The sequence below is a fragment of the Paenibacillus tepidiphilus genome (genome assembly GCF_008635795.1).
GTDB classification, from domain to species: domain Bacteria; phylum Bacillota; class Bacilli; order Paenibacillales; family Paenibacillaceae; genus Paenibacillus_AQ; species Paenibacillus_AQ tepidiphilus.
In genome coordinates this window covers 1-57,671 of record NZ_VWRQ01000019.1, presented here as the reverse complement: position 1 = coordinate 57,671, position 57,671 = coordinate 1, and the positions used below count along the sequence as shown (strand labels likewise).

Here is a 57,671-nt window from a genome sequence, read left to right as displayed (position 1 = left end):
CAGCTCTGCAGGCGCGGGAACAACGAATAACGCGTATCGCCGATCCACTGCTCCCGCTGCTTGCGGATGCCCTCCATCTCCGAGCCCAGCACCTCCAGCTGCCGGTCTGTACCGGCGATATCCTTAGCCAGTCTGGTCTTCTGCTCCACCGCCGCCTGCTTGTCCTTGTAGTCCCGTTCCTGGCGTGCGGTCCGCTGCTCCCACTCACGCAGCGCCTGGATGCGTTCTGCCAGTTCGGCCTTCTCCGCCTCCGCCTCTGTCAATTGCTGCTGCGCAGCCTTCCATTCCGCTTCATTGCCGCTCAGCTCGGCATTCAGCCGCTCCATCTCGGCGAGCAGCTCCTGATGCCCAAGCTCAAGCACGCGCAGCTTGTCCCGCAGGTGCTGCGAGTGCTCGCTTTGGTACAGCCGCTCCGCCTCCTGCTGCACCGCCTTCAGCTTCGCGAGATAACCCTCCGCTTCGCGCAGCTCTTCTTCCTGCTCCTTCAGCCTGGCACCGCTGCCGCGCTTCCATTCCCGGAAGCGCTCCGGCTGGAGCGCAAGCTGCCGGCCTTCATCCGCCGGCAGCAGGAACGCATTCCCGCCGGAGACGGCCATTTCCTCGCGCACGAAGAGCGGCACCGGCGCTTTCAGCAGAGCCTCCGCCAGCAGCTCCGGCTGCAGCTTGTCCGCCTCGCGCCGGGTCAGGATCAGCCCGTAAGGCAGCAGCGGCTGGCGCGCCAATTCTTCCTCGCGCACGGAATAGGGCAGGTCATTCAAGTAGGCGCTGCCTAGCATGGAGCTGATCTTAAGCTGCTCCAGCCGCTCCTTGACCGTCAGCAGGTCTGCATTCGGCAGCCAGTAGGCCTCCTGCTGCAGCTCGACATCCATCAGCAAATGATAATACTCCCGGCGCAGCTTCTTCACCTGCTGCAGCGCATCTTCGCTGCGGCGGATCATCCGCTCTGCCGCAGCCGCCTTCGCTTCAAACAAGCCGGTGGCTCCATACTGCTGATGCTCATCGTACAGCTCCAGCAGCACCACCAGCTGGGACCACAGCTGCGACTCCCGGGCGAGCTGCGCTTCCAGCCGCGACTTCAGCTCTTCGATCTGCTGATTGCGCACCGTAAGCCTGGCGCTGCCATCCGCCTCCGCTTTGTGCAGCGTCAGCCGCCGTTCCTCGGCGGCCGCACGCTTGCCGGACCCTTCCACCAGCCGCTCCACATTGCTGCGGACGGCAAGCAGTGCACGCTGCAGCGCGGCGGCCGGGGCCCCGGCTGCTTCATGGCCGTACTTCGCGGCGAAAGCGCCGGCTTCCTCGCTGTACTGCCGGATCGCCGGCGTCAGCTCGCCGATTCGGCCGTCAAGGCTGCCGGTCTCCAGCAGCAGCCGCTCCCTGACCTTGCGCAGGCCGGCTTCCTCGGCCTGCAAGGCCTCGCGGCGGTCGCTGAAGCCCTGCTGCTCCCGCCGCCATAGCCGGGAGACGGCCGACCAATGCCCGGCCAGCTCTTCCTTCGCACCGCGGATGACCTGCTGGCGCTCCTTCATCTCCAGTGACCCTTCAATGGCTTCGATTTCCTTCCGCCACTGGTGGATCTGCCGCAGCACGCTGCTGCGCTTGGCGAGATAGAAGGACGCTTCCAGGGTCTTCTCCTTCGCCTGCGAATCCTCCAGCCGCTGCTTCGCCCGCAGCTGATCGCCGCTGATCCGGTCGTACTCTTTCTGCTTGTCGTCGTACTCCTCTTTGCTGCGCAGATATTTCAGATTGTCACTCTCGAAGCGCAGCTGGCGGGACTCATGCGCCAGCTCCGTCAGCTCCCGCAGCTTTGCGGCTTGACCGGCTTCCGCCGCAGCCAGCTCATCCAGGATCACCGTATAAATCTGCCGGCCCAGCCGCTGCGTGTCACGGTAGCCTTCCTCCACCTTCATCCCCTGTCCGGCCAAAGCATACAGCGGGGCGGCATAATCCGTAAATTCGGCAAACGCCTTCTCCCGCTGTTCCAGCATCGGCAGACGCTGGGCTACGGTGGCTGCGTCGATGAACATTTTGGGCAGGGAGCCTTCGTCTTCACGAAGACCTTCGCTGAGGCCGGCCCCGATCTCGGGAATAATCAGCTTCTCGAACAGATTGTGGTTGGTAAAGGCGTCGTTCTTTTGAAAAAAGCCTTTGATGCCGCCCTCTTCACCATTAATCTTCTTCATATTGCGCCATTCCCCGATATGGATATCGCGTTCGGCCAGATAAGCGTAATATTTCTTCAAATCTGCGCTGCTGCTGCCGTAATAGATGAAGTCATTGCGCCGCTCCCGCACGAACTGCTGCACCGTTTCGAATGGAACCGGCGCTCCCGACTCATGGTTATAGAGCGGCAGGGTCGAAAGCGTGAGCTCGGCATGCTCGTCGTAATCCATCAGCGTGTACAGCAGGTAATCGACCTTGACCTCCAGCTGGTCGGCCGAGCTTTGCGCAGTCATTGCGATGCCTGTCGTCATATATTCCGCACGGTCGCTGTTGTCGAGCCGCCACTCGATGGCGACGTGGAAGGTATAGGGGCGGAGCTGCTTTTTATGGTTATGGAAGAAGGCCTCCACCTGGTTCTCGTTGTCCTTGCCCCACGGTGTCTTGGGGATGAGCAGCTGGAAGATGGACTGCAGCAGGACTCCCTTGCCCCCGCCGTTCATGAGTGTAATCAGTGTGTTGGCAGGGCCTTCCTCGTTACAGAGGTCCAAAATCATATCATCGTACTTCTTCAGCATCTTCTCATATTTCAATCCGGCAATGCGGATACGTTCAATACGCGGCATCCTGTCCCGCCTCCTCCCCGCTTAACGTTCGCGCAACGAGCGCGCGCAGCTCCTTGTACCGGTCCACGTCATGGTACAGGTACCGCATGCGCTCATATAATTCCTCCCGCGGAAAAATCCGCTTCTCGCTCTCGGAAATGAACGCCAGATGCTCGTCCTCCAGCAGCTTCATCGCTTCATGAATCAGACCGAGCCGTGAGCCGGCGCCCCGGGACAGGGTGTCGCCTTCCTCCTGGCTTTTGGTCTGCATATACAGGCCGCTCCATACTTTATGCATGCCTTGCACATCCAGCCGCCACTGCTTGCTGAATGATCCTTCGCCGTCCATCCCGATCCAGGCCTGAAACAGTGCAGACACCTGGTCCGCCAGCTGGATGTACGACAGGCTGTCCGCGCCGGGCTTGAAATGCCGCTCATCCTGGTCGATCTCTGCCAGGAATACGAGAATAATAATGTTAATGATATGTAAATGCGTCTTCCGCTCCACACGCGTATACTTGCTGCGCAACTGGGTGAAGTTCGTGGCGAAGCCCGAGCCGAGCGGGTTGACCAGCAGATGCAGACGGTGGCCGGAGTTCATAACGCGGAGGCCGCCTTCCTTGGCGATGTATTCCAAGGCTCCATAGGCGCCGTTATCCTGCAGGCATTCGGCCGCGGCCGGATCATCAAGGGGAATCACCTTGCGGCGCAGCAGGTCGAAGAACAGCCGGGAAGCCAGCTGCACTTGCTCTATTGAATAGCTCATTCGTTTACCTCATTTCACTTTCTACTATGATCATGGTATAAGTACTGATCTCCAGACCGGGCCACTTCGCGAAGCCGGCTTCGGCGGTTGTCCGCAGCCGTTTGCCCCGCAGCATCTCCAGACCGGGCTCGGCCGCAAGCAGCTGCTGCAGCAGGCGGCCGCATTCATCGGCACCGCTGGCCGCTTCCCCGCTCTCTTCCGGCACCAGTACCTCCGCATGGAAGAACTGGAGCCACAGATCCACGGCATCCGGAGTCCCGGCCCACTGGCGCTGCTCTTCTTCCGTAAACGCAGCCGCCGTAAAGGTAAAGCGGCCGGTCTGCATCAGCTCACGAAACACCGGCAGCCACAGTCCGGCAACCTTGTCCCACGGAATGGATTTCGGAACGTAAGGCGCAGGTTCTTCCGCCGCTTCCTCCTCCGGGAGGTCGATATATTCTTCCGGCAGGAACCCGGCCTCCTGCTCTTCCCATGCCCAGGCCAGCGGATAAATGAACTCCTGGACCGGAGCGAACAGCCCGCCGATCAGAAGCTCAAGTCCGCCCGCTTCGGGCAGTCCTTCGGCCTTGACCCATTCCTCCCACACATTCGTGCGGAAATTGTACCCGCCGGCTCCCCAGAACAGCTCCGGGAAATTCAGCCGCAGATTCGTTTCCAGCTCGAAGATGCCGAGAACGACGCCCGCCAGCTCGTCATGCACCCTGCGGGAGAGCTCAACGCGTTCGGAGAGCAGACGCAGCTCGTTAAAGTCGATGACATCCTTCTCATCGTTGGCCAGCCGGGCCAGCGACCGGTGGATGTTGTCGAAATGCTTGCGCTCTTCCTCGAACTGCCGCTGGATCTCTTCCAGCCTCCGGTGCCGCAGCACCCCGTATTCGCTGAACAGATGCTTCGGATTACGGCGCAGCGCACTGCGGTATTCCTGCTGCTGCTGGGTCATCTTGCGGACCCGTGTGATCAGCTCGTTCACATCCTGCGTCGCCCGGGTTACCCGGCCATGCTTGATATGCATCTGGATCTCCAGCAGCTTGATGCTGATCTGGAATTCCTCAATAATTTCATGGCTCATGAAGATCAGCTCCATCGCCGTTTCGGACAGACGGTATACCGTTCTCCCGTTCTCTTCCCAGCTGGTGCGCGTCGCATCCTCATCCACAGTGAAATACTTATACTTATGCTGTGTCACCTGCCGCAACAGATCGTCGTAGTAATAACTCTCGAATTCACCGCCGTTCCCGCTCCACAGCAGCCCGTCCACCAGCCGTTCCACCGTCTCCGCCCGGGCCAGCTGCGTGATCCGGAAGCGCTCGAGCGAGCTCCAGGCCAGCTCCACGATATCCTCTTTGGTCCGCCGTTCGCTGGACTCCAGCTCCAGATAATACACCTGCAGCAGCACGCTGAGCGCAATCATTTCCTTGTAGGGCTGCAGCTCGCCCAGATTCATACCCGCCCCGAGTGTCCACAGGGGATTCAGCCGCTTGTTGCGTTCTCCAAAATCCGACCAGTTCATGCCTTCGCCAACCTCGCCATCACTTCGTAGTTTAGAACCTCTTGGGGAATCCGTCGCCCTTCTTCCAGCAACCGCTTGACGTAAGCCGTCAAGTCCGCATTCACTGAAAACTCCCCGTATACAATTTCTAGATGTTTCGGGCTGCAGTCTTGTTGCTTGTGATCATCATAGGGATAAGCATGCTCTGGATATTTCATCATTTCTTCGTACAGGCTGAGGGCCAGCAGCAGGTTCAGCCCGGAGTAGCTGAGCTTCAGCTTTCCGTAAATATCATATCCCGTCTTGTCCATATCGCCAGCATACAGGATGTCTATCCCAGCCCCCAGGCAAAGCTCTTCCAAATGGGCAAGACTCCTCACGATCTTCCACCCTTCACCATAGATCAGCATTTCCGGCCGGTACCCGCAGATCGGAAGGCCCTGCCCCAATAGTCTCCTTGCCGAGTGATAGATGGAGAGATTCTCCACTATTAATATAGAATAGACAGGTGTCTCCGGTACCCGGTAAAAGATAAAGGGCTCACTGGTATGCTCAGCCTTTATGGAGTCCAAGGTAAGTCCCAGCCTGCTTAAAAATGCTCTGCCTTCCGACCCGGCCAGCCACTTTTCCCGTCCGAACAGCTCCAGGGAGCGCTCTTCCTGAGTAACCCACTCTCTCTGTTCAGCCGTCCGCAGGAACTCATACACTCGTGTTATGTATAACCATTTCTCCGCCGTCTGCTCTCCGGGATGATTGTTATAATAATCAAACCTGAGCATTTCCTGATCCATCATCCGCAGCATTCAGCATCCGACCATAACGGTACTGAACCGGAGTTCGAAGGAAGCCAATATACTGCGTCCACTTTGGTAGTCTTGTAGACGCTTCTTTTCGCAAGGGGGGTTAAATAGCCTTCTGCAACTAAAAAAGCGACAGCAGTCTCAAACGATGTCAAGCCTCCTTGATCCACATAGTCCGCCTTAAACATGTACGTTCCAATCAGCCTTGCTCCAGCCACTCCAACCCGACCATGCTTCTGCCCCTGCGAACCGATCCATATTTATGTTCCAGCAATTTTATAATCGTTTCCCTCATGTCATCATCCTCAAAAATAGCATAACCCATATCTCTTGAAACGAGGTATGGGCGGGGGAATATATGTTTCTATTATAGCAATGATTTCAGAGGTTTGCATGGTTTCAATTGGATAATATCCCCCGAATTATACGCCCGACTAACTGTACGGTTTATAGCCGGATAGCCTTGCTCCAAGCATTCCCCTGCACAAAAAGAGGATGCCCGCAAGCCACATTATGGCTTTGGACACCCCTGTTTTGGAGTTGGATAGGAGCAGTAGAAATCCGGAGATTCGCCCGACCGATACCGATTTTTACGGTTCGTTTTGTCCTGTCCAACATTTAAGGAACTATTGTATTTTGCTGCAATTCGATGCGGCCGAAGCTGTAGTTGGATTTCTGCCACTAAATTTTCGCGTACAGGGCTATTTTCCCATTCTAGTTGGATTTCCGCCATCTAATTTGAGGAAAATTTGCTCAAGTGATCATTTTGGTTACTATTAAGTGGCGATTATCAAACTAGACTACTGCTAACCAGCATAATTGAGCCATTTAAGTGACGAAAATCAAACTATATAAATTGAACTATTGAAATTCACATGAGATTAGGTAGTAACTGCGGGGAATGTTTGGACTTCCGGCTACTGTTGTCCCCAGATTTCTAATTTTAACCGCTCTTAGCGGTTGAAATCCGGTGACAAAGGCGGACGCTATCGCTCCTACAGTTCCAAACTTCCCCTCCGTACTCCCATCTCTTTGTGTTGTTCTTTTGTTCTACTTATATAGTAATTTGACCAAGCCAAACTTAAGGACGGTATGCGCTAACATCCCCAGCCATACTCGCAGTTAGATGGTGAATAGCTGCAATTGATGCGGTTAAAGTACTAGCCTATATGCCCGCTATCCTCTAGTTGCTGCTGCGCGCATACTTCTCCTTCAGCAAATAGTCCAGATTGGCCCTCACTGCCGGCCATTCCTCATCAAGAATGCTGTATATCACATTATTCACGCTCTCCCCGCCCGAGGTGATCCGGTGCTTGCGCAGCACGCCCTCCCGGACGGCGCCGATCCGCTCAATCGCCTGCTGGGATCTTAGGTTTCGTTCGACGATGGTGAAGCTTACCCGCGCGAGTCCCAGCTCTTCAAAACAGTAACGCAGCAGCGCTGCCTTCGCCTCGGTATTCACGGACGTCCGCCAGAAATCCGGAGAAATCCAGGTGCAGCCGATTTCGGCGCTGCGGTGCACGGAATCCAGATGCATGATCCGCGACGTCCCGGCTATTCGCCCGCTCGCCTTCTCCACCATTACAAAAGGCAGCTCCGTGCCTTTGGCCTGATTGGCCAGTGCTGTATCGACCAATTGCTCGGCTTCGTTCAGACTGGAGATTTTACGCCAGGTGAATTCCCAGATCCGGGGATTGTCCAGAAGGGCGGCAAGCTCGGCCTTATGTTCTGCTTGCAGAGGAGCCAGCCGGATGGCTTGGCCGTTAAATATACTCATAACTGTAGCATTCACGCAGATTGGCCTCCCCAGTGTGTTGTGCGAATAGTTCCTTTCAGATTATATAAGAGAAATCTCCAGGCTGTCTGCCGGAAAAGATTAAAATACCGCCCCGTCTTTGTAAACGGGGCGGCTTGCTGGCCCGGGGTGCACCGGCTCTCCAAGGGCTCTCAGGCTCTTCAGTCCATTCTGACTCTTCAGTCCCTTCAGTCCCTTCAGGCCGTCCCGTTCAGGCTCTCCTCACGACCCGCTCCCGTCCGGTTTACTCTCCCCTTATCTTCTCTCCGAAGCTTCCTGCCGGATCTGCTCCGCAAGCTCCTGTACAGCGCAGGATACCTGCTCATCGCTGCCGCGTTTGCGGACAGTAACCATAGCCGAGTTCTTCTCCTGTTCTCCCAGCACCAGCAGATAAGGCACCCGCTCCAGCCTGGCTTCACGGATCTTCAGCCCCAGCTTCTCATTGCGGGAGTCCAGCTCCACCCGGATTCCGGCCTGCTTCAGCTCCTGCTGAACCTGCAGCGCATAGTCCACATAGTTCTCCGACACGGGCAGCAGCCTGGCTTGCACCGGTGCCAGCCATACCGGGAAAGCGCCGCTGAAATGCTCCGTAAGGATGCCCATGAACCGGTCAATCGAGCCATAGACGGCCCGGTGAATAACTACCGGGCGGTGTTTGCCGCCGTCCGCACCGATATAAGTCAAATCGAATTTCTCCGGCATCTGGAAATCGAGCTGAATGGTTCCGCACTGCCAGCTCCGCTTCAGCGCATCCTGGATGTGAAAGTCAATCTTCGGGCCATAGAATGCGCCGTCTCCGGCGTTGATGCGGTATTCCAGCCCGCGGTTCTCCAGCACCTGCTGCAGCGAGGCCTCCGCACGGTCCCACAGCTCCGGCGCCCCCATGAAATCATCGGGCCGTGTCGACAGCTCGACCTTGTAGGAGAAGCCGAATACCCGGTAGATATGGTCGATCAGGTCTATGACCCGGCCGATCTCCTCCTCGATCTGCTCCGGCAGCACGAACAGGTGGGCATCATCCTGGCAGAAGGTTCTGACCCGCATCATGCCGTTAAGCGCTCCGGAGAATTCATGCCGGTGCACCTGCCCGAATTCGGCGATGCGGATTGGCAGCTCCCGGTAAGAGTGCAGGCTGTTTTTATATACGAGCATATGGCCCGGACAGTTCATTGGTTTCAAGGCGAACCTGGCATCATCCACCTCTGTGAAATACATGTTCTCCTTGTAGTGGTCATAATGTCCCGAGCCTTCCCAGAGCCGGTTGTTCATCATCAGCGGTGTACGGACTTCGTCGTAATCCCGGTCCTGCTGCAGGCTGCGGGCGAACTTCTCCAGCTCATTGCGGATCAGCATGCCCTTCGGCAGATAGAACGGCATGCCCGGCGCTTCTTCGCTGAACATGAACAGCTCGAGCTCCTTGCCCAGCTTGCGGTGATCCCGCAGCTTCGCTTCTTCGAGCATCTGCAGATGTTCATCCAGCTCACGTTTGCTCCAGAACGCAGTGCCATAGATGCGCTGCAGCATTGGCTTTGCAGAGTCACCGCGCCAGTAGGCGCCGGCAACACTAAGCAGCTTGAAGGCCTTGATTGGCCCCGTCGAAGCCAGATGCGGTCCACGGCACAGGTCCGTGAATTCACCCTGACTATACAGGCTGATGACTTCACCTTCGGGCAGCTCATGAATCAGCTCCAGCTTCAGCGGTTCATTCAGGCCTGCGAACAGCGCCAGCGCCTCACTGCGGCTTACTTCCCGGCGGATGATCGGCAGATTCTCGGCAGCGAGAGCGGCCATCTCCCGTTCAATGGCGGCCAGTTCTTCTGCGGACAACGGTTTTGCCATATCGATGTCATAATAAAATCCGTCCTCGATCACCGGCCCGATCCCCAGCCTCACATTCCCATCTCCGTAGATCCGTTTGACAGCCTGCGCCAGCAGATGGGCGGTGCTGTGGCGCAGGATTTGCAGACCTTCTCCGCTTCCGGAAACCACAATCTCCACGAAGCAATCCCGCTCAAGCGGCTCCGATACATCCACAAGCCTGCCATCCACCTTGCCGGCTACAGCCTGCTTCTTCAGGCTTGCGCCTATGGATTCCGCTATGTCCAGGATTGTGGTGCCCTGCTTATACCCCCTGATTGTTCCGTCCGGCAGTGTTACTTTGATTTCCATGTGTGTAGCCTCCATTTCTCCAAGGTTAGGATGAACGCAAAAAAACGCAATCTCCCAAGAAGGGACGAGTGCGTTCAGCTCGTGGTTCCACCCTAATTTGATCCGCTCCGCTTGCAGCACCCGGCTGTTGACGGGAATGCAAGGGACACGAAATCCTCATTGGTATCCGGTATCGGGGATAACTCGGCGGCATTTACAGTTAAACCTGGACAGCAGGTTAAGTTCAGTGCCGCGGCTGCAAAGGGGTAATATCCGGCCGGATTCTGTAAGAAGCTCTCACCTTTCACTTCTCTCTCTGGTCAGTCCGCGAGGGATATCATGTCTTTGGTCTACGCCTTATCTGATGGAGTTGCTGGTTCCCATCTTACAGAACTGCTTTCGGCAAAGTCAAGACCCTTGTTAAAAAATATCAGGACGCAGATGTGCCAAGCGAGCGGACAATTCCGCTGACATCGGCAACCTCACGGGCGATATAATCCGCCCCGGCACCGGTCAGTTCTTCTTCGGAGCCGTACCCGAACAGAACCCCGACGGAGTCGACCCCGCAGGCCCGGGCGCCGATGATGTCATGTTTCCTGTCGCCGATCATCAGGGCCTGCTGCGGGGCAAGGCTGTTCTCCTCCAGCACATACTGGATCACCTCGCTTTTCTTGGAGCGCGTACCATCCAGATTGCTGCCGGCCACATGCTTGAAATACCGGTCCAGCCCATAGTGGCGGAGAATCTCTTCGGCAAAAATCGTCGGCTTGGAGGTGGCGACATACAGCGTGTAGCCAGAATCCAGCAGTTCCTCCAGCAGCTTCGGAATTCCCGGGATGACACTGTTTTCGTACAGGCCAATCGTTTTATAGCGTTCACGGTAATATTCCACGGCCTTGAGTGCCTGATCTGCCGGAAAGCCTTGCAGCTCCACGAACGAATCGTACAGCGGCGGTCCGATATACGGCAGCAGCACATCCGGATGCTCCACCTGAATTTCAAACTTGTTCAGCGCATATTCCACGCTGCGGGTGATGCCTTCCTTGGGATCAGTCAAGGTGCCGTCGAGATCGAATAAAATACTTTGCAATTTGCCCATTTCTTGTAAGTCCGCTCCCTCCGCCGGCGGCTGCCGTTCAGGTATACCGCTATCGACGGCGCCGCGCAAGCTTTTTAAATACGATCATACTCCGGTTTCCCCATACTTTCCACACAGTTCTCTGTTAATCTGCTTGCTGTAAGACAATTTCCCGTTTGGAGGAACCTCCCATGACCATGACGCATTACATGTCTCTGCTTGCCGACAATCAGCCGTGGAACCTGATTCTGTTTATGGCAATTCCGGTTATATTCGCCGAGACCATCACTGTGACGGAATTTATTCTGCTGTTCACCCGCAAGCTGGACGGCCCGCTCAAGACGTTCAACAAAGTCTGCAGCATTCTCGCCGGACTTTATTTCACCGGTATATTCTTGTACCTCTTCCCTACAGCCTTTGTCCCGCTTACCGTGAACGGAGAATGGCATACGTGGGTCGATGTCGTGGCCGTAGGCTTTTATTTAAGCGGTGTCTTCTTCCTGCTGCCGCTGGCACTGCTGGAGCTGGGGCTGCTTGGCCGCAAGCGAACCGAAGAAGAACGGCTAAAGCTTCACTTTGTACTGGTCAGCGGATTTCTGGTGGTCGCACACATTGCGATGATCTTCGGAATGATCGATCCGGAAATTGTTGGCGGAATGGCCGGAATGAACCACTAATTACCTTCATGGAACATTAAAATAAAAGCCGGGAGATGGAGGTAATTATCCATATGCCCGGCTTTTTGCTTTCAAGGTACGGGCGCAGGAATTTGCTGAGTCATAGATTTCCGGAAAATAGGGTACAAAATCGCCTGCCGATCTCTATGCAGGACGATGAATTGCACATCGCTTATAGAATGGGCAGTTAATTACGGCAGGTCTACAGAATGGTCATGCATAACGGAGCTCATTAGGGTCTGGAATTTCTCGATGGAATGGTCTAACAAGTATGGGCCCTGTCTGTTAGAGGCCGAAGTCTACTTATAAATGTTTATATAACCTTTTTTATCCATGTTCATAAAAGAGTCAATCTTTTCAGATACTTCTAAATCTTTTATTGTTATACTTATGGTAATTCATGGGTAAGGAGGCATGGATATACCAGGAAAATTCTTTTTAAGTCGAATTTAGAAAGCGCTTTATCAAATTTGATTAAAGGAGTGTTTTGGTGATGCTGAGGAGAAGCTTTGCTCTGTTAACCGCTTTTATTCTAGTGCTGGTGCTCGGGCATGTTCCGCAAGCCGATGCCGCTTCGGCAACGGACAATGGACTGTATAAGATCATCAACCGTAACAGCGGCCAGGCCATGGAGGTGTACAACTGGGCTCATGAGAACGGCGCCAATGTCTCGCAGTGGTCCGATCTGGGCGGTGACAATCAGTTGTGGCGTTTTGTCAGCGTCGGCAGCGGATACTACCAGATTATCAATGCGAACAGCGGCCGGGCACTGGAAGTGTACCAGTATTCCACGGCCGACGGCGCCAATATCGTGCAGTGGCAGAACATTAACGGCTACAACCAGCACTGGAAGCTGGAGGATAGCGGCGGTTATGTTCAGCTCAAGAACCGGCACAGCGGCAAGGTGGCCGAAGTCTACGCGCATTCCACGGCGACGGGAGCTAATATCAGCCAATGGACCGACCTGGATAACCCTAACCAGCAATGGACACTCGTCAAGGTCTCGCCAAGCTCCACCACGGTCAACTCCACCATTGTCGTCAAAGCCGGAGAAGTATATGACGGCAAAGGCCGGACCTTCATTGCCGGTTCCTCGCTCGGCGACGGGGGCCAGAGCGAAGGCCAGAAGCCTGTGTTCAAGCTGGAGAACGGTGCCACTCTGAAGAACGTTGTGCTTGGAGCACCGGCGGCCGACGGTATCCATACCTATGGCGACGTATATCTGTCCAATATTGTCTGGACGGACATCGGTGAGGATGCACTGACCATCAAAGAGTCGGGTACCGTCACGCTTAACGGCGGTGCGGCATACAACGGCGCCGACAAGATGTTCCAGATCAACGCGCCAAGCACGTTCAGAGTGTATAACTTCGTCGGACGCGATGCCGGCAAATTCATCCGGCAGGTGGGCGGATCTACTTTTACCGTCAATGTCTTCATCGACAGCTGTGATATTGCCGGTATGAATGAAGCCATCTTCCGCACAGACAGCAGCACCAGTACGGTCACAATGACCAATACCCTCTATTCCGATGTCGGAGATAAATGGATCGGCGTCAAGCACATTACCGAACTAAACAACACCGCATATTAACATTTCTCAGGCTAGACCGATACGTACATTATTAGTAATTCAATCACCTTAGCTCCTCTCCACAGGAAAAAGGCGGCCGGCCCCCTGCACATCCTGAGCCTGCCGCCTTATATTTCTTTAGAGCTTCCGGTTAAATGTAACCTCACACCGGGTTCCCGTACCTGCAGTGCTTGTAACGGCGATGCGTCCGCCCAGCAGCGTCACCAGCTGATGCACAATGGATAATCCGAGTCCGGTCCCCCCGTACTGGCGGGAACGCGACTTCTCCACCCGGTAGAAACGCTCGAATATATAAGGCAGCTCCTCCTGCGGAATCCCGATTCCCGTATCCTCGATGATCAGTTGAACCTCTGCTTCACTCTCCCGGACCGTGACTCTGATCTCCCCTTGCTCCGTATACCGGACGGCATTCTCCAGCAGGTTCAGAACTATCTGTTCTATCCTTTTGGTGTCACCTGTCATGGCTACTGTATGTCCTGGTATATCAACCTGCAGCCGCAGGTCCTTCGCTTTCACCGCCAATTCCTGCTTGCGCACTGCCTGAGCCGCAATCTGCGCCAGATCAACCGTCTCCAGCTTAAGCGGAATTTTCCCCTCTTCCATTTTGGCCAATTCAAACAAGTCATCGACCAGATGCTGAATCCGGTGAGCCTCCTGGCCGATGATCTCCAGATACAGCTCCTTCTCCTCTTCATTCTGATACAAGCCGCTGCGCACGACCTTGGCATAGCCTTGCAGGTAAGTTATCGGTGTGCGCAGCTCATGCGAGATGTTCGCCAGGAACTCCTGCCGCGTATCCCTGTACCGCTGAAGATCAGCGGCCAGATCATTGATGGCTCCGGCAAGCGAGCCGATTTCATCGCTTCTGCGGATGCTGAGCCGGGTCTCCAGTTCACCGGCGGCAATCTTGCGCGTAGCCTTCTGCATCTGTACCAGCGGCCGCGACAAAATGCGTGCGATGAGCCAGGTAATGCCCAGCGCAAGCAGGAAAGCGCCGACTCCCGCCAGCAGAAGGATACGCCGCACTGCTTCGAGCGATTGCTCCATATTGTCCGTCGAAGACATGACATAGAGTGCCGACTGCACTCCATTCTCCCCGGCTATGGGTTGTCCTGCTACGAAATATCGCCTTCCTGCCGGGTCCGTATGCAGGAAATTTACGCGGTTCCCGTCAAGGATCGCGGCCAGATCCTGCGGACGGATGAAGCTGCGGTCTGCAGCATCATGCAGCCCGGAATGAAGCTTCGTGCTGCCGTCCTGCTCAATGTTAAAAATACTGACTCCGGAGAACTCGGCAAAGGTCAGCATCATCCGTTCAGCAGAGGTGTCGCCCGCCTCCGCCATGGCAGTGAAATGCAGCGCCAGTTCTTCCGTTTCCTGTTCTTTCTCATCGTAATAGAAGCTGCTGAACATCCGCTCCATGCCTATACCAAGCGACAGCAGCACGACAACAAAGACCGACAGAATGGCCAGCCCCAGCTTGAAGCCAATTCTGTTATTGTTCATCCGGACCGCCGCTAATCTGGAATTTGTAGCCGAGCCCCCATACCGTCTGGATCGGATTATAATCAAGGCCCGCACGCTGGAGCTTCTCGCGGATGTTCTTGATATGTGTATCCACCACCCGCGTCTCCCCGCTGTATTCCCCGCCCCACAGCTGTCCGACCAGTTCCTCGCGGGTATGGACCCGCTGGCCTCCGCGGGCGAGCGCCGCCAAGAGATCGAATTCCTTGAGCGTGAAATCAACCGTCTGCTCACGAATCCGCACCTCACGCGACTGCGGATAAATCCGCAGCTGCGGGAATACCAGTGTCTCGTCCGCAGGCATAGAGCGTGTAATGGCCGACCGGCGCAGCAGAGAGCGAATTCTGGCCGTCAGCTCCTCCGGTTCAAAAGGCTTCGTCAAATAATCATCCGCCCCGGTATCGAGGCCCAGCACCTTGTCTTTCGTATCCGAGCGGGCGGTCAGCATCAAGACGGGAATCTCGCGGCTTGCGCGAATCGCCCGCAGCACCTGCCAGCCATCCATATCCGGCATCATAACATCCAGCAGCACCAGATCGAAATCCTGACGCTCCAGGATGCCGAGCGCTTCACTGCCTGTCCGGGCCTCCTGCACTGTGAAGCCTTCCTGCCGCAGATATATCCGCAGCAGGTTGCGCATATTCCATTCATCGTCGACGATCAGCACCTGAGGATTGGACAAGCTGTTCACCCTTTACTCTTTTGAATTGGTTTCATTATACCTTCCGGAGGGCTTAATGTCCCGAATGCGGATTGTCTCCGGAAGCGGGACTGATCTCAAGCATGTCGTCGATCTCACTCTGCGCACGCTCCGTAATCCCTGCTGTGCCGCCGGTGATCCAGGCATGGTTGTATGGGCCCTCGGCGGGGGAGTCCTTGTATTTCGGCTGCAGCTCCATCATATAGCCCATTACGGAATCAGGCATTCCATCCTGCTTCGTATAGATCAGCGGCGCATGCTTGCCCAGATGGGAGAACGGGGCTGCGGCAACGGCCAGCATCGGATCTTCGGTGGTCAAGAACGAGAGATTATGGCCCGGGGACGTAATCCCCCAACCAAAGCCGTTCGAGTCATCCTTATATTTGGCAAAAGCGATGGCATTCCCATAGGGGTCATCGCCTGCAATCCGCGTTACACGGCCATAGCCTCCAAGCTCCTGCTCCACTCTGGCCGAAACCGCCGCTTCCGGTCCGATAATATAGATATCCGCGTCTCCGCCGCGCGCCTTCAGCGCTTGGACTGTAGCTTCCGGTATATCATCCTTGCCTACATAAAGCAGGGGCTCCGGCATATGGGCGATCCAGTTGACCGCAGGCAGGGTATATTCCGGACTGTCCACCGAGCCGACAATGACGCCGTCAGGCAGTGCTCCGGATACCTCCGCATAATAAGCATCTATCGCCTGCGCGATCTCCGCCGGGTCTGTTCCGGCAATGTTGTCCACCTTCAGGTCCAGCTTCTTGAGTTCATCTTCCACCCCGTCTGCCACCGGACCGACCACCACGACCTGCACGCCATCATTGCTGTCTGCGCCACGCGGCTTCAGCCGCTTCAATTCAGCGAGGGTAGTCTCCGGCAGCCCCTCCTCGGTGAAATACAGCACGGGACCATTGCTCGGATGGTGAATCAGGTCGGCACTGACAGCGGCGATCTGCCAGTTGTCCGCCCCTGTCAGGATTACACTCGCCGGACGGTTGCTGTCCGTTTGGGCCGTCCACAGGGAACGGGACGCCAGCACCGCAGCCTCCACCGGATCGGAGGTGTTGACACGCGTAGTATTTTTGGTGGCAATCCAAGGCAAAGATACCGCCGCCTCCCCGGTGCCGGAGTTCGCCAGGGAGCTCTCATTGTCCTTTCCGGACGTACAGCCTGCCAGCACACCGGCCAGCAGTGTAAATGTCAATATCGCCGCTGATGCTTTTTTCATAGTAAAGTCCCTCCTGCAGAAGTTTGTAGTGAATACTTAAAAGTTTAACCATTAAATGTGTAGAAAGAATGTAGACTTACGATTTAATAAGAATTACTCTAATAAAATAAAAAGACCTATAGGAGTAAATCCTACAGGTCCGTTGATGTATAGAGAGACTATGGCCATTACCAGGCTACGCGAATGATCAAGCCCTTCGGGTCCCCGACTTCCAGATAGGCCGCTTGCCCGTTGACATCATCATACGGGAAGCCGTAAGCGAGACCGTTAATACTGTGGTCATGCCAGAATTTCGCATAATAGTTGGCAGGCGCCGCCTTATAGTAGTTCGAAACATTGTTCCAGTCTCCGGCAGTATACACATGACGGTTAATGGCGGCGGCTGTAGCCGCATCGGTCAAGGCACCGTCGCAGCGGAGAATGTCCTGTGTGCTGTACGGCGAGTATCCCGCAAAGTAATTGGCATTGGCCCCTCCAGGTGCAAAAGAGCCATGGATCGGAGCCACGATCCGGTAAGGCGCCTGAACCGTCGCCAGCGATTTGAAGGCAGAAGGAACTTCGTTCTGATATTTAGTGAACAGTCCCGCCCGGGTCTCGGATTCCAGCTCGCCTACGGTCTGGTCGAAGTTCCCGGCAAGATTGACCAGGCGGTGCTGGATCGGGAAGCCGAAGCCGTCCACCCGCGTCGTGTTGCCGTGATAACCGGTGGCGTCTACCGTAAATTCCACGAAGTCAAAATAAATGTCCCGGTTGGGATCGGTTGGATTATTGATATCCGGTCCGGCAAAGCCGGTGTCATAGGTCTTGATGTATAGCGGCGAACCTGCGCTGAGGAACATCCGCCCCGAGGTGATCTTGGGCAGCTTCGCCCAGGCCGCATCGCTGACCTTATGATAGATATTGGCATAATTGATTCCATTCTTCGTAAGATGGCCTGCAGTATCGTTCAGGGCATTCGAAATAGGCAGAAGATTCCCGTTCAGATCCAGATAGCTCCACTTCCCGTTCGCCGGGTTAATCCCCAGCACGCCCCAATAAATCTGGCTGTCGGCATAAGCTCCCCCGGTTCCGTTCATGAGCTTCAGCGAGATCTGGCCGCTCGGCGGCACCGGTATCGCCGAGGCGGCGATGGAATAAATCGAGCCGGAGGTACCCGGGTTCGGATTATTGCCCGTACCGGCGGTATAGGTGAACCATCCGGTATCATAAGCCGGGTTACCGTTATTATAGGTGAAGAAGTAAGTAAGCACAGCTCCGCCCGCTACGCCGGTCACTGTCTGTTCATAACGCGCAGCGCTGCTGTTATAATTCATCCTGTAATTCATTTGTGTTCCGGAGTTCACCTTGTAATGCACATCCACCCAACTGGTGCTGACACTGGATTTAAACCAGATCGTCGCTGTAGTGCCAGACATGCTGACCCCTTGCGTGTAATCCGCAGCTTCCGCCTTGGTACCGAAGAGCGGTAAACAGCCCAGCAGCAGAATAAATGCCAGCAGCGGTGCCATCCATTTCGTTCTCAACATTCAACTAACCTCCCGTAAATGATTTACAATCATTGGAATGCTTGTGCTGAGACAGTGCTGATATCATGCTACGACTGTGTTGAGATTGCTACGACTGTGCTGAGATATGCTGCGACTGTGCTGCTACAAACTACTACTATGCTGACGATTTTCGCCGGTTGCCGCCTCCTTTTGTTTCACCTTAATATGGTATTGTTTGCGTTTACATATCAAATTATAGTTGTGCTTCTTCTGATTTAGTAGGTACGTATTTTCAGATTCAGGTGCAAAATTTTGGTTTTTTAAATATTTTGCAGTAAAGCGCCCAGGAGCTTACCCGAATACACCAAAAAAAACGGCCGTATCACCCTCCTATTCAGAAGAATGATGCGGCCGGCCACTCACGGTATTACCAATGCTTCGAAATGAACTCGTCGCGCCCGGACTGCTCCCGGTCTTCCTTGTAATGCTTCGGATTCTTCTTGTGGTAATCCTGATGGTATTCCTCCGCCCGGTAAAAGACCGGCGCCGGCAGAATCTCCGTCACCACAGGGCCTGCGAAGCGACCGCTGGCGGCTACGCGCTCCTTCGATGCAAGCGCCGCTTCGCGCTGCGCCTCGTTGTAATAGAACACCGCCGTCCGGTACTGCGGCCCGCGGTCCTGAAACTGTCCGCCGTCATCCGTCGGGTCAATCTGCGGCCAGAACAGCTCCAGCAGCCGTTCGTACGGAAATACGTCCGGATCAAAAGTAATCTGCACCACCTCATAATGACCGGTGGTTCCGGTCTTAACCTGCTCATAGGTCGGGTTCTCCACCGTGCCGCCCGCATAGCCGGATTCGATTCCTTGAATCCCGGGCAGCTCTTCAAACGGCGTTACCATGCACCAGAAGCAGCCTCCTGCAAACATTGCCTGTTCCATATCGCCTGTCCCTCTCCCTGCATATCTCTAAGTACTGTGATGTATGCCACAGTTCACAGCTCACCTTATGAAGATAAGGCCAAACAGGAGCATTGTCAATTTGGCAGACAGAAAACAGCCAGTGTGTGCAGTGCATAGCGGCATCCCGGTGGCAGCTGCCTCATTTTCCGTCTGGAATGGGCCAGTTCCCAGGTCTCCGCACCTCTGCCCTGGCCGGGTCACACCCGCATGTTCTCCGCAGGCCTTAGCAGATGCCTGCTCTCCGAAGATGTATACAGGCTATCAATAAGCTCCAGCACCTTCATACCCTCCCGGGCATCAATCCAGTAAGGGCGCCCTTCGTGCAGGTGGCTGTAGAAGTCCTCAATCAGGCGCCGGTGGCCGGTGCCCCAGTAGGCTTTGGCGCCGGTGATCCCGGCCGGCGGCTCGCACAGAAGAGTCTCCCGGCCATCCTTCCACAGATAGAGATGGTCCCTGCGCTGCATCAGCGATCCCTGCTCGAACACCGCCTCCAGTTCCACCGGAGAATTAGTGCCGTAGGCATTGGTACCGTAAAATATCCCGCGCGCACCGTTCGCAAAGCGGATGCAGGCATGCGCGCTGTCCTCCACTTCAATGACCCCTCCCAGCGCATCCGTCGACACCGAACCTTGCACCGAGGTGTAGGCTCCGCCGAACCATTGCAGCAGGTCGAGGGTATGTATCGCCTGATTAATAAGGACGCCGCCGCCTTCGGTGCTCCAGCTTCCCCGCCAGGCGCTGTCCCGGTAATACTCCTCGCTGCGGTGCCAGGCGACAATGCCTTTCAGGCAGAGGAGCCGCCCCAGCGAGCCTGATTGAGTCGTGTCATGAATGATCACCGAGGCTTCATTGTAGCGGTTCTGAAAGACTACACCAAGCTGCCGGCCGCTTCGCTCCGCAGCTTCCGCAACCCGCCGGGCGGCTGCTGTATCCGTCGCCAGCGGCTTCTCCAGCAGCACATGCTTGCCCGCCTGCAGAAATTCCGCGGCCATCGGGGCATGGAGATGATGCGGTGTGCACAGATGGACCACAGCGATATCTTCCCGGTCAAGCAGCTCCCGGTAGTCGGCCACCGCCTCGCAGCTATAGGCTTGTGCAGCGGCTGCTGCGCGGCCCGGATCACTATCGGCAACGGCCAGAAGCCGTACGTCCTCCAGTGAACGGATGGCTCCGGCATGCAGCGGGGCAATCGCCCCGCAGCCAACAATAGCTGCACCAAATCCGGATGGTTTCGATTGCAAAGCTCTCATCTTCTTTCCCTATGGGTTAGACTCTCAGCGTGTCCGGAGTCAGATTCAATGCCTGGGCTTGCGCCGTCAGACACAGCTCTGCCGCCTTAAACACATGCTCCTGAGTCATCGCTATTTCAGTCCGGTTGAGGCAGTCTAGGATTAGCTCACCGAAGAAGGGATACCCCACTTTACCGGCCACATGTGCGTAGTGCTCACCCTGCGAATCCACCCAGTACACATGATCCGGCGTATTGGACCGGGCGAGATCAGTGTATTTACGCAGCTCGATATATCCTTCGGTTCCCAGGATCACTGTACGCCCGTCTCCCCAGGTACTCAGTCCTGCCGGTGTGAACCAGTCCACGCGGAAGTATTGGGTTGCGCCATTATCGCCTACAAGTGTAGCGTCCCCGAAATCCTCCAGCTCCGGATACTCCGGATGATGGTAATTGGCCACCTTGCTGTGCAGCACTTTGGCATCCCGGCAGCCTCCGTAGTAAAGAAACTGCTCAATCTGGTGGCTTCCGATATCGCAGAGAATGCCGCCGTAATCGGAACGGCGGAAGAACCAGTCCGGGCGGCTGCCCGCATTCAACCGGTGCGGGCCCGTACCCATCACCTGCAGCACCCGGCCGATGGCCCCTTCCCGGATCAGCTGTCCGGCATACACCGCACTCTCCACATGCAGCCGTTCGCTGAAATAGGTCATATACTTCCTGCCCGTAAGTCCTGCCTGCTCCCGGGCGGCGGCCAGCTGTTCCAGTGACGTAAACGGTGTCTTATCCGTGAAGTAGTCCTTGCCGTGCGCCATTACCTGCAGTCCGAGCGGACCGCGCGCGGAAGGTATCGCTGCAGCAGCTACAAGCCGCACCTCGGTATCCTCCAGAATCTCTGCTACAGAACGGGCGGCGCGCACTTCCGGGTAGACCTTCCTGAACGCTTCAACCTTCTGCGGATCGGGGTCATATACCCATTTCAGCTGTGCTCCGGCTTCCCGCAGCCCGTTGCACATGCCATAGATATGCCCATGGTCCAGCGCCATGGCGGCGAAGATGAAGGCTCCGGCTTCTACCACCGGCTTCGCCTCATGGACCGGAGCGTGCATCATTCCGTCGCTGCGGCTCATGACAGCAGCCCCTTCAGGTAATTCAGGCTAATGGCCAGACTCTCGAACGGATCGCGCCGGCACACATCCTGCTCCACGACGAACCATTCCACACCGGTCCGGCGGCAGGTCTCAATGATGGCGGGATAGTCCATATTCCCTTCGCCGATCTCGGCGAAGACCGGTTTGCCGGAGACCATCGCCATATCCTTCAAGTGGACGACCGGCATCCGCCCCTTGACCTTCTCCGCCCAGGCCAGCGGGCTTCCGCCTCCGGCCTGCACCCAGTACATGTCGAGCTCAAACCCGAATACCGCTGGATCGGATTCGTTCAGAAGCAGCTCCAGAGCCGTCAGCTCCCCCTCCACCCGTTCAAATTCAAAATCATGGTTGTGGTAAATAAATTGCAGTCCATGCTTCACTTTCAGCTCTTTGGCGATTTGCGAGGCCTGTTCAAGAAAGCACCGGTAACCCGCGCCGTTCTCCCGGTATTCCTGCGGCAGGGAGCCAAGTCCGATGTTGGGGCAGTTCCACAGCTTATGTTCTGCAGCAAGCGCTTCCAGGTCATTCACCAGCCGGTTCCACGGGACATGGGTCGCACAGATGGCCAGCCCGGATTCATCTGCATACTGCTTCACCAGCGCCGGGTCCATCTGGCCGATACCCGAGACTTGTACAGCCTGATAGCCAATCTCCTTCAGCCTGCGGAAGCTCTCTCTTAATCCTTCGGGGGTTTGGGTAAACTCGCGTAAAGTGTACATTTGTGCGCCAATTGTAGACAGCTTCATTCAGGAATTCACTCCTTAAGGTTGTAGTCAAATGGGTATAATGGCTTGAATGTCAATCAATGCGTGCCGGATACATCCAGTGCGCTGGAGCCGGAAACCGTCTTCTGAAATGTGGAGCTCTTCACCTTCTCCATTAAATGCTCATGGAACAGCTCGGCGTCGATCGGCAGATCGACCCAATTGTCGGTCCAGGCTGACAGATACATCGCGTTTGACAGCGTCAACCCATGGATTCCTTCTTCGCCGGGCGCAAGGAGCGGTTCATCATGCAGGATCGCATTGGTGAAATTACGCAAAATACCGCGGTGATTCCCTTCCTCCCCTGTTACAGGAATTTCGCATTTCCAGCATTCCGGCGATCCGAAGCCGCCGGTATATTCGCGGTTGAACACCGGCTCAGGCGTGCGCAGCCGCCAGAAGGTCAGCTTGCCGTCTTCGACGACGATTTTACCGTTGTCGCCGGTTATTTCGAAGCGGTTCGTTCCCGGCGCTTCGCCGGTCGTCGTAATGAACAATCCGGTGGCGCCGTTCGCATATTCAACATATGCGGTCACATCGTCCTCCACCTCGATATCCCGGTACTTCCCGAAATGGCAAAACGCACGGACGCGCGCCGGCATCATTCCGGTGGTCCACTGCCACAAATCGAGCTGATGCGGGTCCTGGTTCAGCAGCACGCCGCCGCCCTCTCCCGCCCAGGTAGCGCGCCAGCCGCCGGAGTTGTAGTAGCTCTGCGACCGGTACCAGTTCGTTATGATCCAGTTGGTGCGGCGGATCTCGCCCAGTTCGCCGGCCATAATCAGCTCACGCAGCTTCTTATACAGCGGATTGGTCCGCTGGTTGTACATGATGCCGAATTTGCGGTCCGACTGAGCGGCCGCCTCATTCATTTCCTGCACCGCTTTGGTGTACACACCGGCCGGCTTCTCGATCAGCGTATGGTAACCCCGGCGCAGCGCTTCAATCGCCAGCGGCGGGTGGTCATAATGCGGAGTTGCAATGAGCACGGCGTCTATGCTGCCGGAGTCGAACATTTCTTCTGCCGTACTGAATCGCTGTACCTGCTCCGGCAGCTTCTCAGCCGCCCATTCCAGCTGCTGCGGATTCACATCGCAGACCGCCGTCAGCTCGGCCCCATTCACTTCACCCAGCAGGCTGACGGCGTGGGCGCGGCCCATATTGCCGATCCCGATAATCCCGTAACGTACCTTATCCATCTTTCCAGTTCACTCCCCCATGCAGGTTGATGTCTTGAGAATAACCCGAAATGGCAGCGGTGAACATGACCGGAACTAAGGTGTTTTTGTCTAAAATTAAGATGTCTTTGATAAATGTAAGCGTTATAATAAATTTGCACTGCTGTAAAGGAGGCATCACATGAGTATGAACGGCAATCTGGGGGAGCGTCTGCTGCAAAATCTCACGGTGAACGTTACCCACGCCACCCTGACCACCAAATATCCCGGCTGGAACCGTACCAATGAGACGCCAGCTTTCAACCGGCTGTATTATATCGACGGCGGCGAAGGCAAAGTCATCATCAACGGAGAAGTACACTATCCGCGTCCCGGCCAGATCATGATTATGCCCGCCGGCACTACACAGACGACCGAGACCGCTCCCGACAACCCGTATGCCCGGTATTACTGCCACTTCGACGCCCGGATTGGGGAATGGCCGCTGTTCCATTCCGCACACAAGCTCTATATCTGCGATGCCGCCGATCCAGGTGCTGCCCGCAGGATTTTCCGCGAGATGATTTCCCTATATCCCAGCAGCAGCTTCCACGCGACGCTGCGGATTCAGGCCGCGCTGCTCACGCTGATCGCCCAGTGTCTGGAGGACGGCGGATATTCTGACTTCATCAACGAATTGCTGACCAGCGACCAGACCAAGCTGGCCGGGGTGCTGAATTATATTGACGAGCGGCTCGGCCGGTCACTGGAAGTGGAAGAGCTCGCCGAGCGGGTGCACCTGCACCCGAACTATTTTATTCCCTATTTCAAGAAGTACATGGGGATGCCCCCGATGCAATATGTACAGCTGAAGCGGATGGAGTTTGCCAAACGCCAGCTTTCCTACTCCGACTTCAGCATTTCGGACATCGCAGAGCAGGTCGGCATGGAACTGGCGCATTTCTCGAAAACCTTCAAGAAAACCACCGGCGTCTCCCCGTCAGCTTACCGTAACAGCACGAAATAGCCGTGTCTTACTCCTGGAAGAACTCCGTGATCGCCGCGTTGATCTCCTGCGGAAGCTCGTGGTTGATCCCGTGGCCGACACCGGGGAAACGCCGCAGCTTCATCCTGTATTTCTCCAGCGCAGCCAACCCGCCCATCTTGGCAAAAGGGTCCGCTTCACCGGTCAGATACAGCACCTTGTCCCGGAGCCCGTCGATCTCGGCATCCGTAAAGCCCGTGACCTTATGATACCGCATGGCCATAGTGTTGAAGCCCCGCAGCAGATGGGTATAATGCTCCACGATGAGCGGATTGCCGGTAAAAGCCGCACTGTTGTCGCCGGACAATTTGAGCAGCAGCTTCCTGATGTTACGCTTCGTCGGAATCAGCGCTTCGGGCAGAAATATCTTCAGCATAGCGGACATGGGGTTCGCCTGTGCTCCGGCCGGGACGGAAGAAGCCATCGCTACCGCTCTGATGACCCTTTCCGGCCTGGCTACCATGTAATGCTGTACCAGATAGGCGCCGTTCGAAACCCCTGCAGCGTACACTCGGTCCAGTCCCAGACCATCCAGTACCTCGTCGATCCAGACGGCTTGCTCAAAATGCCCGTTATAACCGCTGTCAGGCACGCTCTTGCCGGGACCGCCCAGCGTATCCACGGCATACAGCCGGAAGTGCGCTGCCAGCGCCGCCGCATTATAAATCCACATTAATGCGGAGTCGTCGCCGACGCCATGAAACAGCACCACCGGCTGAGCCTCCGGGTTACCGAACACATGGACATGCGTGGTGCCATAACGTGTCGGCAGATCAAGCGGCTCGGTCTCTACGCCCCAGCTCGCGAGTAAGCGGTCATAGGTACTGTGAATCTTTTGCCTGGATGACTTGCTCCGGTACACTTTCATCGTAAGTTACTCCCCCATGCTCATATTGGTGTAGAAGTGATTTAACAACGCCGACAACTCGGCTCTCGCTGAACCTTTTGCCGCTTCCAGATCCAGCCCTGCACTGCCAAAAAACTTCTGAAACACAAACAAGATCAACGCCTGATATTCTCCCGCAAGAATCGCCGGATCGCCCGGCCGGATCAGTCCCCGTTCCATCATCGCCGCAAAGACCCGTGTCTGGTGCTCCTGCGGTGCTTCAAACAACAGCTGCCTGTAGAGCGCTGCCGCCTCGCTGTTCCGATGTCTCTCCAGCGTCAGCATGAGAATCAGCTTGTACATCCGCTCCTCCAGCAAATAGTGCTCCAGATAGGCAACTCCCGCCGCCACGAACAGCTCCCGCTTGATTTCGGTTATTTGCGACAAGGCCTCGCTGAAGCTGTGCTTCCGCTGATGGGTCACTTGTTCCGCCTGCTGTAGCAATGTCTGCAGAATTTCCTCTTTATTCTTAAAATGATAGTAAATCGAGCTCTCCTTAATACCGACCGCCTTGCCAATATCCCGGATCGACACGGCCCAATACCCGTCCACACTGAACTTGTCCAGCGCCGCTGCCAGAATCCGCTCCTTGGTATTCTGTTCCTGATTTATCATCTTGCAGTATACCTCCTGTATGCTGATGAGCCATTCTATGAATCATCTTTCGCTTGCCTAACACTCGTTAGATAACTCCATTCTACCTAACAGTTGTTAGGTAGGCAAGCGCAGAATTAAAGTCCGTCTATACTATTGAAGAATGCCGGTTAAGTTTGGTTATAACCGTTCTGTCCCAGGGGCAGTATGGTACACTCGTGGAGTATGGTCATTTTCCAGTTTCAGGAGGGATATTATTAACTATAACGAAGCCATTAACGTTGTTGACACTCACTTATTAACACTGATCTCGGAGTTATATGGTCTGAGTGACTATGACATCCGGCGGATCGGAGCGCATGAAGGTGGCCGGAATATCGTCTACACCTGTGAGCAGGCGGGGCTGGAGCCGCGAATTCTCCGGGTCTCTTACTTGAACGACCGGAGCCGGGAAGACATGCTGGGCGAGGTTGAATTTATCCGGTATGTATGGGGGCATGGCGGCAGCGTTCCGGATGTAATCAGCTCCATGAAGGGGAATCTGCTGGAAGAGATTACGCATGAGGGGCGAAACTATTGGATCTGCCTGTTTGCGAAGGCGCCAGGAATGAGGCTGGCTGACAACCATTACCGTTACCGGGATGGCGTTCCGATCACCGAATATTACTACAACAGCGGCAAAACCTTGGGAAAGCTGCACCAATTGTCCAAGGAGTATACAGCTGTCCATCGCCGCCATCACTTTTTCGATAAATTCAATGCGGAAACGATCAGCGAGCTCATCCCCTCCTCCTTAACCCTGCTTAAAGAGAAAATGCTGGAACTCCTCGATACTCTGCGGACCCTTGAAACAAACCGCGAGGTGTATGGGATGATCCATTTGGACTATAATGACGGCAATTATATGATTGATTTCACTACAGGGCAGATCACTGTATATGACTTCGACAATTCGTGCTTTGGCTGGTATATGTATGATCTGGCCGATCTTTGGCGGAGCGGAACGGGGTGGATTGCAGGCGAACCGGATGCCGGTATACGCAAAGCTTTTATGGACGACTACTTCAGAATAGCCCTCGAAGGCTACCGCTCGGAGACCGAAATTACAGACGCCATGCTGGAAAAGCTGCCTTTGTTCATCGACGCGCTGTTAATGGAGCAGATTATGGATGTGTTCGAATGTATGCGGAACGCCGGCGAAAGTCCGGAATGCGACGAGGAGCTGTCCTACTATATCCGGTGTCTGGAGGACGGGATTCCGTATCTGGGATTGTTCCATGAGATCTATTCGAGCGAAGAGCCGTTTGAGGCTGAGGTGCGGAGTATCTGATCAGGTGTACTATTGAGAGGAGTGTTTAACCTGTCCGATAAAAATGGCAATAAAATAGCGCTAATGATTTGGATTACCATCCTAACGGTCTATTCAGTAAACGCATTAACATCTGCACTGACCAATGAGGAATCCGTTATTGTTAGAGGTATTCCTCCCGAGCCAATTTCCCGGCAATTTTCAACGGTTCAAATCGATGAGAACACAGTGTGGGTCATTGAGGCAGACAGCCCCTTGATCAAAATCATTACGCACGACGAGGATGGCTATCATATGACGCAGACAGAAATGTCGATCCAGGATAAATAGTGATTTAGCGGGAATGAAGTCCAGAGTAGCCTAAGCCTTGCGGGTGGGTAGATGGGTGCTTTGGACTTTTTTGCGACGGTTACAGTCAATAATCGTACGCCTCGAAGCAAGTCGCTTTATAAGCTCAGGGACTGGCTTGGGCTAGATGCTGTGGTCGATTTTTCGTACACATTCGGCCCGTTTACCTCTGCACCAGCGCATTGTGGTCGGTTTTTCATACACATTCGGCCCGTTTGCCCCCGTACCTCCACATTTGTGGTCGGTTTTTCGTACACATTCGGCCCGTTTACCTCTGCACCAGCGCATTGTGGTCGGTTTTTCATACACATTCGGTCCGTTTGCCCACGAACCAGCACATTGTGGTCAGTTTTTCGTACACATTTTCAAAAAATTGATGTCCATGTCCACCATAATAAAGGATACATGGATAATGATAAAGAATACATAGCAGTGCAGAAATTATATCCGAGAGGAACGGCTTATGTTACCACAAATAGTTGAACAAACGATGAATAAGTTATGTATTTCTTTAAGCAAAAACCATTTGAAAATTGAATCCCTTTACATATACGGCTCGATTGCACTCGGAGACTTTATTGAAGGTACAAGTGACATCGACTTCATTGCAATTCTTAGTGAGCCACATTCTATGTCGGACATCCAGGCAATCTCGGCAGCTCATAAAGAGGTCGAACAGGAGTTTCCACAGACTGACATCATGGGATCCTATCTGCTCAAAAGTGATTTAGGAAAGCCACAAGCTGAAATAAGTTCTCTATTAACCTATTACAATAAACAAGTACATACAAATGGCCTTGGCTCTGATATTAATCCAGTTACGTGGTGGACCCTCAAATATCATGGCATTCAGGTGTACGGTTCTGCACAATCTTTCAACTATGAACTGGAAACAAGCACTTTGGTCAGATATGTGATGGATAACTTAAATACATATTGGCTGAACTGGATACATCGCCTGGAAGATCAGTTGGCTTTAAATCATTTATCAGACACAGAGAGTGTTACCCTACATCTGGACGAAGCCGTTGAATGGTGTACACTTGGCATGTTACGGCAGTTATATACATTGAAAGAGCATGCTATCAAGAGCAAAGTTGCCGCTGGTTACTATGGGATTACAATTATGCCTCAACAGTGGCATGAATTAATCTACGAAGCTATAAATATCAAGCGGCTGCATCCTGAACGTTTCTATCAATCAAATGAGAAGCGATTGACTGACCTTGTGGCCTTGCTTCGTTATATTCACCTTGAAGCTAATCATGTTTTTGATGAGTGGAATGTGAACTCATGAACGCCTGCAACAGACTGAACACAATACTCTGTTATTTGTTAACTTTTCTCGTTTCCATTCTATGTCTGCTTTACGCGTCGATTGTGTTTGCGTATATGCGGTTATTTGCTAACATTTCGAATTTCAATTCTGTAGCAAACCAACGTAACTATGAGCCCAAGGATTGCTACAATAAGCGCTACGGGAATATCACGTAATCTGAAAACAAAATGGTTAACTCCCAACACTAAAACACAGAGGATCTCCATTAAAATACAGCGCTTAAAAGCTTTAATTTTCTTTTCCAATTATCCCATCGCCCTCCTAACCTCTCCCTCATGCCCAATAATCAAATGCCCCCTGTATCAAAATATCAGTTTCCGCATTAACACGGGCGAGCAGTTTTTCAATATTGGATAGCTGGCCATTGGATCGTCTTTGGCGTGAATCACCAGAGGGCAGTAACAACGCTAACACCGCCATCAGAGCAAACAAAATATAAATTCACACCCCCCGCCTCCAAACAATGGTAATATAAATAATATTCTAGCATGCGAATACGGCTAAGCGATGTTATGAAAGTGCTTCTTTTGCCATTTGAATGGCTTCATCAGTTGATTATCCCTTCCAAGAAAGGTGCACCTTATGAAAATCAGATATCTACTTCAGTCACTCGTCGTCCTCCTGTTACTATTGATAGCTGCTAATTATTACTTCTCTGACCGTCTGCCCAAAGCAATGGTGAATCGTGTCATTCAAGAATCAATGGAGGGTGGGCTTTCCGACTTGGCTATTCGCAGCCAGGATAAAGAAACCCTGCAACGATTTTTCGGTAGTGAACTGGCTACAAAGGATCTGGATTACTCTGGAGACTTTACGCGAGCGAACCCTGATTTGCCTGAACTCCTCTATATCTTCGAGCACATCGATTATGATCAGAACAACAGCATTAGACAGATGATCACTGGAAATCTTGCGATTCAGATGACCCGCCAGTCTTTCTTCAAATGGAAGATCAAACAAGTTAGAATCATCAACGAACTGCAAATTAACCAGTAAGGTACCTCACTCAAATTCTCCTGACTCATTTCCACAAAAATTTATCTGCCCAAAAAGCCCAAGCACCCGAACCCTCCGGTCCGTTTGCTTGGGCTTCCTGCTTCAATTTCACTCTTGCTTACTCGTAAAATAAACCTACCGCCCCACCAGCACCCCATCCTCCAGGTGCAGCACCCGGTCGCACCACTCCAGCATGCGCTCGTCGTGGGTGACCATGACGGCGGCTTTGCCTTCGCTGCGGACCTCGCCCGCAATCATCTGCACGACTTCGCGGCCGCGTGCCAGGTCGAGGCTCGCCGTCGGCTCGTCGGCCAGCAGGATCGCCGGCTTGTTCATCCACGCCCGGGCGATGGCCACGCGCTGCTTCTCGCCGCCGGACAGCTGCTCGGGGTAATGGCCCCGCCGCTCCCAAAGGCCCAGCCGCTGCAGCAGCACCGCCGCGCGCTCCTTGGCTTCCCGGCCGCCGAGCTTGGCCTGCTTCGCCACATAGAGCAGCTGCTCCTCCACCTTAAGGTAGGGCAGGAGCTGCGCGCTTTGGAACATAAAGCCGATCCGCCGCAGCCGCAGCTCGGTCAGCTCCTGGGCGCTCTTGCCGTGCAAGGATTCCCCGTCGATGCGGATTTCCCCGCTAGTCGGTGTGAGCAGCGCACCGGCGGCGGAAAGAAACGTGCTCTTGCCTGACCCTGATGGCCCGAGCACAGCGACAAACTCACCTGAGCGGACGCTCAAATCCAGCTTTCTCAGTACAGCAAGCGTAGTATCTCCGTCGCCGTAGGTTTTTGTGACTTGCTTCATTTCCAGCATCGTACTCATGCTCCAGCCCTCCCGATTGCGGTCAATGCATCAACTTTGGCTACCCGCACAATGGAAATCAGCGCACCGAGCAGCGAAACTCCAATGAACAGCAGGCCCGTCCACACCATAGTCGGGGTTTCCAGCTGGAACGGCATAGCGTCCGGAAGACCCATGTTCATCCCGAAGGTCAGCAGCAGACTGACCGCTACACTGATGACGGACAAGAGCAGCACCTGGCAGAGTACACTCCAGGCCAGATAGGAAGTGCGGGTGCCCATCGCCTTCAGGATACCGAACTGGCTGGTCTTTTGAATCGTAATGACATAGAAGAATACGGCCAGCACAACAGCGGAAATCACGAACAGGAAAGCAATCATCATCTGCAGCGAGCTTTGTTCGGCGGAATATCCGGGAACGCTGGCGATGGCCTGTTTCTTGGTAATGGCCTCCACACTGTCCAGCCCCGAAGCAAGACCGGCTGCCTGTTCAGAAGAGGTCTTTAAGGCAATGACATTAAAGGGGGCCTCCGAAGACGGACTGCCGTTACCTGCCTGTGCACTTTGCTTCATGGCTTGCCAGTCGGCATTGTTAATGTACACCACAGGCACGTGGCTGTAAGAGCTGTCGTTCACGAAGCCGGTAACGGTCCAGGCCATCCCCGAAGCCTGATCGCGGATCGTGCTGCCGAGTGCAACGCCTGATTCCTTCAGCTTGGCGTCGGCCACGGCGCTGCCGTGGTCTTCATTGCCGAAGCTTGAGCCTTCAGAGACCTTGGGTGCAAGCAGCCCTTCCATATCGACGGCAAAAAAAGTAATATCCGTCTTCGCCTCGGCGGCATCCAAAGTAATCGTACTGGTCTGCACGCCAAGTGAGGCGGCATTGTCAGCGCCGGCCGCCTGCTTAGCAGCAGCAAACTCCTCAGTTCCGAGCTGTGAGCGCCGGAAAGCATGGCCGGCATCGTCCTGAATCAGGAAATAGCCCGCAGGCATATTCTCCAGTGCGGAGATATTCGCATAGGACAAGCCCCGGGCCAGGCCCGTAACAAAAAGGACGAGAAACGACACGAGCAGCATAATCACCATAATCAGGCTGTATCTGGCTTTGGCATGCCGCATTTCTCTTAAAGCAAGAAACATACTACCACTCCTTCTAAGCTGTATGGAACCAGTTTAGAAGCTGAACATGAACGGAGTATGAATTTGTGATTACAAGTACCAACGGCTTCGCCATACTAATAACGGGACCTAGTCTTCGACTTCTCCAATCGATTATGCTCACGCATGGCTCTCATCTGCCGGGCATGTCTTACTGCACGGCGGCTTTCTCTCGTTTTGAGCTGGCTGAGCATAATGATGAGCCCCACAATGCCCAGCACATAAGAAACAATAGGCTCGACTTCATTCCACATGTTTGCAGCAGTCAGACAAGCTACCGCGCCAATTATGGTTGCAATTATCCGCGTTGTATTCTTATTTTGCGTATCTATTAATTTTTTCTCATAGGAACTCGATAGCTTTACCCTTAAATCTCCGCTATCCATTTTATCTACTACAGAGATGAACTTCTTGGTCGTAGGAAGGACTCCTTTGAGAAGACTCTTTCCTTCATCTACAACGGTGGAAAAGACATTTCCCCGCAGATCTTTTAGCACAACCTCCTGGATGTAAGGCTTGGCAGTCCCAATCAAATCAAGCTCAGGGTCCAGTCCCAGACAGAGTCCATAAACCGTGGCCATTGCTTTCCCCAAAAATGTTGTATTGGCCGGCAACTGAAAGGGCTGAGAATAGAGGAAATCACGTAACTCTTCAGTATTGTTACCTGACGTCACGAAACTAAGGTCAAACGTATCACCGTTAATCTGTTCAAATAATAACGTAAGATTCCTGGCGAATACCTCTAAATCTACATTCCGTCTTAAAAATCTCAAGCGAGTAAGGGCATTGATGGCGCCGTGAGCATCTTTTAAATACACGGCCATCAGAAGGGCTACCATTTGCGCCTTCATATCATCGGCAATTCGTCCAACCATCCCGAAATCGATTAATGCTATGGTGCCGTCAGGCTGCACGAGAACATTGCCCGGGTGCGGGTCTGCGTGAAAGAAGCCTTCTACCAGAATCTGTTCCACGAAAATTTCCATCAAGGACTTCGCTAATTGAGTCCGATCCACACCCCAGGCATCCAGCTGGGCCAAATCGTTGATTTTTACACCCTCCAAAAACTCCATGGTTAATACTTTTGAAGTGGTATAGGACCAATGAATGCCTGGAACCACGATATCATCCCGATGGATGAACTGGAGCTGAAATTCTTCTGCATTTCGCCCCTCTTGTTGATAATCGAGCTCATCCATAACGGTATCGTAGAACTCATCATACACCGCATCGAGGTCCATGAAGTCAGCAATCTTTGTCCGGCGTTTCAATAACGAAATAGCAACCTGTATAGATTTCCAATCAATTGCAATAATATTCTCGACCCCTGGACGCATAACCTTTACTGCGACTTCTTCACCTGTTCGTAAGGTCGCCCGATGTACCTGTCCTAAGGATGCCGCTGCGATAGGAGTTGTACTAAACTCAGCAAAAATCTCGCTAATGGATACTCCGAGTTCACTCTCTAACTTTTGCTTGATCTCGGAAAAATCCACGGAATCTACGGAATCCTGCAGCTTTGACAATTCATCAATAAATTCCTTCGGTAAAATATCCACTTGCGCACTAACATGCTGCCCTAGCTTGATTATTAACCCACCCATATCCATGGCGGTTTTCGTAAAATATGTGGCCTGTTTTCGATATAAGGCTTTTGTCTTCGCTTCCAGACGCCGTCTTGAAATAAAATGCTTTTGCTTGCCCAGCCACCAGAAATCCCAGGCGAATTTAAAAATCATCCGCATGGTTCTTCGGAACCGGATATCCCTCATCAACTTAAAGAATTCGCTCATTCTTTTCCATCGACCTCAGGTTTTCTTTCATCCACCTCAGGCACTTTGCCATGCCCGAATCCATGATTATTATCTTTTTTATGCTGCATCATAAATCTCTCCTTTAATAGACACTCCATTCAATTGTATGATATTTCATACTAATCATATATTCAATGATTGTGTTGGCTAAAGCCTACACTCGATCAGTAACTGAGAGACAATTGGTCAAGGAGATCATCGCTCCATCAAGCACGTTTACTTGGGGTGAGACCGCCATTGAACCAGAAACAAAAAAATAACGGTGTAGGGATAGCCTCCCTTACGCCGTTATTTTTCTAGTTGAAATGATCTTCTCGCTGAAGAGATGCCTTGAGCTCAAGATAGAATAAGCAACCCCTCTGCGGTGTTACGATTATGACTTTTCTTAATCCACATAGTAGCCTAAGACAAGGTCAACTACGTCCTGGATATCTTGTTTCGTAGACATAGGCGTTCCAAAAGGATTGTTTTTGGCCTCCTGATAGGCCGATTCAAGGGCAGATAAGACCTCACTTAAGTTCGAAGCTGTCACTCCGGTTATACCAGCTCGAGCGAATACTTCTTCGTCAGGAGTAGGTCCTTCATTGAAAGGATTTAAATAATCATAGATTGCAGCTAAGACAATTGCCTGATTAGTCTCGTCAACAATCGCTTGAATTTGAGACAATGTTCTTGGAAGTGGTGTTAATCCGGTTTCCAATGCGTATCCGTAGGAGAAAAGGTCCTCAAATGCGACGCCCGTAATACCTGCATTGACAAAAGTCGTCACATCAACATTCGACCATGAACCCGAAGCCGATGCAGCATTGATCAAATCCAGTGCCGCTTGTTTCGTAATACCGTTAATAACCTCATTGACGATGGCTTGAATTTCTGAAACCGTCCACGGAGAGCTTCCATCAGAGTCAAGTGCATCTTGAACAGCTGATACATTGGATGTCGTAACGCCCGTAATACCGGCTTCAGCAAAAGTCGTCTCATCAACATTGATCCATGTCCCAACAGATGCATTAATTATATCTAGTGCGACATTGGATGGCGCCGGTGTCGGTGTCGGCGTCGGTGTTGGTGTCGGTGTCGGTGTCGGTGTCGGTGTCGGTGTCGGTGTCGGCGTCGGTGTTGGTGTCGGCGTCGGTGTTGGTGTTGGCGTCGGTGTTGGTGTCGGTGTCGGCGTCGGTGTCGGTGTCGGTGTCGGTGTCGGTGTCGGCGTCGGTGTCGGTGTTGGTGTTGGTGTCGGTGTCGGTGTTGGTGTCGGCGTCGGTGTTGGCGTCGGTGTCGGTGTCGGTGTTGGTGTCGGCGTCGGTGTTGGCGTCGGTGTCGGTGTCGGCGTCGGCGTCGGTGTTGGTGTCGGTGTTGGCGTCGGTGTTGGCGTCGGTGTTGGTGTTGGCGTCGGTGTTGGTGTCGGCGTCGGTGTTGGCGTCGGTGTTGGTGTTGGTGTTGGTGTTGGTGTTGGTGTTGGCGTCGGTGTCGGTGTCGGCGCTATATATTGTGATTTCGCTTCGTAGGCACCGGTAAGCAGCAAATCGCGCGTAGCATTTGTTTTGCCGCCAAACGTACCATCAGCGCCATTGGGTAACAATTTAAGCTCCAATGCCGTGGATACATAACCCTGTGCCCATTTGGATACAGTTGTATCGGTACCCGTTTTTGCTTTTGCTTCCGCGTCCTTGCCAAGCACTCGAACCAAGAATGTAGCCAACTGCTCTTTGGTCACTTTTCCAGCCGGATTATATGTACCTTCGCCATAGCCGTCCGTTATGCCGGCAGTTTTAAGTGCTTCAATGTAGGGCAGCGCATAACCATTGGCGGCATCATCCGCCTTGACATCACTGAAACTGGACGTCTTCAGATCTTTATTGACTTCAATACTCGTAATCAATGCCGCAACCTTTGCGAACTGGGCGCGGTTCATCTCCTCTTTGAGCCCAAACGTCGTATCACTGACGCCAGCGAAAATCCCAGCGCTGATCATCGCATCAAACTTTGCCTTCGTCGCCGCATCCAAATCCTTTAGATCAGTGAAGTCTGCCGAAGTCTTCGCCTCCGCATAAACCGTACTGCCAGACGCGCACATTAATAAAAACAGTAATGAAACAAGACGTTTTTTTCTCATAAATCCTTCTCCTCCTTAGGACTCTACCGTCTGGGCTAATCGTAAATGCCCCTTAAGACCCATACTTTTCTTATATCAAGATAATTATCGGCAGAATATCCCCTTATTTTTATATAAAATTTATTGGATATTACGGGTCTATATATCCGTAGGTTAAGAAGGAAGCGTTCCGATGAGCATTAAATAGAGTTTACTATTGTCCAATTGATCTGGCCGATTAAGGATGAAGAGAGTGCATGACTGAGGGAAGAAACCAGGGATATATAATTACGATTGTTGCGTTTGTTGCGATTGCGAGATTAGAGAAAGGGCCATCCCGGAAAAAGGGTGGCCCTAAAACTTGCCGCTTTAGACAGCGTGGTGAGCCCGTTACATACGGACTGGGTTATCACCTGCTACAGCAGCGGCAGTTTGACCGTAAAGCTGGTGCCTGCTCCCGGCTCGCTGGCCGCTTCGATAACGCCGCCGTGGGCAAGGACAATAGACTGGGCGATGGACAGGCCGAGACCGCTGCTGCCATGTCCCCGGGTACGGGCTTCGTCTGCTCTGTAGAAGCGGTCGAAGATCATCGGCAGCTTGGCGGGGGCAATGCCTGTCCCGGTGTCTGCCACCGTTACGGTGCAAGTATTGCCCGTTGCGGTGGCCGTTATTGTTATCGTGCCTCCTGCGGGAGTATGCCGTACCGCATTGGACAGCAGGTTCATCCACACCTGATGCAGCAGATTGGCGTCGCCCCGCAGTGTAATGTCATCCACATTCATCCGGACGGCCAGCTCGCCCTCCGTCAGCCGCCATTCCAGCAGCTGCAGAACCTGGCGCAGCTGTGGCCGCAGCTCAAAAGGCTGCTTCTGCAGCGCATTTCCGTCGTAATCCAGCGATGACAGCGTCAGCAGCTGGCTGCTGAGCCGTGCCAGCCGGCGGCTCTCCTCCTCAATGATTCCGAGATATTCGCTCCGCTGCACAGGCTCCAGCCCTTCATCCCGCAAGGCACGGGCAAAGCCTTGAATCGACGTTAGCGGCGATTCAATCTCATGCGAGACATTGGCGACGAAGTCCTGGCGTGCCCGGTTCGTGCGTTCCAGCTCGCGGCTCATCGCCATGAAATGGGAGGCCAGCTGGCCGATCTCATCGCGGCGCGCCGTATACAGCTTGATGTCGTAGCGGCCCTGGGAGATTTTCTTCGTAGCTTCGGTAAGGCGTGTAATCGGCTTCACGATATGGAAGACGGTGATCATCATAAACCACATGCTGAGCAGAATGGTGACGGCAATAATTACCGCAAAGAAGCTGCGCAGCTCCCCGAACTGCACCTCGGCATCCGGCCGCATGAAGAGCGCATAGGTATTGCCTTCAATTTGCACCGGCACCCCGATTGTATTGGTCAGCTGATTGTCGAAGAACCCCGTAATGAACGGACTGCTCGGAAAATCGGCCACACCGTGGTAAACCTCACCCGCCAGCACCTTCTCAAGCACACCCGGAGCCAGATCATTCGCGCGGAACGGCAGACCGTAGAACCGCTCGTCGCCCGCGTTGTCCGACAGATACATTTTGTAGCCGAGCGAAGCGGTACTGAGCAGGTACTCCCCTACCGATTCCGGATGGGCTTCGATGAACTGCTGTAAGCCAATGGCCATTTTGGTCAGCTTGGCGTCATTTTGCGGCTTGACCCGCTGCTGGTAATAGAGGTTGGAGGCCAGAAATCCCAGTACGCTGCTGATCAGAATGACCGAACAGAAGACAATGCACATCCGGAAATAAAGTGACTTCATGAATTCACCAGCTCCAGCTTGTAGCCGATCCCGCGGACCGTCCGGATCAGGAAATCCTCCTGCTGCCCGGCGAACCGGTCCCTTAGCCGCTTGATATGCACATCCACCGTCCGCTCGTCCCCTTCATAATCCGCCCCCCAGATCAGCTCGATCAGCTCACTGCGGGTATAGAGCCGTCCGGGAAAACGGGCGAGCTGTGCCAGCAGCTCGAACTCCTTGACCGGCAGCAGCAGTACCTCGCTCCCCACGCTGACCTCATAATTGTTGCGGTCGATGACCAGCGATTTCACGCTGATTTTGTCATCCTGGACAATGGAATACCGGCGGAACAAGGCTTTAATGCGGAACAACAGCTCCTCCGGCTCAAAAGGCTTCGTTACATAATCATCCGTCCCCATCAGGTAACCCTGCTCCTTATCGCTGAGCTGCTGACGGGCCGTCAGCAGAATAATCGGGATATCGTAATTCTCGCGGAGATAACCGCACAGCTCCAGGCCGTCCATATGCGGCATCATGACATCCACAACCGCCAGATCCGCTGCCTGCTCCTGCATCAGGGCGACGGCTTCCTGACCGTCGCCGGCCTCCTTAACCGCATAGCCCTCCCTTGTAAGCACATGCCGCAGCAGCGTGCGGATATGGACGTCATCGTCGGCAATTAGTATTTTTTTCATCAGCATTTCGCTCCCATTCTACTTGCTCATAGCTGTCCCCATCGTAGCAACATTGCTGCCTGATGACAACCGCAGACCTCTGAACGCCAGAGTTGCCAAGCATCCCGGGCGCGTAGTAAGATCGGCTTAGCTTGTTACCCGGAATACAGGAGGAACGCGCAAGATGTTGATAATTATCCCGCTGACAGGTGCGGCAGTACTCTTGATCGGCTGTCTTCTGGCTGCCCAGACTTTATATGTAACCAGACCGACAATATATCTGCCCGGCAAGTGGCAGGGCACCGTTGTCCAGCTCACCGATATCCATGGACGCATCCGGTATTTGAACGGGACACTGAGCAAGCTGGTGAACGAAATCAGGCCGGATATCGTTATGGTCACGGGAGACCTGGCATCACGAACTACGGAGTGGCCGCGCGTCCTGCGCGAACTCCGGCAAATTGACTGTCCGCATATCTGGTTCGTGCCGGGCAATTACGAGCGGGAAACCGTCTCCAAGCTGCACAAACGCACTCTTACGCTTGATGAATACACAGAATTAATGGATGTATTGCAGCAGCAAGGGATTACCGTACTGGGGAACCAGGAAGCGCAGCTGACCATCGGACAACAGAAACTGCTGGTGTACGGCTTCGACAACTCGATCTATGGCAACGAACGGATCAACACTTCGCTGAAGGCTTTAGCCGCCGATGATCCTTATGTGATTATGCTGGCCCATTCACCGACAATCATAGATACGCTCGGGGAGGAACAGCTTCACTTCGATCTGCTGCTTACCGGGCATACGCATGGCGGACAGATCCGCTTGTTCGGCCGGACGATCGGTGCTTACCGGAATTATCACGTCGGGCTGAAGCGCCTCCCGGGTAACCGGTATTTCTACATCAGCCGCGGTCTGGGTACAGTCAAAATCCCCCTGCGCCTCGGCTGTCCGCCCGAAATCGCCGTATTCAAGATCGGAGAGGAGCGCCCTTAACGCTCCTGCAGTTCAGCCGGCGGCCGGATAAACGGCTTGATGCTCTCTGCAAGCGGCACGGCTTGGCGTCCCAGGAGCTGTTCGAGGTCGGAGGAGGTAGCTCCGGTATTGATTTTCGCCAAAAAAGCATAAATCCAGTGCTGCACCGCAGGATCTTCCCGGTGCCGTACCTCCCGGCCGGCGTGCTGTGACAGCACCTCCGCCAGCTCAGTGAACCCCCAGGTCCGCGCTGCCGCCAGCTCATAGCTTCGGCCTTCATGGCCGTCCTCCGCCAGCACCAAGGCCATAGCCTGCGCCAGATCCTCCCGGATCACAGAATTAAACCTCCACTCTCCCGGTGCAGTCACCAGCTCGCCGCTGGCCATCGCCTGCCAGAGCCCGAGCACCTCCACAAAATCGGTATACAGCCCGCTCCGCAAAAAGGTATAAGCCATCCCCGATTCGGCAATCCGTTGTTCCGTCAGCGAATGGACATCCTTCCCGCCCGGACGGGGAAAGGCAAAACCGGTATACAGTAAATGCTTAACACCCGCCTCCTGCGCGGCGTGAATAACCCGGCTATGCTGCTCCAGACGCACCCCGTCATCCGGGTGAGAGCTGGAAATCAGCAGCAGCTTGTTGATTCCGCAGAAGCCACCCGGCAACGTATCGGGCCGGTCGTAATCGGCAACCCGCACTTCGATGCCACGTGCAAGCAGGCGAGCAGCCTGCTCCGGATTTCGAACGCCTGCAATAAGCTGTCCAGGATGTGTTGGGGCATGTGCAAAGTGCCGCCCTGGCGGTGTTTGGGCATCTGTTATAAGCCGCTCTTGTGGTGACCGCACATCTGCTACATCTCGCTTTAGCGGCGTTCGTACATCTGCTGCTACATCACACTCTGTCGGTGTTCGTACTCCTCCTGTGTGCCGCTCTGGCTGTATGCGTTCCGCCAGCAGCTGAAGAATCAGGCCGCCAAGACGGCCGGTGGCTCCGGTAACCATGATTTTCATGAATCATGCCTCCTTTTTCAATCAAATTATAGTTTAGCGCTTAACCATATGTCTATGAGTGTATGGGGCAACATGCCTTCAGCTATGATCACCCGCAGCTTCAACCCCTTACCCTCACCTAAAGCTCCGTCAGCTCTTCAGCTTACGCAGCAACAGTAGCAGCTGCTCTAGCTCCTGCTCGTTCAAGCGGTTCATCACACCGGCGACGGTCTGACGATTCTCCGGCAGATGCTCACAGAGCAGCGCCCGGCTTTTGTCGGTGAGCGAGATTACCGTCTTCCGCCCGTCTTCCGCATGGCCCGAACGGGCTACCAGCCCATCCTTCTCCAGCGGGAGCAGCAGCAGGCTGATATTCGCCTTGGTCACACCGATCCGCTCCGCCAGCAGCGACGGCAGCATACTGCCTCCTTGTTTGGCCATCTCCACCAGTACGCGGATACGCGCGCCGTTATGGCCTTTACTCTGCCAGTATTTTTCCGATACCGCCACTGCTGCTGCAGTAGCCTCCACCATAGCAAAGAAAGCTTCATTCGCCAAAGGCAGCCGGGTCACATAGGCTTGTAATTCATCCTCCCGCAACGGGTCCATGGTCAGCGCTCCACTCCAATATAGTTAATAACTTAACTATCAAGATAGACTACGCCTTGCTCATTGTCAATAGCGCTATTAACGGTTACAAGTAACTGGCGATACCGACTATTATTTTGAAGGCTTTACGCTGTTTGCGTTGGTGTTTACAGCCTTCCTTACTGTCCATAATCCACACTCGGCGCCCGATCCATACCCTGACATAGCAGGAATGGTATTTTACAGGGCCGGCCAGCCCCTTCTGCTCCGTTTCCGTACCGTCCGGCCACTCCGTCTCTGTTCTGAGCAGCCAGCGGTTGCCGATGCCGCATTCGATATATTTCAGCGATATTCCCCCATTCCTAACAACTACTCCCGCATTTTGCTTGCAACCCTTTACGCCCAAAAAAACAGCTCCTGCAATATCCGGTAATACCGCAGGAGCTTCTGCTACATTCTCAATATTCGTCCTGTCCCGGACTAAGCTTACGCTTTGGCCAACACCGTATGCGCCGGACGTGCCTCTTCACTGTAAGATTTGCTGCCCTCCGGCAGCAGCTCCAGCTTGATCAGCTCGGAACGGCTGGCCAGACGGATCGGCGGGCCCCAGGTTCCGTAACCGGAAGAGACGATAACATGCAGCTTCTCCTTGAGCAGATAACCCCAGTCCAGCTCGAACAGCCGTCTGGTAATAAAATGGTTGGGGGCGATTTGTCCCCGGTGGGTGTGCCCCGACAGCAGAACATCCACACCCGCTTCCGCTGCGGCTGCGAACCCTGTCGGCTGATGGTCCAGCATAATGACCGGGCGCGTAAGATCGAGTCCCTCCATCAGCGCTGCTACGCTCATGCGGCCGCCTTCCAGCGACTCGGCTGTCTTGTCCTTGCGGCCGACGATATACATGCCTCCCGCTTCAACCACTTCATCCTGCAGCACCTTGATTCCGATGCTCTCCATCACCCGGCTGTATTCGGCGATCGAGCCGCCGTAGTATTCATGATTGCCAAGAACGGCATAGACACCATGCTTGGCCTTAAGCTGCTTCAGCTGCTCACTCATGCCGTTGCGCAGGAACGGCTCGATGCTATCATCCAGCACATCGCCAGCCAGCAGAATGAGCTCGGGCTGCATGGCATTGATCTCGGCCACCATCCGGCGCAGGTGGCGGTTGCCGACAATGTTGCCCAGATGCAGGTCGGATGCCACAGCAACGGTAACCGGCTTGCTCGAACCTGTCTGCTTGGCGATGCGGAGCGGATGCTCGCGGATCACTGTGCTCCAGGCATTGCGGGAGCCCCAGAGCAGGAAGACGGCGAGCAGCAGGAGATCGGTAATGCCCGCTTCCGTCACAAATGCGGAGCGGCCAACCCCGGCGAGCCCCAGCAGCCAATACAACAGGTCGGTGACCGGAAGTATGATCAACGCGAACTCCATACAGGCCAGGTAATAGGAGCCTATCACCTTGAACAGCCTGCCGGCAGGCTTGATCGCCTGTGGCCATGGCAGCATGCCGATGACGTAAGCGAAGGCGATAATCATAAACACCGTCCAGTAGATTCCTGCAGAGATTCCAGGCAGCCAATGATCCAGCGCTGTCCATAGATGCCAGCCGATATAATAATTTATGAGACCAAGGATCAGCAGCACCACCGTACCCGATACAATATAACGCAATGCTTTCATTTCCCCACTCCTTTGGCACGTAGCCCCTATACGGGTTCTACCCCAAATCATACCACAAACTGTTTACCCGGTATAAACTGCGGTAAGGCTCTCGGTACACAAAAAAGAAAATGCCCTGCGGCATTCTCCTGTACGTTCAGTTTAATTTATACGGCTTCGTTGCCTTTGCGGGAAGAGATACATTCCCCGATCAGCATATCGCATTTATGAATATGGTTAATGAGCCAGTCGGTCAATGTGCGGTTGAGCTTGATGGTGGACAGGACCGAGACTCCCTTAGTCTTGATGCTCTCTTCCAGGTCCAGTACGGTCTGTACAAATTCGGCATGTGTCTTGCGGTGTTCAGCCAGCTCAGGGAAATCAATCTCCTCCATTAATGCCTCTTCGCTGCCGAAATGCTCGATTGTGTAATCCTTGAGGAATTTCAGTGTCTCTTCAATTTTCTCTTTACCCTGCTGATTGGTGCATGCGTCAAAAAACTCGTTCAATTTTACAAGCAGCTGTCTGTGTTGGCAGTCAATCTTCTCTACGCCGATATCATACGTTTCTTTCCACTCTATCATTGACTCACTCACCCTACCCTTTACCAAATAATTGCAAATTGAGAGACATACTTTATTTTCCCTTTTTCCCCATGAAAGTTCTGTTAACAACATCACACGACAAAATAATTGCTGCAGTTGGGTCAGCAGTGATAGCCCAAGACCAAATAAAGTCTGTTAGCTCAACGCCTTCCTTTGTAAGAACACTAAATTAATCATTGTGCTACTGTGGTTCGACTCATTTAAGTTCATAATAAAACCTCCCTTTAGAAGCTCCTAAATCTCGTTTGCTTCTGAGGAGAGGTTTTAATTGGCCTGCCGTATTTAACAGCGTTTTCTGTCACTTCAAAAGATCTTGATAATTGGGGGGAACGTCATTCTTATTGGGTCCTCTAAGATGTTCAAATTCTTTGAGTTCAACTCCATAGGGTGAGATCCGATATGTAAAAACATCTTCGCCGACAGGGATATGTGGGCCAATTGTTGGATGCACATCAAGTGTGATCAATAAATCAAAACCACGGAAACCATTAACCCTTTCTGTATGCTTCACATCAACAAAATAAGGATAAATATCGGGTTGACCCGGTACTGAAAATACATTTGAGTATACCTCTTCAAGTTTATCTTGCATATTCGGTAGTAGAATCAAAACGAGCATATCTTGAAGTTGCAGTTCTCTTGAGTCCTCAAGCGGCTTCTTCTCAACTGTATTGGAAAATGGTGTTTGTGTTCCACCCAATGAGATTAGGATTACAAAGCAGATTAAAAGCTTCAAAAGCCGTTATCCTTCTTTCATCTTAATTACCAACAAATTTTAATATATCCAATAAAGGAATGTATATTCATTTATGTATTCTGCATGTTAGCTGGTTATATGCAGTCGCTCATACTAATATCTGCTGGCTTGAATAATCCTTAGTTCTCTTTATTTTTGTCGTTTGTTAACTTCAATCCTAATAAACTCCGGTAAGTAGCTGGGAGTACATCCTTTTGATACTATTTCATCTTTGTAAAGACCCGTTTTCTCACCAAGTTTAATACAACGTGCACGATTCTTTTCATCATAAACGCCTATCCAGCCTGCGGTGAAATTCATAGCCCATTGTACTTCCGGTTCTTCCTGGGTAATATTAGCCTCTATTGTAGATATTAAGTCTGCGCTGTTAGCAGGCGGTGTCTGTCCAGTCCATCTCAATCGCGCTTGATAATACCAGAAAGCCCGCCTTTGAAGAGCAGAAGGGCTATTTTCCCATGACTCCATTAATGCAATTGTCTTCTTGTCTTTGGTGAGCTGATTAGCCAGTAACCAATCCAATAAGTTATTTCGCTCATCGAATGCGTGAATCTGCATATCCTTATCAAGCCTATTTAGCACATCTTCGGAAAGAAGTTTTTTGTCCATAATTAAGATTGCCAACAGTCTGGGCATAAACTCTTCGGTTGCCCAAAGCTCCATAGCTAGTTCGTGGTCTTTTTTAATGTCCTTTGCAATTTTTCGCAAGTCGCCTAGCTTAGTTTTACTATTAATCTGAGACAGAATCTGTTCTGCTTTTGAAGAACGTTTTATTTCTGAGCCTTTATTTTCATTCATTTTATACAACTCCTTTATTAAAGCACTTTTTCATAATATGTCCTTCCAACCAGTATTGCAAAATAAGCCCATTACGCCAATGCCTATTGACTTATTTAAATACCATTCCCGCAATCTTCGAGAATACCTTCGTTAAATATCCTGACCGTTGTTTAATGATGGCATAGCCAGTCTACAACAGCCGGGAGTATAATGATCTGGAAATCGAAGCCTGCTGCATAGCCCAGAAACCGACCAACAAAAAACACAGCTGATATACAGCTGTGCTTCATAAATTTTACGAATATGGAGGAGTTAAGATGAACGGAGACAAGACCCGCAAACCCCTTTTTACACCTCGCAGCTCTGGGCTGGGCTGGACGCTAAACCCTGAGCACCCGGTGTCTTGGGTAGTTATGACGGGCGTGATTGCCGTTATCATCTATTCTGCGTTCCGTTAGGATGTCACATCGGCTCGATATGCACAAGCACGTTGGATACGTGGTGCCGGTCTCTCAACTGATCTTCAATGGCCTCGGTGATATCGTGGCTCTGCACAACATTCAGCCGGGAATCGACCAGCACTGTCGTATCCACCAGCACATTGTTGCCGTGAATGCGGGCCTTCATATCTTTGATGAGCTCTACACCTTTAACTTCGGCCACCGTTGCCTTCATCAGCTCCAGCTCGCCCGCATCGAATCCATCCGTCAAATCATGCGTCGCTTTGCGGAAAATGTTCCACGCTGTTTTACAGATCAGCAACCCGACAATCGTACCGGTCAACGGGTCCAGCCAGGGCAGACCGAACTGCGCGCCGAGAATTCCCACAAAAGCACCTATACTGACCAGCGCATCGGACCGGTTGTCCTGTGCAACGGCTTCAATCGCATTGCTGCGCAGCTTCCGGGCCAGCCGGATGTTATATACATACACGCCGAACATAACCGCAGCGGCAAATAGCGCCGTCCAGGCCGCCGTAAGATCCGGCGTCTGCAGCTCGGGCTCTATAAATTTGTGGATCCCCTGATAAAGCACCTGCAAGCCGACGGCGATCATAATAAAGGAAGCCACCAGCGAGGCAACCGTCTCCGCCCGGAAATGCCCGTACCCGTGGTTGGAGTCCGGCGGTCTGCGGGAAATGTTGAGTCCGATCAGAATAGCAACTGAGGCGATAATATCCGTGCTGTTATTCAGGCCGTCAGCCAGCAGCGCCTGAGAACCGGCAGCCACCGCCACAAGGAGCTTGAGTACAGATAATGCAATATAAGCGGCCAGGCTAAGCCAGGCCCCCTTCTCACTTTGTTTGATCTCACTGTAAGTTTCCAAAGCTTATAGAACCTCCGGTCAATTGGTATTGTTCTATACTACACGCCGGAATGCGGGTGGGTCTAGAGAAACAGTGTTGCCAGGCAGCTTATATGTTCGCTCTGCCAAATAGAGTTGGCAAGGTGTAATTGTGTTGTATTCTGCAACAAAAGTTTGCCTTGCGCCAACAACTGACATTCCTTTTGGCAATGCTGTAACTTTTCACCGGGATAGAGAGTCTAATCTAATGAGTAATTTTCAGCATGAGGGATTTTCAGCATGGAGCTATCAGCGGGCTGAACGAAGCCGCAAACCGGAGAGGAGTTTATTTTATGCTCAAAAATAGTTTACGGAGCTATCGCCGCAAGTCTGCTGCTGCCGCTGGCCGCTGTACCGGGCGTCTCAGCCGCCCACGTGGAGAAGGCGACTTTCTGCATAGGTGATGCCTCTTACACTAAAGTGCAGGCACCGGTGCTGTGGCCAGCCTGGTCTACTCCGTGAAACCTCTGGCAATGCTGGATGAGGACCCGGTTAACGGTAACATAGCCGTTTCCGTAATCAGCTTGAGGTCCGGTGAGCTGAAGGGGAAGCACCCATAAGTCTGGACGGATAACGCGAATCAGGATGGTCCCTTCCGCAGCAGCGGCAATTTGTACGGCGTTAAGCCTCCCGCCAACATTAAATAAGCAAAGGACAATACTCATGAACAATACTATTCTGCCTTTCGTTGCCACACCGCGTAGACGGCACCTGTTCGCTACTTGGGTCTGCTCTGCCGCTCTGAGTGTTCTCTTGCTCGGCGGCTGCAGTAGCAACGTTAATACAGGCAGCCCGGCCGCCGGGTCTGCCTCCACTCCCCAGTCCACTGCGGCGGCTCCGTCAGAACCCGGTGGGGCCGCTTCCCCAACCTCGCCTGCGACTCCGGCGGAGACGGCTCCAACGACTGCCACACCTGCGATGACCACTCCAGCCGCGACGGCTTCTCCGTTATCCGCCGCCGAAGAGACGCTGGCGTCGATGAGCCTGGAGCAGAAGATCGGGCAAATGCTGCTTGTCGGCATTGATGGCACGAAGCTGGATGCTAAGGCCCGCTCTATGATAAGTGAGGACCAGGTCGGCGGCATTATTCTTTATGCCGACAATATTTCCGGTCTTAAGAGCATGGTTAGTCTCATCAATGAGTTGAAGCGCAGTAATAGGGGCAATCCCGCACCGCTATGGATCAGCGTAGACCAGGAAGGCGGCAAGGTCAGCCGTCTGCCGAAGGAGTACGCCACATTTCTCGCGAATGGCACCGTCGGTGCCCAAGGCGACAGCAGGACCGCCGGGACGATGGGCCGGCTATTGGCCCGGGCTGTGAAATCGGCGGGCTTTAACATGAACTTCGCTCCCGTCCTGGACATTGCCAGCAATCCGGATAATCCGATCATCGGCACCCGTTCCTTCGGCAGCACTGCGGAGCAGGTCACCGATCTGGGCATCGCCGAGATGAAAGGGATCGCCGATGAAGGCGTTGTGCCGGTGGTGAAGCATTTCCCGGGGCACGGCGACACATCCGTCGATTCCCATCTGGAGCTTCCCGTCGTTAATAAATCGCGGGACGAGCTTGCAGCCCTGGAATGGCTGCCGTTTCAGGCTGCGGTTCAGGAACAGGCTGACGCTGTCATGATCGCGCATATCCTGTTCCCGCAGCTTGATCCGGACAAGCCGGCATCCCTCTCCGTTCCGGTTATCAAGGAGCTGCTGCGCGGGGAGATGGGTTACCAGGGAGTGGTCATTACCGATGACCTTACAATGGGTGCAATCGTCAAGAATTACACACTCGCAGCAGCGGCTGTCGATACGGTGCAGGCCGGAAGCGATATTCTGCTGGTCGCCCACGAATACGGAAATGAACAGGCGGTCCGCAAGGCCCTGCTGGCCGCTGTCAAAGACGGCACTATCACCGAAGCGCGGATCGACGAAAGCGTTCTGCGGATTCTTGCGCTCAAGGATAAGTACAAGCTTAGCGATGAAGCCGTTCCTGTACCGGAGCTGTCCGGATTGAACCGGGAGATTAAGAGCTGGCGCGCCTCTCTGGCTGTACAGTAGAGCAGCATATGCGTTCACACCGCCAAGCATAAAAAGGGCGGGTTGCCAGCTTCGGCAACCCGCCCTTACGTATTTATTATTGCAGTACAACCGTATCTCCGGCCTTCAGCCCGGTTACAATTTCCGTCTTCTCCGAAGTCTCAATGCCGACCTCGACATCCTGGCGTTCAATCTGCCCGTCTCCCCGGTCAACCATCACGTACGCGGCATCTCCTTCATGCATAACTGCCATGCTGGAGACGACTACCGCCTTATCCTTGCGCAGCGTCTCGATATCGCCGGTCAGGCTAAGGCCGCCGATCAGGTGTTCATTCGGCTGCAGCGAAATCACAATCTCGAACTGCGGCACCGAGGAAGCGGAATTCTCCGCTGAAGCGGTATTGGCGAATTTGGCGACCTCTGTCACTTCACCGACCAGCTGCAGATCCTTGATGGCGCTCATTTTCACCTGAACCTTCATGCCCTGCTTGATCTTGAAAATATCCTGTTCCCCTACCTGCGCGATGAACTCCAGCTTGTTCAGGTCCACAATCTTGCCGATATACTGATTGTCGGTCACATTCTGCGGAAGTTCGCTGCTCTTGTCCGCCAGGAAGATGCCGGTGGCCGGGGCGTGCACGACTGCAGCCTGCAGCTTGGCCTTTTTGTCGGCCAGCTCCCGGGCCTGAATATCAGCGTTCACCTGATTGAGCTCCTCGCTTAGCTTGGCCGTCTCCTGGGCAGCCAGCGCCTTGAGGCGCTCCGCTTCCGTTGCTCCCGCCGGAGCGGCTTCTTCGTCCTGCATGGCAATGAAATCGTTCAGCTCGCTCTCCAGCTGCGCTTTGCGCGCCGTAGCCTCCACTGTAGCGATCTCATTGCGCAGTGTGGACTGGTCAAGCGTAAACAGCACATCGCCCTTCTTCACCTGTACGCCGTTCTCCGCTTTCCATGAAGTCACTTTGGAGGCAAACGGCGCATAGACCAGCGTCTCCTCCTGATATTGTGACTTGCCCTTCACCTGTATAGAGGTACTGATCGTCTCCTCTGTAACGGGGAACGTGATCGGCGGCAGCGGCTCCATTTCCGGAACGGCCGCTTCGTCGCTTTTGAATACCTTAGTGTACAGGATGTATCCGGCGCCAGCGACAAGAGCGACGATAATAAGCCATTTCAGGCTCCTCTTGATTATCCGTTTCATTCCCTCTGCTTCCTTTCAACTGTTAATCTAATCCCGCTTGATGGCGGTAAGCGCATCGGTCCGGGAAGCGCTGATCGCCGGATATATTCCGGACAGCACTCCGGTCATGATCGCAAAGGCAAGCCCGACCGGCAGCGTCATCAGCGGAATAAAGAAGGTCAGGCCATTGCCCGCCGTGCCGATCAGCTTGTTCATGGCCATAATAATCAGATAAGAGAAGCCTACACCGAGCAGGCCACCCAGCAGGCCGAGAAGCGCCGCCTCTGTAATGAACATGTTGCGGATCTGCCGCATGTTGGCGCCCAGCACCTTCATAATGCCGATCTGCCTGCGCCGCTGATGGGTGGACATCGTCATGGCCACGATAATCGAGATTGAGGCTATGACCAGAATAAAGACCCCGATGCCCAGCGCAGCCATCTTGATCATATCGAATTGCTCTTTCAGCATCTCTTGCTGATACAGATTGTCGCTGGTAGTCAATTGCAGCTTCTGAATCATCTGCTCGACCCATTTGATGTTGTCCACATCGTCTACTTTAACCGTTACAGTGTTATAGCTGCCTTCCTCCGGCAGATTAATAGCGCTGCCGTTCTCAAAAGCCATTTCCTTGGACAATTGCGCTGCCGTTTCCGGCGAGATATAGATGACCTTCATCTCATAGGTAGCCCGTTCCTGGGTGTATCCTGCAGGAAGATCGAGAATTCCGGTTACCTGCAGCGCCGAGCTCTGCTTGAGCGGGCCATTCGGTACGCTGTAATCCTGCATCTGGAACTGGATCTGCTTCCGGTACAGCTCGGAAGGCACGGTCTGCATGCTGGTATACTGGTTCATCAGTTCCTGATTGAACGGGTCGGCGTTCATTTGGTCGAACAGATTCTGTCTGACGCTCACATCCATTAATCCGAGCGTAGCGCTGTAGTTCAGCACCGCAGTTCCCTGCACCCCTGAACCGCCGCCTTTGCTGAAGGTTTTGTCGAAATGCGTCAGCTTGGACAAATCCGTAACGATGACCTGTACGTCGCCGATTTTGTTGTCCATCGTGACCATCTGCAGGTAACCCGCTTCCTGAAACGGCGAAGCTGCCACCACATGATCAAAGCCTCTGATAATTTCCAGCTTCTCGTCCGTCAGCTTGCCGGGATTCAGATTCTCGTTCTCCTGCTGCTGTCCAGCCTGTCCTCCGCCGCCGCCCGGTGAAGGAATGCCGCCGCCAGGCGACACCATAATCTCATCCATCTTAAAATTGCGGTTCACTTCCTCCGTCACATAAGCCTGTGCGGATTGTCCGATGCTCAGGGCTACAATAATAGCCGCACATCCGATTGAAATACCCGTCATACACAGGCCGGTCACGACCTTGCGCCGTTTGACCTGATCCCAGGCCATGCGGGAAATATCGCGTATCTTCACGGCTCTGCCTCCTCCGGTACCGGGTCTGCATCACGGAGATCTCCGGTGATCAAATATCCGTCGCGCAGGGAGAAAATGCGCTGCATCCGGTCTGCAACCTCATGCTCATGGGTAACCACGATAAACGTCGTCTTCAGCGTCTTGTTGAGCTGCAGCAGAATGGCAAGAATCTCCTCTTCGGTCTTCGAATCGAGATTCCCGGTCGGCTCATCTGCAAAGATGACCGACGGCTCCGTAATCAGCGAGCGGGCAATACTCACCCGCTGCTGCTGACCGCCGGAGAGCTGCGAAGGGAACATGTCCTCCTTACCCTTCAGCCCCACCTGCTCCAGGAGCTCCATGGCCTTGAGCCTGCGGTGTTTGGGGGACACCGACTGAAAGACCAGCGGCAGCTCCACATTCTCACAGACGGTCAGGGAAGTGATCAATTCATAAGCCTGAAAGATAAACCCGATATGCTTGCGGCGGAATTCAGCGAGCTTGTTCTCACCAAGCTGCACGATATCCTGACCGGCGATGTAAATATGGCCTTCCAGCGGCTTCATCAGGCCGGCCATCAGATTAAGCAGCGTGGACTTGCCGGAGCCGGAGCTGCCAAGCAGCGCGACCATTTCCCCCTGGTTAACGGTAAAATCGATGCCATGCAGCACCTTTGTCCATTCATTTCCGGTCTTGAACGAATGGCTGATATTTTCCACTCGCAACATGAAAGCTGCTCCTTTATAAGCTTAATATAGGACTGGGCCTCTACTCTTTGCTCCCATCGTCCTTCTGTGGCTCTTCTTTGACAGGCAGACGCTCATAGACGAGATTATATGTCTGGCTGCCCAGCTCCTGCCGCAGACCCTGGAATTCATCCAGCAGGGTAATCCTGTAAGTACCGCCGTACAGAATCTTATACAAGCTCTTGGTGAACGAAAGCGTCAGGCTGTTGTTCGCCCCTTCGTTCAGATCCGTCCCCGGTGTCAGCGTCCGTTCCTGCGACTGCCCGTAAGGATCAGTCATCCGCAGCACCAGCTTGTGCTCCGAAGCCTTCGCTTCATAGGCTTCATTGCGCTGCAGGGTATAGCTGAACGAAATATTGATGGTATCGCTGCCTTCGAGCAATCTTGCATCAGCAGCCAGCACAGACAGAGTATAAGGATAGAACTGTACGGTCTGCAGGTTGGCAGCCGGAGTCGGTATCTTCGGAACAAGTCCCAACGAAGCAACATTGAAGAAAGCGGTCGGTGTTTCGCCGATTTCGCTCACTTTGCTTCCGTTAAGGCCTGTCCCCAGAACAAGGGACAATTCGCCGGATCTCACCGTCTTCGGCACCTTCGCCCAGAAGCTGACCAGCTGCTTGCCGCCTGGCAAAGCCGGAGTTTCCGGCTGGCTGACTGTCGCTTCGTAATACTCGCCTGCGGCAGTCTTGTAATACCCCTGCAGCCGCGCCATCGCGCTCTGCCGGCGTTCGCTGCTGCTGACCAGCAGCTCGGTATACACGATGTTGTAGCTGCCGCCGTCATATATAGTGGTCCGGTTCTCCTGGACTGCTGCATTTTTACCTTTTCCGGCAATAGTGTAGGTTCCGCCCGCAGCAACATCCGGCACCGATTGCAGCGTATTGCCCGTGCTGAGCGTCAGGAACGGCAGCTTCGTTTCATTCACCGTGCTGTACAGCTGGACCGAAGCCTTGTCAAATGTGCGGGTATACGGAACCTTGGCATACACCGTAAGATCGGCGGATTGCCCCGGTGCAAGCACCGCGCTTTCCTTATCCATTACCAGCTCCGTGACGGCGCTCAGGTCTTCGTTATCCAGCTTGAGCGCGCCCTTCAGATCAGGCAGGGACAGGTTGACGGACTGATTGTTCGTCAGCTTCAGCTTGGCGGTTACAATATCCTGGTCCTTCCACGGATAACGCTGCAGGGACTGCAGACTGTAGGAGAACGAACCATACTGATTCTCCGCAGCATAGACTTGTCCGCTGTAAGTTTCGGACCGCAGTGTATAAGGAATAGCGAAATACGCTACCGGAAAAATCACTTTCGATGCAGTTACCGCAGGGAATGCAGAAGCTTCCCCTTCCTCAGCCGGCGCGCCGCCTGAGGCTGCGGCGCTGACAGACTCGATCATCTGCAGCTGCAGACCCTCCTGCTGCACCTGCAGCGGGATCTGGACGGTCAGCGGCACCGTCTTGGACTCCAGAGGCTTGAGCGTCAGACCGGTTAAGGCCTTGGCTTCCACCGGAAAGAGCGTCCCGTTCGCGGATTTGACAGCCAGCTCATAGGTTGGCAGAGTCGCCGCCTTGCTGCCTTTATTGCTCAGCTTCAGATTGAAGGACCATTCCGCCTGGGCGTTCTCGGCATAGACGGACGCTCCCTGCAGCCGTGCCTCAACAGCAGAGCCGCCGATGCTCAGCACTTTGCCCGCCCCTTCCTTCACTACCAGATTGGGGGCGGCTGCCGCCGGAAGCTTGAAGGAGAGCTTTGGCAGCTCCACCTTCAGACTCTCATCGGTTTGGGTCAGCTGCAGCTTCATATTGCTTGTGTTCACATAGGAGGGAATCTCAGCCAGGTAATACAGGCTCTTCTTCTCCTGCGGCTGAATCTTGTATCCCGTCAGCGAGCTGCTGAGGGCTAGCTCGAAGGATGTGCCGCTGGCGGTAACCAGATAAGCTTTGTAGCCGGGATCACCCAGGGCCTGGCTGCCCTTATTGGTCATATGGAGCCCGACCCGAGCGTAGACCTTGCCGGAGTACTTGTAGAGCTGCAGCGATTCCGCCCCAGCCGCCACTGTGTTGCCGTTAATCGCCGTGCTGACGGATTTACCCGTGGCGGCGGCCGCCGAATAATTGGCCGGCAGCGCAAAAGCGCCGGCCTGCCGCAAATATCCTTTCGCTGAACGGTCCCAGACGTTCAGCGATATTTTAACCCCTTTCAGGGAAGTCAGCTGGCCTGCGTTCACATAGTAGGTTACCTTGACATTGTTCTTCGCGAGTACCTTCTTCTTGGCTGCATCGGCAGTCACCGGATTGCCTGGAAGCACGCTGCCTCCGGGCGTAATGACCCGCGGAAAATAATGCAGCAGATTGGCGGCTGCCGCACCGCTGTTATTGTAGCGCAGTGTAAATGACACAATATTGCCGCCCGTCTGCGGCCACAGATTGACCTCTTCAAGTACGGCGGTGACTCCTGCCGCAAGCGTGACCGGCTTGAATGGATTCACCGCAGCAGCGGCGGTGGCTGCAGGCTTGGCAGCGGCTGCGGCAGCAACCGGCGCAGAGACTGCTTCCGTCCATTGGCCGAATACAAAGGTGCTAAGCAGCAGGGCGATGTATGTATTTCTTTTCTTCCCCATGGTTCTCCCCCTAGTTTTATTACTAGAGTAATTATAGTTGCTGTCCATCCTGGAAGTGTATCCAATTTGTAACTGTTGAGGTGATACTGTAACCTTTTTGTACCAATATTGGTTCTTCGGTTTAATTAAGCAACGGGACGGGAAATGCTCTGTGCAAAAATAAAGTCCCTCTACGAACGAAACGTCCGGCGGTATACACCCGGCGACAGTCCCTCCGATTCTTTGAACACTTTAATGAAGTAGCTGGCCTGGCGATAACCGGTCTGCAGAGCGATCCCGGCTACGGGCAGCTCCGTGGATACGAGCAGCAGCTTGGCCTTGGCCAGCCGGCAATCGTTCAAATAGACAGCGGGTGTCTTGCCCATTACCGACCGGAACAGGCGGAGAAAATGGTAGCTGCTGTATCCGGCCAGCCTTGCCATCGTCTCCAGATTCCAGGGCCGCTCGCACCCGTTATGAATGATATCGGCAGCTTGGCGGATGGAATGACGGACCTCCAGCGGCAGACGCCCGTCCAGCGGCTCGGAATTCTGCATCAGCGTCAGCAGAACCTCATAGAGCAGTGCCGAGAAGCGTGGCTCGCTGCGAGTCTCATAGGCATCCGCCAGCCGGTATAGCTCCTCGAACAAATCCGCTATGCCTGCCTCCGGGTCAAAGGTGAAGAAATAACCGCGCGACTGGTCCACAGCTTCGAGCAGCGGCAAGGAAATAGCTGTTCCGAAATGCACCCAGCGTACATCCCACGGCTCCCCGGGATCAGAGCCATATTGTTGATAGGCTCCGCGCGGAAACAGAAAGCCGCAGCCCCGGGACAGGCTGATCCGCTCCCCTTCCTGAAATACATATCCTGTTCCGCCATAGACCAAGTGGAGATTGTAGCTGTCCAGCACACCTTCATTTCTCCGTTCCGTGTGTCCGGGGAATACACTGTAATGCCCCAGAAACTCCGGATAGCAGACATAATGGGCATAGGACGGGGCCGAAAGCACCCATTGTTTTTTCATACGGTTCTCTCCGATTCCGCACGTAAGGCCGCGCCGCAATATAATGATATGATAGCAGGATTATGTTATTTTCGAAAACTGTATGTTGATATTACAATGGATTTGACAGTATACAAAAGCATATTTTTGCACTTGGAGGTATATTATGAAGAAACCTGCCGCTGCCGGGAAATTCGAACTCGGGGTGTGTTACTACCCTGAGCATTGGCCGGAAGAGATGTGGGAGGACGATTTCGCACGCATGGCGAATACCGGCTTCAGCATCGTACGTATGGGCGAATTTGCCTGGTCCCTGTTTGAACCGGAGGAAGGAAACTTTCAGTTCGGTTTGTTCGACCGCGCGATTGAATCCGCTAACAGACACGGGCTGAAGGTGATCCTGGGTACACCGACGGCCACCCCGCCCGCCTGGCTGACCGAGCGCTATCCGGAGGTGCTTAACGTGACGCGCGAAGGCGTTACCCTGCAGCATGGGATGCGCCGGCACTACAATTACAGCAGTCCGAAATACCGTGAGCTGTGCGCACGGATTGTCGGCGAGCTGGCCGCCCGTTACGGCAGCCATCCCGGCGTGGCCGGCTGGCAGATTGACAATGAGCTGAATTGTGAAATCAGTGACTTCTACTCGGAGAGCGATCATCTGGCCTTCCGCGAGTGGCTGCAGGCCAAATATGGCACGCTGGAACAGCTCAACGATGCCTGGGGTACGGTGTTCTGGAACCAGACCTACAGCAGCTGGTCGCAAGTATTCCTCCCGCGGCCTACACCGGTAGCCGGGCAGCCGAATCCCCATCAGGCACTGGATGAGAAACGGTTCATCTCGGCGAGTGCCATCTCTTTTGCCAGACTGCAGGCTGAGATTATCCGCTCCAAAGCGCCGTCGCACTGGGTAACGACCAACGGACTGTTCGGACATCTGGACAATCACGAGTTAAACGACGAGCTGCTGGATTTCTTCAGCTATGATTCCTATCCGCAGTTCTCCACCATTCATGCCAATCCTGCCGAAGAGAATCCGCTGCTGGACCGAAGCTGGAGCCTGTCGCTCTCGGTCACCCGTTCCATCAGCCCGAACTTCTGCATTATGGAGCAGCAGGCCGGACCCGGCGGCTGGGTTGGCCGCATGGATATGCCTTCACCCAAGCCCGGGCAAATGCGTCTCTGGACCTACCAGTCTATTGCGCACGGCGCGGATATGGTGCTCTACTTCCGCTGGCGGACAGCGACGATGGGCCACGAGATTTATTGGCATGGGCTGAACGATTACCATAACCGTCCGAACCGGCGGGTCCGCGAGGCCGAAACCATCGGCCGGGAGCTCGCTGCGGTCGGTGAGCGGATTGTCGGAACCAGGGTACAGGCCAGCGTAGCCATTCTGCGCGATTATGACAATGAGTGGGACGGCGAATATGATGTCTGGCACGGCCCGTTCAACTGGAAGAGCAACAAAGAATGGTTCAAAGCGCTACAATACCTGCATATTCCTTGCGATATCGTCTATGTACGCCCCATGACAACACTGGAGGAACTGGCACGGTATGAGGCGCTGGTCTATCCGCACCCGGCGATTATGACCGACGCGACGGCAGCACTCCTGGATCAATATGTGCAGCAAGGCGGGAAGCTGATCTTCGGCTGCCGGACAGGCTATAAGGACGAGCGGGGACAATGTTACATGCGGCCGTTCCCGGGAGCAGCCGGAGCATTATGCGGAATCAGCGTCGAGGAATTCACCATGGTTAAGGGCACCCGTCTGCCGGTAGGGATTATCTGGAGCGGTGATTCGGCCACCCTGACCGGTGCCGATGATTTCAACGACATTCTTCAGGTCGAGTCAGACAGTGTCGATGTTATGGGAACCTACGCCTCTGACTACTATACCGGCAAGCCGGCAGTAACCAGAAACCGCCGGGGTGCAGGAGAAGTATGGTATTACGGGGCCGTATTTAATGAAGCGGCAGCCCGGCAGATCATCTCTCTGTGGGGACTTCGTTCCCCGGCTGCCGATTGGCTGGAGCTGCCGCCTCAGGTGGAGCTGCAAATCCGCAGCAGCGAATCCGCAAGCCTGACCTTCCTGCTGAACTACAGCGAAGAGCCGGCGGAAATTCTGCTGAAGGCGCCGCGCACCGATGCGTTGACCGGTGTCGAGCTATCGGGAAGATACACCCTTGAGGGGTATGGGGTACTGTTGCTGAGCTGAGCTTCATTTCAAGCTAACCGTAAGCTGGCGGTAAAATAGCATAGCATAACAAAGCCAGGCAGTGTACTCTCCGCATCAGGGGAGGCCCAGCCTGGCTTTTGTATAGCCGGAAACCATTAACTTAAGTAAAATGTAACCTATAGATTGCCGGAGTTCGCTGTAAAGTGACTCCCATTAAGGGATTCGGACGATCACGGTGAAGATTCGGACGGTCACACTGAAGATTCACACGATCATAGTAAAGTTTCGGACGATCACAATAAAGATTCGGACGATCACAGTGAAAATTCGGACCATCCGCTGCTAACCGCTCGGGATTTGCTGATATTACTGCTATACGCAGCAGTAATTCGGTGGGTCTGCTTTAGGTAGTTGGAAAATCGCCACCTAATTTTACCCATACAGAGACTTTAACTGATCTAGTTGGATAACCGCTACTTAATATGGGCCAAAACCCAGTAATTTTGCAAAAAACTTACCACGGTAGATCTACAGGGGGAAGATTGCTGAAAATGTAGATTCTCCACCTTCGTCTGAGGCCAGTCGGAGGGAGATTTGGATGGGTGAGCGCTCAAAAGACAAAAAAAGGCCTTCCTCCAATTTAACGTTTAACAACACCCGTTTTTTGGATTGATCTAGCTTCAGTTGTTTGTCT

General features: G+C 53.8%; 46 protein-coding genes (1 of these 46 running past the window's edge). 9 read left to right on the top strand and 37 right to left on the bottom strand.

All coding sequences use genetic code 11. The annotated features are described in order from the left end of the window. From F1379_RS21665 to F1379_RS21635, 7 genes are all read right to left on the bottom strand, one after another. Positions 1 to 2,783 carry the 5' portion of a coiled-coil domain-containing protein gene (locus F1379_RS21665; RefSeq protein WP_150273865.1) on the bottom strand. Its footprint begins 1,735 nt before the window's first position, so only the first 2,783 of its 4,518 coding nucleotides appear in the window; it begins with the start codon at positions 2,781 to 2,783; its stop codon lies off the left edge, out of view. Then, positions 2,770 to 3,528 (bottom strand): DUF6063 family protein, encoded by a 759-nt coding sequence (locus tag F1379_RS21660; protein WP_150273863.1) that lies wholly within the window; start codon positions 3,526 to 3,528, stop codon positions 2,770 to 2,772. Before F1379_RS21660 ends, F1379_RS21665 begins: the two co-directional genes overlap by 14 nt. A 4-nt stretch (positions 3,529 to 3,532) precedes the next feature. Next, complete coding sequence (locus F1379_RS21655; protein ID WP_150273861.1) at positions 3,533 to 5,038, bottom strand: hypothetical protein; 1,506 nt, start codon at positions 5,036 to 5,038, stop codon at positions 3,533 to 3,535. Continuing rightward, entirely contained in the window at positions 5,035 to 5,820 is a 786-nt protein-coding gene (locus F1379_RS21650; RefSeq protein ID WP_150273859.1) for a Wadjet anti-phage system protein JetD domain-containing protein, read from the bottom strand. Before F1379_RS21650 ends, F1379_RS21655 begins: the two co-directional genes overlap by 4 nt. A gap of 1,180 nt (positions 5,821 to 7,000) precedes the next feature. After that, entirely contained in the window at positions 7,001 to 7,609 is a 609-nt protein-coding gene (locus F1379_RS21645) for a GNAT family N-acetyltransferase (RefSeq protein WP_239004763.1), read from the bottom strand. Positions 7,610 to 7,867: 258 nt separating this feature from the next. Further along, positions 7,868 to 9,781 (bottom strand): threonine--tRNA ligase, encoded by a 1,914-nt coding sequence (gene thrS, locus F1379_RS21640; RefSeq protein WP_150273856.1) that lies wholly within the window; start codon positions 9,779 to 9,781, stop codon positions 7,868 to 7,870. 409 nt (positions 9,782 to 10,190) lie between these two features. After that, positions 10,191 to 10,859 (bottom strand): HAD family hydrolase, encoded by a 669-nt coding sequence (locus F1379_RS21635; protein ID WP_150273854.1) that lies wholly within the window; start codon positions 10,857 to 10,859, stop codon positions 10,191 to 10,193. A 170-nt stretch (positions 10,860 to 11,029) separates the two neighbouring features. Between F1379_RS21635 and F1379_RS21630 the strand changes: the two genes are divergently transcribed. Both F1379_RS21630 and F1379_RS30560 read left to right on the top strand, forming a co-directional pair. Next, the gene (locus tag F1379_RS21630) at positions 11,030 to 11,515 is read left to right on the top strand and encodes a DUF6803 family protein (protein ID WP_150273852.1); all 486 of its coding nucleotides are present in this window, start codon (positions 11,030 to 11,032) and stop codon (positions 11,513 to 11,515) included. A gap of 493 nt (positions 11,516 to 12,008) precedes the next feature. Beyond that, positions 12,009 to 13,109, top strand: coding sequence for a pectate lyase (locus tag F1379_RS30560; RefSeq protein ID WP_150273851.1), 1,101 nt, complete (start codon positions 12,009 to 12,011; stop codon positions 13,107 to 13,109). Between the two features lie 117 nt (positions 13,110 to 13,226). On the opposite strand, the gene F1379_RS21620 is transcribed toward F1379_RS30560, so the two are convergent. The 9 genes from F1379_RS21620 to F1379_RS21580 form a co-directional block, all read right to left on the bottom strand. After that, the gene (locus F1379_RS21620; RefSeq protein ID WP_150273849.1) at positions 13,227 to 14,615 is read right to left on the bottom strand and encodes a sensor histidine kinase; all 1,389 of its coding nucleotides are present in this window, start codon (positions 14,613 to 14,615) and stop codon (positions 13,227 to 13,229) included. After that, positions 14,605 to 15,315 (bottom strand): response regulator transcription factor, encoded by a 711-nt coding sequence (locus tag F1379_RS21615; protein WP_203457153.1) that lies wholly within the window; start codon positions 15,313 to 15,315, stop codon positions 14,605 to 14,607. Before F1379_RS21615 ends, F1379_RS21620 begins: the two co-directional genes overlap by 11 nt. A 52-nt stretch (positions 15,316 to 15,367) precedes the next feature. Then, on the bottom strand, positions 15,368 to 16,561 hold the full coding sequence (locus tag F1379_RS21610) for a cell wall-binding repeat-containing protein (protein WP_150273847.1): 1,194 nt from the start codon (positions 16,559 to 16,561) through the stop codon (positions 15,368 to 15,370). A gap of 167 nt (positions 16,562 to 16,728) precedes the next feature. Next, positions 16,729 to 18,087 (bottom strand): glycoside hydrolase family 64 protein, encoded by a 1,359-nt coding sequence (locus tag F1379_RS21605; protein ID WP_150273844.1) that lies wholly within the window; start codon positions 18,085 to 18,087, stop codon positions 16,729 to 16,731. Between the two features lie 388 nt (positions 18,088 to 18,475). Next, the gene (msrA, locus tag F1379_RS21600; RefSeq protein ID WP_150273842.1) at positions 18,476 to 18,988 is read right to left on the bottom strand and encodes a peptide-methionine (S)-S-oxide reductase MsrA; all 513 of its coding nucleotides are present in this window, start codon (positions 18,986 to 18,988) and stop codon (positions 18,476 to 18,478) included. A gap of 218 nt (positions 18,989 to 19,206) precedes the next feature. Further along, positions 19,207 to 20,250: a Gfo/Idh/MocA family protein gene (locus tag F1379_RS21595; protein ID WP_239004762.1), complete on the bottom strand. Its 1,044-nt coding sequence runs from the start codon at positions 20,248 to 20,250 to the stop codon at positions 19,207 to 19,209. Between the two features lie 25 nt (positions 20,251 to 20,275). After that, positions 20,276 to 21,367 (bottom strand): Gfo/Idh/MocA family protein, encoded by a 1,092-nt coding sequence (locus F1379_RS21590; protein ID WP_150273837.1) that lies wholly within the window; start codon positions 21,365 to 21,367, stop codon positions 20,276 to 20,278. Continuing rightward, positions 21,364 to 22,134, bottom strand: a complete 771-nt coding sequence (locus tag F1379_RS21585; protein WP_150273834.1) for a sugar phosphate isomerase/epimerase family protein — start codon at positions 22,132 to 22,134, stop codon at positions 21,364 to 21,366. Before F1379_RS21585 ends, F1379_RS21590 begins: the two co-directional genes overlap by 4 nt. A 56-nt stretch (positions 22,135 to 22,190) precedes the next feature. Then, positions 22,191 to 23,351 (bottom strand): Gfo/Idh/MocA family protein, encoded by a 1,161-nt coding sequence (locus F1379_RS21580; RefSeq protein ID WP_150273831.1) that lies wholly within the window; start codon positions 23,349 to 23,351, stop codon positions 22,191 to 22,193. A 160-nt stretch (positions 23,352 to 23,511) separates the two neighbouring features. Here F1379_RS21580 and F1379_RS21575 point away from each other — a divergent pair, with 160 nt between their 5' ends. Then, positions 23,512 to 24,336 carry an AraC family transcriptional regulator gene (locus F1379_RS21575; RefSeq protein WP_150273829.1) on the top strand — a complete coding sequence of 275 codons (825 nt, stop codon included), beginning with the start codon at positions 23,512 to 23,514 and terminating at the stop codon, positions 24,334 to 24,336. Positions 24,337 to 24,343: 7 nt separating this feature from the next. On the opposite strand, the gene F1379_RS21570 is transcribed toward F1379_RS21575, so the two are convergent. Both F1379_RS21570 and F1379_RS21565 read right to left on the bottom strand, forming a co-directional pair. Next, positions 24,344 to 25,222: an alpha/beta fold hydrolase gene (locus F1379_RS21570; protein WP_150273827.1), complete on the bottom strand. Its 879-nt coding sequence runs from the start codon at positions 25,220 to 25,222 to the stop codon at positions 24,344 to 24,346. Between the two features lie 6 nt (positions 25,223 to 25,228). Further along, positions 25,229 to 25,855: a TetR/AcrR family transcriptional regulator gene (locus tag F1379_RS21565; protein WP_150273825.1), complete on the bottom strand. Its 627-nt coding sequence runs from the start codon at positions 25,853 to 25,855 to the stop codon at positions 25,229 to 25,231. 232 nt (positions 25,856 to 26,087) lie between these two features. On the opposite strand from F1379_RS21565, the gene F1379_RS21560 reads away from it, so the two are divergent. The 3 genes from F1379_RS21560 to F1379_RS21550 all read left to right on the top strand — a co-directional run bounded on the left by F1379_RS21560 (position 26,088) and on the right by F1379_RS21550 (position 29,826). After that, positions 26,088 to 27,164 (top strand): phosphotransferase enzyme family protein, encoded by a 1,077-nt coding sequence (locus F1379_RS21560; RefSeq protein ID WP_239004765.1) that lies wholly within the window; start codon positions 26,088 to 26,090, stop codon positions 27,162 to 27,164. Between the two features lie 790 nt (positions 27,165 to 27,954). Beyond that, entirely contained in the window at positions 27,955 to 28,788 is an 834-nt protein-coding gene (locus tag F1379_RS21555) for a nucleotidyltransferase domain-containing protein (protein WP_150273823.1), read from the top strand. 624 nt (positions 28,789 to 29,412) lie between these two features. Beyond that, entirely contained in the window at positions 29,413 to 29,826 is a 414-nt protein-coding gene (locus F1379_RS21550) for a hypothetical protein (RefSeq protein WP_150273821.1), read from the top strand. A gap of 135 nt (positions 29,827 to 29,961) precedes the next feature. On the opposite strand, the gene F1379_RS21545 is transcribed toward F1379_RS21550, so the two are convergent. The 6 genes from F1379_RS21545 to F1379_RS21515 form a co-directional block, all read right to left on the bottom strand. After that, complete coding sequence (locus F1379_RS21545) at positions 29,962 to 30,639, bottom strand: ABC transporter ATP-binding protein (protein WP_150273819.1); 678 nt, start codon at positions 30,637 to 30,639, stop codon at positions 29,962 to 29,964. After that, positions 30,636 to 31,757, bottom strand: a complete 1,122-nt coding sequence (locus F1379_RS21540; protein WP_150273816.1) for an ABC transporter permease — start codon at positions 31,755 to 31,757, stop codon at positions 30,636 to 30,638. The genes F1379_RS21545 and F1379_RS21540 overlap by 4 nt, the downstream gene beginning before the upstream one ends. 95 nt (positions 31,758 to 31,852) lie before the next feature. Then, complete coding sequence (locus F1379_RS21535) at positions 31,853 to 33,568, bottom strand: ABC1 kinase family protein (RefSeq protein ID WP_150273814.1); 1,716 nt, start codon at positions 33,566 to 33,568, stop codon at positions 31,853 to 31,855. A 406-nt stretch (positions 33,569 to 33,974) separates the two neighbouring features. Beyond that, the gene (locus F1379_RS30070) at positions 33,975 to 35,663 is read right to left on the bottom strand and encodes an S-layer homology domain-containing protein (protein ID WP_239004761.1); all 1,689 of its coding nucleotides are present in this window, start codon (positions 35,661 to 35,663) and stop codon (positions 33,975 to 33,977) included. Between the two features lie 434 nt (positions 35,664 to 36,097). Next, a complete protein-coding gene (locus F1379_RS21520) occupies positions 36,098 to 37,474 on the bottom strand; it encodes a sensor histidine kinase (RefSeq protein WP_150273811.1) in 1,377 nt (458 codons plus the stop codon). After that, entirely contained in the window at positions 37,471 to 38,148 is a 678-nt protein-coding gene (locus F1379_RS21515; RefSeq protein ID WP_150273810.1) for a response regulator transcription factor, read from the bottom strand. The genes F1379_RS21520 and F1379_RS21515 overlap by 4 nt, the downstream gene beginning before the upstream one ends. A gap of 163 nt (positions 38,149 to 38,311) precedes the next feature. On the opposite strand from F1379_RS21515, the gene F1379_RS21510 reads away from it, so the two are divergent. Then, complete coding sequence (locus tag F1379_RS21510) at positions 38,312 to 39,127, top strand: metallophosphoesterase (protein ID WP_150273808.1); 816 nt, start codon at positions 38,312 to 38,314, stop codon at positions 39,125 to 39,127. Here the strand turns inward: F1379_RS21510 and F1379_RS21505 are convergent. The 8 genes from F1379_RS21505 to F1379_RS21470 all read right to left on the bottom strand — a co-directional run bounded on the left by F1379_RS21505 (position 39,124) and on the right by F1379_RS21470 (position 45,810). Continuing rightward, positions 39,124 to 40,116, bottom strand: coding sequence for an NAD(P)H-binding protein (locus F1379_RS21505; RefSeq protein ID WP_150273805.1), 993 nt, complete (start codon positions 40,114 to 40,116; stop codon positions 39,124 to 39,126). The two genes, F1379_RS21510 and F1379_RS21505, sit on opposite strands and share 4 nt — an antisense overlap. A 129-nt stretch (positions 40,117 to 40,245) precedes the next feature. Further along, positions 40,246 to 40,704 (bottom strand): MarR family winged helix-turn-helix transcriptional regulator, encoded by a 459-nt coding sequence (locus F1379_RS21500; RefSeq protein WP_150273803.1) that lies wholly within the window; start codon positions 40,702 to 40,704, stop codon positions 40,246 to 40,248. Between the two features lie 85 nt (positions 40,705 to 40,789). Beyond that, positions 40,790 to 41,029, bottom strand: coding sequence for a DUF3977 family protein (locus F1379_RS21495; RefSeq protein WP_150274034.1), 240 nt, complete (start codon positions 41,027 to 41,029; stop codon positions 40,790 to 40,792). A 140-nt stretch (positions 41,030 to 41,169) separates the two neighbouring features. Beyond that, on the bottom strand, positions 41,170 to 42,366 hold the full coding sequence (locus F1379_RS21490; protein WP_150273801.1) for a metallophosphoesterase: 1,197 nt from the start codon (positions 42,364 to 42,366) through the stop codon (positions 41,170 to 41,172). A gap of 146 nt (positions 42,367 to 42,512) precedes the next feature. Beyond that, positions 42,513 to 42,929: a bacteriohemerythrin gene (locus F1379_RS21485; protein WP_150273799.1), complete on the bottom strand. Its 417-nt coding sequence runs from the start codon at positions 42,927 to 42,929 to the stop codon at positions 42,513 to 42,515. 319 nt (positions 42,930 to 43,248) lie between these two features. Further along, positions 43,249 to 43,686: a DUF3888 domain-containing protein gene (locus tag F1379_RS21480; protein ID WP_150273797.1), complete on the bottom strand. Its 438-nt coding sequence runs from the start codon at positions 43,684 to 43,686 to the stop codon at positions 43,249 to 43,251. 150 nt (positions 43,687 to 43,836) lie between these two features. Next, entirely contained in the window at positions 43,837 to 44,502 is a 666-nt protein-coding gene (locus tag F1379_RS21475; RefSeq protein ID WP_150273794.1) for a DNA alkylation repair protein, read from the bottom strand. Positions 44,503 to 44,946: 444 nt separating this feature from the next. Further along, positions 44,947 to 45,810: a cation diffusion facilitator family transporter gene (locus F1379_RS21470; RefSeq protein WP_150273792.1), complete on the bottom strand. Its 864-nt coding sequence runs from the start codon at positions 45,808 to 45,810 to the stop codon at positions 44,947 to 44,949. A gap of 681 nt (positions 45,811 to 46,491) precedes the next feature. On the opposite strand from F1379_RS21470, the gene nagZ reads away from it, so the two are divergent. Further along, the gene (gene nagZ / locus F1379_RS21465; protein WP_150273789.1) at positions 46,492 to 47,880 is read left to right on the top strand and encodes a beta-N-acetylhexosaminidase; all 1,389 of its coding nucleotides are present in this window, start codon (positions 46,492 to 46,494) and stop codon (positions 47,878 to 47,880) included. A 76-nt stretch (positions 47,881 to 47,956) separates the two neighbouring features. On the opposite strand, the gene F1379_RS21460 is transcribed toward nagZ, so the two are convergent. From F1379_RS21460 to F1379_RS21440, 5 genes are all read right to left on the bottom strand, one after another. Then, on the bottom strand, positions 47,957 to 49,057 hold the full coding sequence (locus tag F1379_RS21460) for an efflux RND transporter periplasmic adaptor subunit (RefSeq protein ID WP_203457150.1): 1,101 nt from the start codon (positions 49,055 to 49,057) through the stop codon (positions 47,957 to 47,959). Positions 49,058 to 49,084: 27 nt separating this feature from the next. Next, complete coding sequence (locus F1379_RS21455; protein ID WP_203457149.1) at positions 49,085 to 50,470, bottom strand: ABC transporter permease; 1,386 nt, start codon at positions 50,468 to 50,470, stop codon at positions 49,085 to 49,087. Continuing rightward, positions 50,467 to 51,177 (bottom strand): ABC transporter ATP-binding protein, encoded by a 711-nt coding sequence (locus F1379_RS21450; protein ID WP_150273787.1) that lies wholly within the window; start codon positions 51,175 to 51,177, stop codon positions 50,467 to 50,469. Before F1379_RS21450 ends, F1379_RS21455 begins: the two co-directional genes overlap by 4 nt. Positions 51,178 to 51,217: 40 nt before the next feature. Further along, positions 51,218 to 53,812 (bottom strand): hypothetical protein, encoded by a 2,595-nt coding sequence (locus tag F1379_RS21445; protein WP_150273785.1) that lies wholly within the window; start codon positions 53,810 to 53,812, stop codon positions 51,218 to 51,220. Between the two features lie 170 nt (positions 53,813 to 53,982). Next, entirely contained in the window at positions 53,983 to 54,816 is an 834-nt protein-coding gene (locus tag F1379_RS21440) for a helix-turn-helix transcriptional regulator (protein ID WP_150273783.1), read from the bottom strand. A 145-nt stretch (positions 54,817 to 54,961) separates the two neighbouring features. On the opposite strand from F1379_RS21440, the gene F1379_RS21435 reads away from it, so the two are divergent. Beyond that, on the top strand, positions 54,962 to 57,016 hold the full coding sequence (locus tag F1379_RS21435; protein WP_150273781.1) for a beta-galactosidase: 2,055 nt from the start codon (positions 54,962 to 54,964) through the stop codon (positions 57,014 to 57,016). The last annotated feature ends 655 nt before the right edge of the window (positions 57,017 to 57,671 follow it).

What these genes read in the sequence shown, in the direction of transcription:
- F1379_RS21655 (WP_150273861.1), bottom strand. Translation starts at nt 5,038, where the DNA reads ATGAACTGGTCGGATTTTGGAGAACGCAACAAGCGGCTGAATCCCCTG.
- F1379_RS21630 (WP_150273852.1), top strand. Translation starts at nt 11,030, where the DNA reads ATGACCATGACGCATTACATGTCTCTGCTTGCCGACAATCAGCCGTGG.
- F1379_RS21445 (WP_150273785.1), bottom strand. Translation starts at nt 53,812, where the DNA reads ATGGGGAAGAAAAGAAATACATACATCGCCCTGCTGCTTAGCACCTTT.
- F1379_RS21450 (WP_150273787.1), bottom strand. Translation starts at nt 51,177, where the DNA reads ATGTTGCGAGTGGAAAATATCAGCCATTCGTTCAAGACCGGAAATGAA.
- F1379_RS21620 (WP_150273849.1), bottom strand. Translation starts at nt 14,615, where the DNA reads ATGAACAATAACAGAATTGGCTTCAAGCTGGGGCTGGCCATTCTGTCG.
- F1379_RS21635 (WP_150273854.1), bottom strand. Translation starts at nt 10,859, where the DNA reads ATGGGCAAATTGCAAAGTATTTTATTCGATCTCGACGGCACCTTGACT.
- F1379_RS21660 (WP_150273863.1), bottom strand. Translation starts at nt 3,528, where the DNA reads ATGAGCTATTCAATAGAGCAAGTGCAGCTGGCTTCCCGGCTGTTCTTC.
- F1379_RS21555 (WP_150273823.1), top strand. Translation starts at nt 27,955, where the DNA reads ATGTTACCACAAATAGTTGAACAAACGATGAATAAGTTATGTATTTCT.
- F1379_RS21590 (WP_150273837.1), bottom strand. Translation starts at nt 21,367, where the DNA reads ATGAGCCGCAGCGACGGAATGATGCACGCTCCGGTCCATGAGGCGAAG.
- F1379_RS21520 (WP_150273811.1), bottom strand. Translation starts at nt 37,474, where the DNA reads ATGAAGTCACTTTATTTCCGGATGTGCATTGTCTTCTGTTCGGTCATT.
- F1379_RS21610 (WP_150273847.1), bottom strand. Translation starts at nt 16,561, where the DNA reads ATGAAAAAAGCATCAGCGGCGATATTGACATTTACACTGCTGGCCGGT.
- F1379_RS21535 (WP_150273814.1), bottom strand. Translation starts at nt 33,568, where the DNA reads ATGAGCGAATTCTTTAAGTTGATGAGGGATATCCGGTTCCGAAGAACC.
- F1379_RS21515 (WP_150273810.1), bottom strand. Translation starts at nt 38,148, where the DNA reads ATGAAAAAAATACTAATTGCCGACGATGACGTCCATATCCGCACGCTG.
- F1379_RS21475 (WP_150273794.1), bottom strand. Translation starts at nt 44,502, where the DNA reads ATGAATGAAAATAAAGGCTCAGAAATAAAACGTTCTTCAAAAGCAGAA.
- F1379_RS21510 (WP_150273808.1), top strand. Translation starts at nt 38,312, where the DNA reads ATGTTGATAATTATCCCGCTGACAGGTGCGGCAGTACTCTTGATCGGC.
- F1379_RS21440 (WP_150273783.1), bottom strand. Translation starts at nt 54,816, where the DNA reads ATGAAAAAACAATGGGTGCTTTCGGCCCCGTCCTATGCCCATTATGTC.
- F1379_RS21565 (WP_150273825.1), bottom strand. Translation starts at nt 25,855, where the DNA reads ATGATAAATCAGGAACAGAATACCAAGGAGCGGATTCTGGCAGCGGCG.
- F1379_RS21485 (WP_150273799.1), bottom strand. Translation starts at nt 42,929, where the DNA reads ATGATAGAGTGGAAAGAAACGTATGATATCGGCGTAGAGAAGATTGAC.
- F1379_RS21540 (WP_150273816.1), bottom strand. Translation starts at nt 31,757, where the DNA reads ATGTTTCTTGCTTTAAGAGAAATGCGGCATGCCAAAGCCAGATACAGC.
- thrS (WP_150273856.1), bottom strand. Translation starts at nt 9,781, where the DNA reads ATGGAAATCAAAGTAACACTGCCGGACGGAACAATCAGGGGGTATAAG.
- F1379_RS21575 (WP_150273829.1), top strand. Translation starts at nt 23,512, where the DNA reads ATGAGTATGAACGGCAATCTGGGGGAGCGTCTGCTGCAAAATCTCACG.
- F1379_RS21435 (WP_150273781.1), top strand. Translation starts at nt 54,962, where the DNA reads ATGAAGAAACCTGCCGCTGCCGGGAAATTCGAACTCGGGGTGTGTTAC.
- F1379_RS21585 (WP_150273834.1), bottom strand. Translation starts at nt 22,134, where the DNA reads ATGAAGCTGTCTACAATTGGCGCACAAATGTACACTTTACGCGAGTTT.
- F1379_RS30560 (WP_150273851.1), top strand. Translation starts at nt 12,009, where the DNA reads ATGCTGAGGAGAAGCTTTGCTCTGTTAACCGCTTTTATTCTAGTGCTG.
- F1379_RS30070 (WP_239004761.1), bottom strand. Translation starts at nt 35,663, where the DNA reads ATGTGCGCGTCTGGCAGTACGGTTTATGCGGAGGCGAAGACTTCGGCA.
- F1379_RS21545 (WP_150273819.1), bottom strand. Translation starts at nt 30,639, where the DNA reads ATGAGTACGATGCTGGAAATGAAGCAAGTCACAAAAACCTACGGCGAC.
- F1379_RS21505 (WP_150273805.1), bottom strand. Translation starts at nt 40,116, where the DNA reads ATGAAAATCATGGTTACCGGAGCCACCGGCCGTCTTGGCGGCCTGATT.
- F1379_RS21570 (WP_150273827.1), bottom strand. Translation starts at nt 25,222, where the DNA reads ATGAAAGTGTACCGGAGCAAGTCATCCAGGCAAAAGATTCACAGTACC.
- msrA (WP_150273842.1), bottom strand. Translation starts at nt 18,988, where the DNA reads ATGGAACAGGCAATGTTTGCAGGAGGCTGCTTCTGGTGCATGGTAACG.
- F1379_RS21550 (WP_150273821.1), top strand. Translation starts at nt 29,413, where the DNA reads ATGAAAATCAGATATCTACTTCAGTCACTCGTCGTCCTCCTGTTACTA.
- F1379_RS21605 (WP_150273844.1), bottom strand. Translation starts at nt 18,087, where the DNA reads ATGTTGAGAACGAAATGGATGGCACCGCTGCTGGCATTTATTCTGCTG.
- F1379_RS21580 (WP_150273831.1), bottom strand. Translation starts at nt 23,351, where the DNA reads ATGGATAAGGTACGTTACGGGATTATCGGGATCGGCAATATGGGCCGC.
- F1379_RS21490 (WP_150273801.1), bottom strand. Translation starts at nt 42,366, where the DNA reads ATGAAAGCATTGCGTTATATTGTATCGGGTACGGTGGTGCTGCTGATC.
- F1379_RS21460 (WP_203457150.1), bottom strand. Translation starts at nt 49,057, where the DNA reads ATGAAACGGATAATCAAGAGGAGCCTGAAATGGCTTATTATCGTCGCT.
- F1379_RS21500 (WP_150273803.1), bottom strand. Translation starts at nt 40,704, where the DNA reads ATGGACCCGTTGCGGGAGGATGAATTACAAGCCTATGTGACCCGGCTG.
- F1379_RS21650 (WP_150273859.1), bottom strand. Translation starts at nt 5,820, where the DNA reads ATGCTGCGGATGATGGATCAGGAAATGCTCAGGTTTGATTATTATAAC.
- nagZ (WP_150273789.1), top strand. Translation starts at nt 46,492, where the DNA reads ATGAACAATACTATTCTGCCTTTCGTTGCCACACCGCGTAGACGGCAC.